Genomic DNA, 52,324 nt, shown 5'->3' with positions numbered 1-52,324 from the left:
GGGGCTTCCGGTGTGCCGGCTGGACAGGGAGGGGTCGTGCTCCCACCAGTCGATGCCCATCTCCTTGGCCTTGTCGACAGAGGCGATCAGGATCCGGAGTTTGATGGTCAACAGCTCGATGTCGAGGAGGTTGATGCGGATGTCGCCGGCGATCACGATGCCCTTGTCCAGCACCCGCTCAAGGATGTCGGCGAGGCTGGAGGTGGAGGTCTGCCCGTAGGGCACCGGCGCGCGGGAGGCGAAGGTTCCGGGGCGGCCGGGCAGGGATTCGGTCACGGTGGCGCTCCCCCTTCCGCTCTCAGGACGGCTGTCCGCGGTACTGGGCGATCTCCGACAGACGGTCGATGAGTTCGTCCTCCTGCCGGTCGAAGGTCTCCTGGTCGATCTCCCCCCGGAGCAGTTGCTGCTCCAGCTCGCCCAGGCGGCGCCAGACGGGTGCGGGGTCGTAGTACTCCTGTTCCGCCTGATCGACTACGCGCTGGGCAACCCAGGTGACGGCCCGAACCGGCGCCATGGGGAGCGTCAGCAGGTGGGTCAGCAGTCCCATGGTCTTCCTCTCCTCACGTTCAGGGTGTGCATCCCCGCGTCCGGGGTTCATGTCCTCGCGTTCGGGGATCGTGCGGAATGCGTCAGACGAGGCGGGATTCGTCAGACGAAGCTGTAAGGGGGCAGGGGGCCGGAGAACCGCAGGTCGACGCCACTGCCGATCTCGCGGGACAGGTTGGCCTGCGCGGTGCGGAACTCCTGCGTGTGCTCCTCGGGCACGAGGAGCGAGAGGTTGAGGAAATCGCTTCCCGACGCGGGGCGGGCGAGTTGGTCGCGGGAGAAGGGGACGAGCGCCTCGGTCAAGCCGGCCGCCAGGGCCTCCTGCCGTGCCCGTACCTCGCCTGCCACCAGTTCGCCCAGGGCGAGCGGCAGGCTGGGATCCCGGTCTCCGGCGCGGATGCGGTCGTTGAGTTCCCGCGCCTCGGGCACGTCCTCCAGAACCTGCTGCAGCAACGGTGCCTCATCGGCCTGCGAGGCCCGCACGTGGTATTCGGCGCAGCCCTCCAGGCGTTCGAGAGCCCTGAGGTAGCCGTCGGCGTCGGACTCCAGGGCCTGGGAGACCGCGAGGTCATCGGTGGCGATGTAGCCGAACTGCAGCGGCAGGACCGTCCCGTCGGCCATCAGCCGTTCCTGAACCTCCTGGTGCGCGGCCAGATCACGGCGTTTGGGCCGGATCTCCTCGCTGACGTCGCTGACCACCGCACACAGCGGTCCGGCCGTGACCGTGCGCAACGGTGCGGGCTCGGAGCCGACGCCGTTGACGCCGTCCAGGCGACGGGGATGGTCCTTCGCGGTGATCGAGTACACGTAGAGCGCCATGTGTCACTCCTTCTCCCGGCGTACGGGGCGCCGAGCCGGACGACGTCGCCTGGGCGCCTCGACCTCTTCTTCCTCTTCCTCCTCCTCGGGCTCCTTGGCCTTGGAGGATGTGCCGGTCAGGGACTCGGTCACCGCTTCGACGGCCCCGCTCAGCGCCCCCTTGCTCTTCCCGCGGGCTCCTCCTTCGAGCATGTTGCTCATGACGTCAGGCAGCTGGGCGGGAGCCTTGCGGCCGGCTTCGAGGTCGAGCCGGTTGCAGGCCTCCGCGAAGCGCAGGTAGGTGTCCACGCTGGCCACCACGATCCGCGCGTCGATCTTGATGAGCTCGATGCCCACCAGGGACACGCGGACGAAGACGTCGATGACCAGACCGCGGTCGAGGATGAGCTCCAGGACGTCGTAGAGGCTGCTCGTGCCGCCTCCCTGCCCTCGGGCGACGGGGCTGCCGCCCTGCGGCACCATGGTCATGGCGCCTCCTTCCGCCGGCCTGCACCTGCTCTCAGGTCAGCCGGTCTGCTCTCAGGTCAGCCGGTCGATCGTGCCGCGGCTGTAGCGGCGGGTGCGTTCGTAGGAGATCAGCTCGCCGTCCTCGTCCAGCGCGACGCGATAGCTGGCCATCACGCTGGTCGTCTCCGGGATGCGTTCCAGCTCCACCACCTCCACCTGTGCCACCCAGCCGTCCTCGGTCGGCTTCAGCGAGGAAACGGATTCGGGGAGGCGGCCCAGGAGTTCAGCGAGCTGTGCGGCCGCGGCGCGCATCGCCGCAGCGGCTCCGGGCACGCCCGAACGCCGCCGGGCCGCGGCCCGCCCGGGCGGCTGCCTGTCCCGCTGTTCGCCCTCACCGCCGGCTCGTGAAGAAGGCCGCCGGGGGCGCGCAGGTTCCGCTGCGGCCATATACCACTCCCTTGGGGAGAAGGCCTCACAGAAACTAGAATGTCACTAAATCTGCGCATAAGTCTTGCATCTGGGGCAGGAGCTTGTGAAAGACCGCCCGGGCAGGGACCGCCCGGGCAGGACCCCGTTTCGCCGGCCGGCAGCGCGAACACGGTCCGTGGGCTGCGGGCGGCAACACGAAGGATTCTCAGCGCCTCGGTAGGGGATGATCATGGAGGACACGACCAAGATCGCGCTTGCAGCCGCTGTGGCTGGGGGCTATGTACTCGGCCGGGCGAAGAAGGGCCGCCTGGCGTTCACCATGGCGACCTACCTCGCCGGCCGCCGCTTCGGGCTCGAACCCGGCCAGCTGCTCAAGGAAGGCGCCTCACGGCTCAAGGAAATGCCGCAGTTCGCCGATCTCGGCGAACAGCTGCGCGGTGAGGCCCTCGACGCCGGCCGGCAGGCGCTGGCCACCGCGGCCAACCGCAAGCTCGCCGACCTCGCAGGCTCCCTCCACGAGCGCACCCTGGAACTCAGTGGCGGCGGCGGCCGCCGCTCCCGCGAGGACGAAGACGAGGACGAGGGCGAGGAGCCCTACGAGGACGAGGCCGAGCAATACGCGGAAGAAGACGAGGACGAAGAGGGCTACGAGCCCGAAGCGGAAGAAGAGAGCGAGGAGGAACCGGAAGAGGCAGAGGAAGAAGAGGAGGGCGAGCCGGAGGAAGAGGAAGAGGAAGAGGAAGAGGAGCCTGCGCCACCGCGACGGAGGCGGACCGCGGCGCGAGCCGCCAAGAGAGCCGCTCCCGACCGAGCGGCCGGGCAGCGGTCGAGGACCGCCGAGAAGACCGCTCCCCGGACGCCCGCCAAGAAGGCCGCTCCGGCCGCCCCGGCCAAGAAGGCGGCCCCTGCCAGGAAGGCGGCGGCCCCCGCACGGCACGCAGCGGCGAGGAAGGCACCGGCCAAGAAGCCGCCGGCCGAGAGCGCCGCGCCCGCCAAGCACGCCGCGCCCGCGAAGAAGAGCGCGGCGAAGAAGAGTGCGACGAGTGCGACGAAGAAGACCGCCAGCGGCAGGCCGGCAGGGAAGAAGGCCACGCCCGCCAGGAAGAACGCAGCCACGAGAGCGCCGTCCAAGACGGCTGCGAAGAAGGCCAGCAGCAGCGCCCCGCGCAAGAGCAGCACGACACGCGCACCCGCCAAGAAGACCGCCAGCCGTAGCCCTGCACGCAAGACGGCCGCGAAGAAGACCGCGGCCCGCAAGCCGTCCACGCGGAGGTAGGCCATGGCAACCTCAGACCGCTCCAGCCGACAAGAGTCCGGCAGTGGGCTGGACCAGCTGCTGAAGGAACTGACCGGATACCTCGCGGCGCAGGCCGACCAGCTGGCCGACAAGGCCACCGACAAGGTTTCCGACCTCACCGACCAGCTCTACGACGTCGCCGACAACGGCGGCACGCTCTCCGACGTCGCGGGCATCGGCGGCCGCCTCCTGCAAGGCGACTCCCCCCTGAAAGCCATCGCGGGCCAGAAGCTCGGTGACCTCAAGGACAAGGTGACCGACACCTTCTCCCAGGCCTTCGGCAAGGGGCGAGGCCGCAAGAGCGGCGGCGGCAAGGTGGTCAACATCGTCGAGGCCATCGACGTCGGCCTCCCCCTGCGCAGGGTCTACGACCACTGGACGCAATACGAGGATTTCAGTGGCTTCGCCAAGGGCGTCCGCGACGTCTCCCGCGACGACGAGATCAACAGCGACTGGAAGGTGAAGGTCGGACCCTCCACCCGCAGCTGGAAGGCAACCGTCCAGGAACAGGTGCCCGACGACCGCATCGTGTGGACCTCCCAAGGGGCAAAGGGCACCACGCGCGGCTGCGTCACCTTCCACGAACTCGCCCCCTCGCTGACGCGCATCGTCATCGTCGTCGAGTACCACCCCTCCGGGCTGTTCGAGAAGACCGGCAACCTGTGGCGCGCCCAAGGCCGCCGCCTGCGCCTGGACCTCAAGCACTTCCTGCGCTACACGATGCTCTCCACCGACGAACCCGAGGGCTGGCGCGGCGAGATCCGCGACGGCGAAGTCGTCCGGACCCACGAGGAGGCCCTTGAGGAAGAGGAGCAGGCCGAGGGCGGGGACCAGGACGAATACGAGGACGAGGACGAATACGAGGACGAGGAGGACGACGGGGCGGAGGAAGGAGCCGAGGAGGGGGAAGAGTACGCGGACGAGGACGAAGGCGGCCAAGGCCAGGAAGAGGGCGACGAGGACTACGACGAGGACCAGGAATACGCCGACGAGGACGAGGAAGAACCCGAGGAGGAGGACGAAGAGGAACAGTACGAGACGTCCCCGCCCCGCAGGCGACGGCGCCGAAACGCCTCATGAGCTCTGCTCCGCTCCCCCTACGAGCGGACGGGCCGGACACGGGTGAGGGCCGACAGGATCGTCCTGCCGGTCCTCACCCCGCCCCCACACCCCTCGAATCACACCCCTCGCGTCAGTGCTTGAGCGTGTCCTTCGCCTTCTGAGCGGTCTGCTTGGCGTCACCGGCCGCCTGCTCACCCCGCCCCTTGATCTCCAGGCTCTCGTTTCCCACAGCCTTGCCCGTGGTCTCCTTCAACTTCCCCTTGGTCGTCTTCGCTACGTTGTTGGCCTTCTTGCCTGCACCCATTCCTCTCACCTCCGCCCCGATCAGCGCGGAGCAATACGGTCCTGCGGAGTCCCCTACCCCTCACGAAAATCAATACTCATTACGGACGATTCCGACATGGACGCCGCTGCCTCGTCGTCCGTCAGGCCTTGATCCCGGGACAGGGAGCGCCACGCCGAGAACGCCGCGGCGTGCCCTATCCCGGCCGGCTCGCCGTGACGACGTAGTAGTCGAGGATTCGCCGCTCGTAGGCTCGTAGGAAGTTGCGCGGCCAGGTGTCCGGAGCCCACCACTGGCCGAGCCAGAGGTCCCATCCGGGCCAGACGTGGTGCCCGATCGATTCGACGCGCACGTTCGTGAGGCCGGCCCTCGTGAACGCATCCGCGAGCCCCTCCACCGGCCGGGCGATGTCCAGACCGTTCGCATACGTGTCCAGCAGTCGTGCAAGTTCCTCGGGTCGACCGGGCTCGTCGTCCACGGTGAAGAAGCTGGCGACGGCCACCCGGCCGCTCGGTCGCAGCACCCGCGAGGTCTCCGCCGCGAAGGCGTCGAGGTCCGGGAAGTGCTGGGCGGCCTCCACACTGATCACGGCATCGAACTCGCCGTCTTCGACCGGCATGCGTTCCGCGGCGCCCAGTACGAACCCCAGCCGTCCCGGCTGTACCCGAAGCAGACCTGCGTGCGCGCCGCGGGCCCGCTCCAGTTGCTCCGGATGGATGTCCAGGCCCGTGACCGCCGCGGAGCCGTATTCCCTCAGGGCCACCACGCACCCCATGCCGAGCCCGCAGCCCACTTCCAGAACCTTCGGCTCGTTCGGCAGCCCGGCAGCGTCCAGGACGTGCCGGTAGAGGTCCTCCTGGCTGCGGATCCGCTCCGCCTCGCCGAGCAGGAGCCCGAGGTCGATCGCGCGCCAGTACCCGAAGTTGATGAACCCCCCGCCGAAGATCGGGTTCCCGCCCAGATCAGCCGGACCGTACGTCTCCTGCACCACGGGACGCATGGCGGGACGAGCCCGCTCAGCACCGTCGTCTGCCACTGTGCCGCACCTCCTGAAAGCGCAACCACCGCCTCATGAGCGGCCCTTGGCAGTCCTGTGCCACCCGCGAGAGCCGCTCAACCGTGACAACGCCGCACACGGCGGACGGGTGACGGTCAGCCTTGGGCGCGGGCCTGGACGGACGGGGAGTACGGGCAAGCGGTACCGACCTTCCCGCGCAGCTGCGGAAAAGCGAGACCCTCGGCGCCGGCCCCCGCTGAGCGGCGCCGTGGACGGGTTCGCGCAGAACGTGTCGGGTGCAGAAGTACAAGAGGGGCAGGTCCTACCGAATCTCCCTGCGGCTGGGGTATCCCTGAAAGGCGCCCCGATCGGGGTCGATTCCCCCAGCGAGGAGACCTGCCGTGGACGGCTGGTACGTGGACGACCGTTGCTTCAACTGCGATGTCGCGCGACAGCTCGCGCCCGATCTGATCGGCGAGGCTGACGGAAGGTCCCGGGTCCTGCGCCCGCCGCGCGACGAAGCGGAGACGCGGCGCCTGCACGCGGCCGTCTTCGCCTGCCCCACCCGCTCGATCCGTCCCGCCTCCGGGCAACCCGACCGGCGGCTCGATCCCTTTCCGATGGCTTTGGACGGTGGCGTACTGCTGTGCGGTCACAACTCGCGGCACACGGCGGGGGCGAATTCCTACTTGCTCCTGCGGCCCTCCGGCACGGTCATGATGATCGACACTCCGCGGTGGAGCAGTGGACTCGCCGAGCGTTACGCGGCGTCGGGCCCGGTCACCGATGTGCTGCTCACCCACCGTGACCACGCCGCCCACGGCCGCCGCTACGCGGACCATTTCGGCGCCCGGCTCTGGATCCACGAGGGCGACCTCGATGCGGCGCCGGACGCGGACGAGGTGATCCGGGGTCTCGAACCTCTGGAGATCGGTGAGGGCGTCACCGCACACCCGCTGCCCGGCCACACCGCGGGCAGCGTGCTCTACCTCGCGGATGACCGGTACTGCTTCAGCGGAGACAGCTTCTATTGGTCCCGTACCACCCGGGATCTGGAAGTCGCGGATTGCGTGACCTGGTACTCCATCGAGGAGTTGGCCACCTCGCTGGCCAGAACAGCCGGACGGCTGCGATTCGAATGGGTCCTGCCGGGTCACGGCGACCGCCGGCGGCTGTCCACCGACGAGATGTCCCGGCGGCTGAGTACGCTGGCGGAGCGCACTCGGCAGTTGCAGCCGCGGCCGGTCGACTTCACCGCCGTTCGCTGGTGAGGGAGCGGCCCCACCGCAGCCGTTCCCCCGCATGCAAACGGGCGTGCACAAGCGAGTGCCTGCGGCGACGGCGTTCAGCTTGTCCGGGTTGGCATCCACGACGGGCGGCTTCGCGCTGAGCGCCAACCTGCCGCGGTGTCGCGGCCGGGACCGGGTCCCCGTCAGCCGTCGGTCTGTCAGACCTCGTGCCTATGCTGGTCCGGAGATTCGATCAAGGAGTAATTGCGGTGCGGATAGAGCGTCACCACGTGGGCGAAGCGGCCGTCTCAGCGGCTCGCCAGGACTTCACCCAGCGCATCGGGGGACAGGTGCGGTCCATGTCGAGGGCCGGACGCATCGCCACCTACGAGTGGCAGTCCATCGCCGAGGGGTTCCTCGACTACCTGGGGGCACTGTCCGTCGAGACGCCCGACCTTGGCACGGCGGAGGCCCGGGCCGCGTTGAAGGACGCCGCGGAGGCCGCCGCAGGCGCCGTCGCCTACGCCGCGTACCACCCGCACTGCAGCTTCCAGGTCTTCCTGGACTACGTGAACTTCGGCATGAGCTACGACCCGGGTTCGGATGCGCCGGAGGAGAGCGTCACGCCCGGGGAATGGGTCGAAGCGCTCTGTCTGACGGTCCTCAGGGACAGGGCGCAGGAACACGGCGAGGCTTTCCACTTCGCCCGCGAGAAGTTCGCCGAGCAGGCGCTGGGGACGCCCGCCGGGGAGCTCGCCACCGGACTGATGGCCGTGGTCCTGGACGACACCGGCGACGACGAGGAGTACCCGCCGAGCGCGCAGGCCAAGCTCACGGCCGTCGACGCCGCCCTGGACCGGGTCCGTATCCGCGCCCATGAGAGCGGCGAGCCCCTTCTGGAGCGGCCGGACAGCGCCGCGCTGCGCACGGTGCGCGCCCTGGCCGCCGAGGACCGGCAGGCATTCGACGCCGCGTTGGCCGACCTCCTGGCCGGGTACGCCGCCGCGCACGGTCCGGCGGCCTCGCCGCGGTCTCTGCTGCCGCTCGTCCCCATCGCCCTCGCCGCGTTCGGCTACCGGACTCTGGGCTGGGTACCCGCCGTGCACACCGAGTACCTGCCGCACGCGCTGGTCACCGGTTTCGAGACGCGCGGCCCGCGGGTCGCGGGGTTCGGCCGCAACCGGCGGCCGGACGCGGTCGCCGCCCTTGCCGCGGGGCCGCTGGTGGTGGAACGGCCTCCCTGCGAGCGGGCCGTTGACGCGAGCGTCACCGCCTGGTACGAGGAATCCCTCGGGAAGGCGTTCACCGCGGCCGAGGGAGAGCCTCTTGCCGTCCGGCGGCTCGCAGGCGTCATGAACGATCAGGCACGCCTCTTCAAGTGGCGTGCGGGAGATCCCGCCGGTGTGACGGACGGGCAGCTCCTGGCGCTCAGGCGGGCTTCCCAGATGGGAGCGGCCTTGTTCCGCATTGGTCTCGCGGAGCCGGGCACCCAGGTCGAAGTGAGCGTCGACGGATGCACGCTCGGCTACCCGGCCCGCCGGGGCGACGAGCTCTGCGCCGGCAACTGGCAGCTGGCCGTCGCCTTCGCCCTGATCACCGGCGTACGCGAGGACCTCGCCCCGCTCGTCCTGACCGGCCCGGCCTTCGCCCGTCCGGACGGTTCCGCGTTCAGCGCGTACCGCGAAGCCTTGCACGCCTACCTGACGGGCACCGATCCCGAAGCGGCCGCGCAGCGGGCGTTGGACCAGGCCGAGAAGGCCCGGGACTGGGGCTTCGACATGCCGCCGGCCGTGCTGCTGTCCCAGCTGGTGGAGGGCGACGAGGAGAGCTTCAACCTGGCTCTGGCCGACGCGCTCGAAGCTCACCGCGAGTACTACGGGGTCGCCGACCGCGCCGACGATCCGGACGTCTCCGTCAACCTCGACGTCCTCGCCCTTGCCTGCCACGCCCGTCGTCGCGGCTGGGCGGTACGCGTCGAATCCCCCTACCTGCCGGAGGACCTCCTGCGGGCTGCCGAACCCTTCGGGAAGCGCAGCGTCTGACGACGCCTGCTACCAGGCTGCGCCAGTGGGCCTCACCGTCGCGCGGCTGTCGGCGGCGGCCCGGCAGGCGTCGGCGGCGCTGGGCGAAGCAGTCGAACAGGACAGTGAGTTGCTCGGGGGTGCAGCCGGCGAGGAGCTCGCCGATCCGCGGCGCCACTGCCCTGCGGACGGCCGCCGGATCAGCGGCCTTCCCGGGCGGGGGCAGCCTCCCCTGGGCCCCGCCGAAGGACCGGCCCGGAAGACGGTGGTGTCATCGGTCGGCAGTGCGCGAGAACAGTCGCCCGTACCCGTCGATGCCGACGGCTGCGCTCCCGGCAGCGCGGAGAGCGGCCCACAGCAGCACCTGGTTGGCCGTCAGCACGGTTCGTCCCAGCGTCCCCTCCATGCTCTCCACCACTCCGACGGCCCGGAACCCGTTGCCGCCGATGACGACGGCCTCGGCCTCGGCCGGTACGTGGGCGACGACCCAGTCGTGCAGTTCGGCGGGCCGGATCAGTTGCTGCCCGCTGGGCAGCGCGCAGGGAGCGGCATACACCACGTCGAAGCCCGCGGCTTCGTAGTAGGCCCGGCCGAGTCGGTCCAGTTCCGCGCTGAACCACGGCGGGTCGACCAGGGCGATGCGGGACGCGCCCACGGCCCGCAGCGCCAGGGTCGTCGCGGAGCAGGTGCCGACGACCGGCAGGCCGTGCGCCCGGGCGGACAGCCGGTCCAGCATCCGCGCCTCGGCTTCGGCCCCGATCACGTACGCCGAGCTGGTGAACGCGAACGCGAGCACGTCGACGGGGGCTGCGGCCAGCAGCTCCGCCGCGGCGTCGACATGGGGAGGTTCGGCGAAGGCCCGTACGGGAGCGAGCGCGATCGTGGGATCCATGGCCCCGCCCGACCGCATCGCGCCGAAGGGGACCCTGGCCGCATGGATACCGATGTCGTCGGGCGCCATGGCCCGCAACTCGGACTCCGGTCCTACGTCGGCATGCGGGGTCAGCACTCCGATCCGCACCCGCGTGTCCCATCCGTCGGGTCGGTACACGCTCTTCGCCCTCCGTATCCGCAGCAGCAGGCTTCTGAGGATCCATCATGTCCCCGGCGGCGCCCGACCGCGTGGATCCGCCACGTCCGCGGGTCCGTCGACCACCCGTCCGCGAAAGACATCACCGCCCCGCGCCACCGCATCACCACGTCACCGCTCGGACCGCATGGTCGAACTCCCCGACGGACGGCGTCGGTGGGCCGAGGAGCTCACGGCTCGCCGTCGTCGAGTCGTGCTGCCTGGGCGCGCAGCCACGCGAGCAGGAGGGAGATCCGTACGTCGTCCTCGGGCGGACGGCGGCTGAGGAGGTGGTAGCCGGTGCCGTCGGGGGCGAAGCCGTGGGGGGCGGCGAGTTGTCCTCGTGCCAGGTCATCGTGGACGAGGGCGTAGGGGCCGATGGCGGTGCCGACGCCGGCTGCGGCGGCCTGCAGCGTCAGGTAGAAGTGTTCGAAGGTCTGCTCGGAGCCTGCCACGGCCGTCATTCCCGTGACGCGCCGCCAGTCGTCCCACGCCCCGGGTCTGGTGGCGCTGTGGAGGAGGACGCCCGCCGCGATGCCGTCCGGGGCGGTGGCGCTGGGTGCGAGGTCGGGGCGGCAGACCGGCCCGATACGTTCGGGGAACAGGAGGGTGCTGCTCAGCCCCGGTGGGAAGGGGAAGTCGTCGCGGCGGATCGCGAGGTCGGCGTTGTCGCGGTCCGGGTGGAAGGGGCCGCCTCCCGCGGACAGGCGCAGATCGAGGTCGGGGGCCTGTGCGGTGAGGTCCGGCAGGCGCGGGATGAGCCAGCGCATCAGGAGGGTCGGCTCGCAGGAGAGGGTGAGCGGCCCGGTGATCGGGCGCCGGGAGATCAGCCGGGCGGCGGTGTCGATCTGGTCGAGGGCGTCGCGGACGACGGCTGCGAGCTGCCGCGCCTCGGGGGTGGGGCTCAGGGTGCGCGTGCCGCGCTCGAACAGGGTGAGGCCGAGGGCTCGTTCGAGATTCTGGATCTGACGGCTGACCGCGCCGTGGGTGACGTGGAGCTCTCGGGCGGCGGCGGTCATGCTCGCGTGACGGACGGTCGCCTCGAAGGGGAGCAGGGTGTTGAGCGGGGGGAGGTCGGGCCGGCGCATGTGTGAAATCTACTCACACCTCTCGTGAGAACGAATCGTTTGTCCAGCGGTTTCCGTGACAGCAGTATTGATCTCGTCACCGGACAGCCAACGGAGAGGCATCATGCCCCTGTTCACCGCTCCCCCGTCGAGCATCACCGTCCTTGCCGACGACCTCACCAGCGCCGGGGACGGCGCGGCACCGTTTCGCCGTACCGGCCACCCGGCCCGGATCCTGTTCGGCGAACCGGCCGCCGCCGACCGGTACGCCCCGGGCGTGACCGCCATCGACCTGGGCACCCGGCTGCTGGCGGAGGCGGAAGCCGCGGCACGTATGCGGGACGCGGCGTCGGCATGGGCGGCTGGTGACGTGCTGCTGAAGACGGTGGACTCAACCCTTCGGGGGCACGTGGCCGCCGAGATCCGGGCCGCGCGGGCCGGGTCGGGACGCCGAGCGGCGGTCGTCGCACCCGCCTTCCCGGCGCAGGGCCGGGTGACGGCGGCCGGCGTCCAGTACGTCCACGGCGTACCGGTGGACGAGAGCGACTTCGCACACGACCCCGCGCACCCGGTCGCCTCCGCGGACCTGGCGGCGCTGCTTCCGGAGGCGGCGCTGGTCGAGCCGCACCAGGCCGGGGAGCTGCCCCGCCTGATCGCCGAGGGCGGCCTGATCGTCTCTTCGGCCTCGCGGGACGAGGACCTCGACCGGTACGTGCAGGCCGTGACCCGTCTCGACACGGCGCTGTGGGTCGGCTCTCCAGGTCTCGCCGCGGCCCTCGCCCGACGCTGTGCGCGCCGGGTCGCCGAACCCGCTCCGGCCCCGGAACCGGCGCGCCGTCCTCTGGTGGTCGTCGGCAGCGCCAACCCCGTCAGCCGCCGGCAGTTGGCGGCCCTTCACTCGGGGGCGGATGCCGACGGGGTGTGCGTCACCGAGGATCCGCGTGCGGCGCTCGCCGCGGCACGGCGTCTGAGTTGCGAAGTACTGACCCTGCGGACCCCTGACGAACGCCACGGCGCAGCCACCGCGAGGGCCCTCGCCGTGTCGCTGGCGGCCACCGTGCACCTCCTGGCCGACGAGAGCGCCGTCGATGCCCTCGTGATCACCGGCGGGGAGACCGCCGCGACGGTGCTCCACGCCCTCGGCGCGACCGGCATCACCCTGATCGACGAACCCGAACCCGGGACCGCCCGCGGCAGGCTACTGGGTCGCTCCGAGCTGCCGCTGCTCGTCAAAGCCGGCGGCTTCGGCGACGACGCCACACTCCTGCGCCTGTGCCGGCTCGCCCGACAGCCCCTCCCCCGACCCCTCACACCGCCCCTCGACAGAAGGCACGACACATGACCCCGATCGCCATCACCATGGGCGACGCCTGCGGCATCGGCCCGGAGATCACCCTCAGGGCCTGCGCCGACCCCCGCCGCACGGTGCCGGTCGTCGTCATCGGCGACCCCGGTGTCCTCGCCCGCGCCGATCTCGCCGCCCGCACGCGGCTGACCGTCCGCGCCATCAGCTCACTCGACCAGGCCACCCACGCCCCCGGCACGGTGGACGTCCTGGCCGCGAGCGATCTCCCCGACGACCTCCCGCAAGGCGCCCTGGACGCCCGCGCCGGCGCCGCTTCCTACGCCTACGTGCGCCGCGCCGTCCGACTCGCCCTCGACAACGACGTACGGGCCGTGGTGACCGCCCCCGTCAACAAGGAAGCCCTGCGCCTCGCCGGTGTCCCCCACCCCGGTCACACCGAGATCCTCGCCGACCTCTCCGGTACCGACGACTACGCCATGATGATGGCCACGGACGAACTGCGCACCGTCCTGGTCACCGTCCACCAGTCCCTGCGCACCGCACTCGACGCGATCACCACCGACCGTGAACTCTCCGTCATCCGCCTCACCCACCGCGCGCTGAGGCGCGGGGGTCTGGCCGCCCCGCGCATCGCGGTGGCCGGCCTCAACCCGCACGCCGGCGAGAACGGACTCTTCGGCCGCGAGGACCTCGACGTCATAGCCCCCGCGATAGGACTGGCGCAGCGCGAGGGCATCCGGGCCAGCGGCCCCTGGCCCGCGGACACCGTCTTCATGAAGGCGCGGGCCGGGCACTTCGACGCCGTCGTCGCCCAGTACCACGACCAGGGCTTGATCCCCGTCAAGTACCTGGGCATCGAACACGGCGTCAACATCACCATCGGCCTGCCGTTCGTCCGCACCAGCGTCGACCACGGCACCGCCTTCGACATCGCCGGCCTCGGCAAAGCCGACCACACCAGCCTGCTCAACGCGCTGCGCCGGGCCGACGAGCTGTCGGCTCCCGGCCGTCCCTGATCCCGCAAGGCACCGTTCGCTCGCCCGCACCCCGAGAAAGCCGCAGGACCATGGACTTCATCTTCATGCTCACCCGCGACGACCGCACCGTCGCCGACTGCCTCGACGTCCTCGACACCATCGAGGGCCTCGGCATCACCCACATCGGCTTCAAGGACGTGGGCGTCGACCGCGACACCCTCTCCCGGCTCCACACCCGACTCAGGGACTCCGGCGCCACCACGTACCTCGAAGTCGTCAGCACCGACCGCGAACAGGCCCTCGCATCAGTGCGCACCGCGGTCGAACTCGGTGTCGACTGGCTCATGGGCGGCACCTGGGCCCAAGAGGCCCTCGGTCTCCTGGACGGCACCCGGATCGGCTACCTGCCGTTCGTCGGCAGGCCGACCGGCCACCCCACCCGCCTCGCCGGAGATCCGCAGCAGATCGCCGCGGACTGCCGGCTCGCCGAAGCGGAGGGCTGCGCCGGAGTCGACCTGCTGGCCTACCGCGCCACCGACGCGGACCCGCTCGACCTGGTCCGCGCCGCCCGCGCCGCGACCGCCGGCCGCCTGGTCGTCGCCGGTTCCATCACCGGCGTCGACCGGATACGGGCCGTCGCGGCAGCCGGAGCCGACGCCTTCACCATCGGCTCCGCCGCGTTCGACGGCTCCCTCCAGCCCCACGCGGGCACCCTCCGCTCGCAACTGGTGCCGGTGCTGCGGACGGTCGACTCCCTGTAGGAGGCCCGCAGAGACCGGTAGAGACCGGTAGAGATGCAGCTGGTTTGCACATGCACCAACCCTTGCGCCGGTGGCCGGCCAGCCTGCGCCTTCTGCCCGTGATCGACTCCCGCCTGGTCGCGCGAGGTCGATCAGGCGCACGATGGTGGAGGGGCCCTCGTCTGCAGGTTTGCCCGGAGGTGGCGTGATGAACCGCGCGGAGGTCGTCGTACGGCGGATCGATCAGTTCCAACAGCGCCACACCGTCGTAGGGCTGCCGTTCGCGGTCATGCAGAAGTTCGGCAACGACCAGGCCGGCGGCAAGGCCACGCTCATCGCCTGGTACGGGATGTTCGCGATCTTCCCTCTGCTGCTGCTGTTCTCGACGATCCTCGGCTTCGTGATCGGTGGGCACCCCGCCCTGGAGCATCGGCTGGTGAACTCGGCGCTGGCCAACTTCCCCGTCCTCGGGAGCCAGTTGCGCAGCTCCGCCCACCCACTGCGCGGCAGCGGCGTGGCGCTGGTCCTGGGCGTGCTCGGCGCGGTCTACGGCACCCAGGGCCTCGGTCAGGCGTCCCTGAACGCGATGAACACCATATGGAACGTCCCCTTCAAGAATTGGCCGGGGTACGTCGGCCGACAGCTGCGGGGTTTCACGGTCCTGGTGCTGCTGGGGCTGGCGATCTTGATGTCCACCACACTCGCCAGCCTCGGTTCCGGGCTCGGGGTACTGGCCGGCCCGTGGACCTGGGCGGTAGCGACGCTGGTCAACTTCGGGGTCTTCCTCGCCGCCTTCACCTTGCTGACCGCGGCCACGGTGCGCGTACGGGACGTCCTGGTCGGCGCGGCGCTCGCCACCGCCTTCTGGCAAGGGCTACAGGCCGCGGGCACCTTCTACGTCCGTCACGCCATAGCCCACGCCAGCGACGTCTACGGCTTCTTCGCGATCGTGATCGGGCTGCTGTCCTGGTTGTACATCGGGGCCCGGCTGACGCTGCTCGCAGCGGAGATCAATGTGGTCCTGCGCTACCGGCTGTGGCCGCGCTCGATGACCCAGCCACCGTTCACCGCGCAGGACAAGGCCGCGTTCGTCCTGCTGGCGAAGATGGAGGAACGCCGTCCGGAGGAAACGGTGGCAGTGACGTTCAGCGCCGAGGCGGACCGGCAGCCGCTGACCGATCCCCCGGGGTCGGACACGGCGTCCGGCCCCGGCCCGGTACCCGGGGCCTACGAAACCGGTGGACCGCCGCAGGAAGAACGGTCCGCCGCCGACGCGACCCTGGCCCGCGAACGGCTGCGGCACACGATGCAGCGCCTGGCCGCCGAAGCCTGCATGCTGGTCACGGCTCCCGAGGCGGTGCGTGTGCACGGGCTGGCGAGCCGGATCACCGAGCTGCAGCGGGCCGCACAAGCGGCCGACCGCGCCGGTGTCCCCCCCGAGGTGATCGCCGCGGAGACCGGACTGGACGCCGCAACCGTTCAGCAGTGGACCGTCGTCGGCCCGCCGGACGACCGCGACCGCGCGGCACCGCAGTGGCGCGGGACCGGCCCTCCGCAGTAGGGCGGCTCGTCACAGGGCCTGCCGAAGGGCGGCCCTGTGAGGGAACGGTCCGCGCCGGAAAGGGTGGGTCAGCGCGGCGATCCGGTAGGAGCGGACCGGCCGGCCCGGTGGACCACCTCCCCGGCGACCACCACCGTCTCCGCCACCGTGCCCGGGATCCGCTCCGGGGCCACGGCCAGGATGTCCCGGGACAGCACCACGAAATCGGCCGCCTTGCCCACCGTCAGTGAACCCCGGTCGTGCTCCAGGAAGTTGGCGTACGCCGAGCCCATCGTGTAGCCGTACACCGCCGTCGCGACGTCCACCGTCTCGGCCGGCTGCCATGGATCGCCGCCGTCCAGCGGGCGGCGCGTGACCGCCGTGTAGATCCCGATCATCGGGTCCATCTCTGCCACGTTCCAGTCGCTGGAGAACGCCAGCACCGCGCCGGCCTCGTGCAGGCTCCGCATCGGCCACGCCTTGTGCCAGCGGCCCTCTCCCACGTTCTCCGCCCAGTCCTGGCCCGGCCCGGCGATCTCCGGCGCGCAGTGCCTCGGCTGCATGCAGGCCACCACGCCGAGCCCGGCGAAGCGCGGCACGTCCGCCGGGTCCAGGCATTCCACGTGCACCACCTGGTGGCGCGCGTCCCTCGGCCCGTTGACCGCGCGGGCGTGCTCCACCGCGTCCAGGACCGTACGGATCCCCCGGTCCCCCGTGGCGTGCACGAAGCACTGGAACCCGCGTGCGTCCAACCGCGCCAGCAGCTCCGCGAACTCCTCCGCCGGGTAGAACGTCTCGCCCCGGTGCGCCCCACAGCCGGTGTACGGCTCCAGCAGCGCGGCCGTGCGCGGCTCGACCACATCGTCGATGTACAGCTTGAGCGGCCCCACTCGCAGGCGGTCCCCCGCGTACGTGCGGGCCGCCGCCTCGAACGCGTCGAGTTCCTCCTCCGTGGTGCCTCGCGGGTGGAACAGCGCCGCCACGATCCGTGAGCGGAGCCGGCCCTCGGCGCGGGCCCGCTCGTACAGCTCCAGGTCGTCCAGGGAGTTCTGCGGCTCCACCACGGTGGTGATACCGAAGCCGATCGCGTCGTCCAGGCTCTTGGCGAGGCGCCCGTACTGCCGGTCAGGCGAGGCCCACGGCACCCCGAGCTCGCGCAGCGCCCGGTGGCCTTCCCGGGAGAGTCCCTTGATCGCGAAGTCCTTGACGAAGCCGGTGGGCTCCCCGGTCTCCGGGTCGACGGCCGCGGTGCCGAAGGGCAGGTCGGTGCGGTCCCTCGCGATCCCCAGCCGACGCATCGCCGCCGTGTTCAGCCAGGCCGTGTGCACGTCGTACGAGAGCACGATCGCCGGGACGTCCCCGGTGACCGGGTCCAGGTCGGCGACGGTGGGCATCCGGCCGCCGGGGATCGCGGAGTAGTCGAAGGCCTCGGCCTCGATCCACGCGGCGTCCGGGTGGGCATCGCGCCAGGCCGCGATCCGGTCGAGGATCGCCTCCAGGGTCCGTACGCCGGCCAGCTGTACGCAGGCAGCGTCGGAGCCGAGCCGGACGTGGTTGTGGGCGTCCACGAAGCCGGGCAGGACCAGCCGGCCGCCCGCCTCGAGCCGCTCGGTGTCCGGGCCGGCCCACGCTGCGGCCTCCGCGTCCGGACCGAGCCAGACGATCCGGCCGTCGGAAACGGCCAGGGCCTCGGCCTCGGGCAGGTCGGGGTCGACGGTGTGGATCCGGGCTCCGGTGAGCAGCAGATCGGCGGGGAAGGGGTGCGGCATGATCGGTGCTCCTGTGCAGAGGGGGCGGACGGGGCGGGTCGGGGGTCGGGGTGGGGCGGCCCGGCGGGGCGGGCGGGTGCGAGGCCTCGGGGGTTCGGCGGACTCAGGCCGCCGGGGCGTACGCCTGGCGCAGCGTCCGCCGGGCCAGGGCCCAGTACGTGAGCGCGGAGACGACCGAGCCGAGCACGGTGAGGTCGGCGCCGCCGAGCGGGGCCACCAGCGGGCCGGTCCACAGCTCGGAGTCGCAGGTCAGCGCGGCGAAGACCAGGCCCGCGAGCAGCGCGGCCAGGCCCGCGGGGTGGCAGCCGGCCCGGTACCAGTAGGCGCCGGCGCTCCCGGCGTGCAGCGCGTCGGAGTCGTAGCGGCAGCGGCGCAGCACCATGTCGGCGAGGAAGACCCCGCCCCAGGGGGCGAACACGATGATCAGCAACGAGAGGAACGAGAGAAGCGAGGTGGTGAAGTCGGTCAGGAAGAGCGCGGCGAGCGATCCGACGGCGGTGACCGCGGCGCTGATGACGATGGCGCGGGCACGGCTCCACGGGATGCCGAGGACCTGGAGGTTCAGGCTGGAGGAGTAGAGGGTGATGATCGAGTTGGTGACGGAGCCGCCGAGGACGAGGGCCAGGAACACCGGCTTGAACCAGGTGGGGAGAAGGCTCTCGGCCCCTGCCACGGCGTCGGTCATGTCGGTCTGGGTGGCGGCGGCGATCCCGGCGACGCCGAGCGCGACGGAGGAGAGGAACCCGCCGAGCGCCCCCATCCAGGTGATCGACCTCAACGAGGTGGTCCGGGGCAGGTAGCGGGTGTAGTCGGCGGGCATCGGCAGGTACGAGAAGGGGCCGGCCAGCATCACGACGAAGGCGAGGCTCCAACCGGACAGGCCGGGGGCGGCGCCGCCGGCCGGGGCGCCGGTCTCGGCGCCGGACAGGAGGAAGACCAGCAGGGCGCCGAAGCCGAGGGCGAGGACGTAGGCCATCCAGCGCTCGGCGAACTGGACGGTGGCGTGGCCCCACATCGCGACGGCGAAGGTGAGCGCGAGGGTGATGCCGAGCGCGAGGGCCCGTACCGCCGTTCCTTCGCCCAAGCCGACTTCGGCGAAGAACACTTCCAGGGCAAGGGTGCCGACCACGGTGTTGACGATGGTGTAGCCGATGCTCACCACCCAGTTCAGGACGCCGGCCGGGAAGTTCCCGCGGACGCCGAAGGCGGCCCGGGAGATGACGAGGGTGGCGGTGCCGGTGCGGATGCCGCTGAGCCCGGCGGCGCTGACAGCGAAGAAGGAGAGTCCGCTGATCACGACGACGGCCGTGGCCTGCCAGAAGGAGAGGCCGAAGGCCACGGCGAGGGCGCCGTTGATCACGTAGGTGAACGTGAGGTTGGAGCCGAACCAGAGCCAGAACAGGTCCTGGGCGCCGCCGTGGCGCTCGGCGTCGGGGATGGGATCGATGCCGTGGGTCTCGACCCGGAACACCTCGTCGACGTCGGCCGTCGTGTCTTGCGCCATGTCCTGCGTCATGTCCTGCGTCGCGTCGTGTTGCGTCATGCGCCGTACCCCTGACTGTGGACCCACTGAATCTTGAATGACGTTCTAAGTTCTTGAATGGCATTCAAGATGCGCCGCCGATCGGGACCACGTCAAGACCCTGTCCGGGATAAGGTCGGGCCACGAAGATCGGGAAGGCGGGAGCAGGTGGCGGCGGGAGCAGCGGGGTCGGCGCGACGGCGCGACGGGCGGATCGCCCAGGAGCGGATGCTGGAAGAGGCCATGGCGGCGATCGCCGAGGGCGGCCTCGCGGAGCTCACCATGTCCGCGCTCGCCGAGCGCCTGGGCACCAGCGGCGGCCACATCCTCTACTACTTCGGCAGCAAGGACCGGCTGCTGCTGGCCGCGCTGCGCTGGAGCGAGGACCAACTCGCGGCGGAACGTGCACAGTTGCTGGAACGACGGGTCACGGCGCACCGCAAGCTCGCGCTGTTCCTGGAGCTCTACCTGCCGCGCGGCCCCCGCGATCCGCGCTGGACGCTGTGGATCGAACTATGGGCCCGCACCGCTTCCAACGAGGAGCTGCGCGCCGCCCAGCAGGAGATGGACGACGGCTGGCAGCGGGACCTGGAGGCCTTGCTCGCCAAGGGCGTGGCCCAGGGACGTTTCACCGCCGGTCTGGACGTGCCCGCCCGCGCGTCGGAGCTGCTCGCCCTGCTGGACGGACTGAGCACCAGGGTGGTCCTCGGACAGCGCGGCGCCGACCGAGCCTCCTCCCTGCGGCACGCCACCTCGGCGGCGGCCCTTCTCGTCCCGCCCGCCTGAAGGGCGTCCCCGGGCGCTCTCGAACAGCGACGCGGGGGTACGGGGGGCCTCGACGAACGGCCAGGGCCGACACCTCCTACGCACGACGCGCCTGACGTACGACGCGCCCGACGTGCGACACGCCCGGCGCGGGGGACCCGTGTGTCCGCCGACCGGACCCGGCCACGCGTGCCGCGCGCCCGCAACACCGGCACGGCTGCTAAGCAGGCGGTACCGGCACGCCCGCACCGGCCGCCGGCCGACTCCGCCCCACACCGGGAGACACCCGTGCCCACCCGTGTACGCCGCTTCCGCACCGGCCTGTCCGCCGTCGCCCTCACCGCCGCCGCGCTCGGCGCGCTCCTCCCGCCCGCGCAGGCGGCGAGCGCGGGTCCGGGCGCCGCAGGAGGGCGCCCGGACCACGACGAACGCCTCCAGCAGCGGCTCGAACGGCTCGTCGCCCAGGACGACGGCCCGCCCGGGGCGATCGCCGTACTCACCAGGGGCGGCCGGACACAGGTGTACACCGCCGGTGTCGGCGACGTCGCCACGGGACGGCGCCCGGACCTCGACGACCACATGCGCATCGCCAGCATCTCGAAGGCGTTCAGCGGGGCCGTGGCCCTCCGGCTGGTCGACGAGAAGGTCCTCTCCCTCGACGACACCATCGGCGAACGGCTGCCCGGCCTGCCCGCCGACTGGCACGCGGTGACCCTGCGCCAGCTCCTCCAGCACACCAGCGGACTGCCCGACTACACGGCCGACCCCGAGTTCCTGAGCATCCTGCAGGCCGACCCCCGCCACCTGTTCGACCCGCGCACCCTCCTCGGCTTCGTCGCGGACGAGCCGTTGCAGTTCCGTCCGGGCACCCTGTACGAGTACTCCAACTCCGACAACATCGCTGTCGCGCTCATGGCCGAGGAGGCCACCGGCCGCCGGTACGAAGACCTGCTCGAGGAACTCGTGTACCGCCCCCTCGGCCTGCGGCAGACCAGCCTGCCCTTGGGCTACCGGCTCCCCCGGCCGTACCTGCACGGCTACGACGTCACCCCGGGCGCCGAACCCGAGGACGTCAGCGAGGTCCTGAGCGCCTCCGGGGTCTGGGCTTCCGGCGGCATCGTCTCCACCCCGAGGGAACTGGGCGTCTTCATTCGCGCGTACGGGGGCCCCGCCCTGCTGTCGGAGAAGACCCGCAAGGAGCAACTCACCTTCCGCCCGGGCGACTCCTCGGAACCGGCGGGCCCGGGCACCAACGCGGCAGGGCTCGCGATCTACCAGTACACCACCCGCTGCGGCGTCCTCTACGGCCACACCGGCAACTTCCCCGGCTACACCCAGCTCGCCGCCACCACCCCGGACGGCACCCGCTCCCTCACGTTTTCCATCAACACCCAGACCAGCAAGAGCAACAAGCCTGCGCTGCTCGCCCGACTGCGCACGGTCCAGGAGGACTTCGCCTGCGCGCTCCTCAAGGACCGCTGAACTCGATCCGGCACGGCACGGAACGGCACGGCACGGCACGGAACGGCACGGAACGGCACGGAACGGCACCATGCAGGCTAGCGTCGGCCGGAAAGGGTGTCCGGGTAGAGCTGGGTGACGACTTTGCCCCAGAGGTCCAGGGCGGTGACGCTCTCCGCGTTGCTGGCGTTGGCCATCACGACGACGCTGGACTTCCGAGAGGGCAGGTAGAAGACCATGGTGCTGTACCCGAAGATGGCTCCGTCGTGCCCGATCCAGTCCCCGATCCGCATGAGGCCCAGCCCGTATTCGAGTGGGACGTCACTGCCGGGATTCGACATGGATGTCCATTCCTGGCGTTCCTTGGCCGTGGCCGGCTTCAGGCCGGCGCCCGTCGCCAGTTCGGGCGCGAGCCTCGTCATGTCCGACACGGTGGACACGACCGCCCCGGCGGTCCAGGGCACCTGCGGGTTGCCGCGTGTCATGTCGACGTGACAGTCGGAACCTGACGGGGAAGGCGAGTTGGTGGACGGGCCTGCGGTGGGGCAGAGCGGCAGCGGGGAGCCGGCCGGGGGCGTGTACCAGTAGCCGTTGGAATAGGGCCGGGGCAGGTTCACGTCGGTGGCCGGGAAAGTGGTGTTCTTGAGGCCGAGATCTTGGATGGTCCGGCTGATGTAGACGTCGGCCGGCTGTCCGGTGACTTTCTGTATCACGACACCCAGCAGGATGTACTCGGAATCCGAGTACACCGTCTTCGTGCCGTGCGGACGGAAGTCCTCGGCATGCCGCTTCATTATCTTGACGGCGTCATCGGGCGTCCACCCGGGCCATAGCGGGTTCTTGGCGTATTGGCCCAGGAATTGTGCGTCGTCCGTGTAGTTGTAGACACCGCCGCGCATTCCGAGGAGGTCATGGAGCGTTATTTTGCTGCCGTTGGGGAAGTCTGCGACGTATTTCCGGATGGTGTCGCTCAGCGAGAGTTTTCCCTGGTCGCCGAGGCGCAGGATCGCTTGCGCGGTCAGCGCCTTGGTGACGCTGGCCGTACGGTAGTGCACGTCGGGCGTCATCCGACGGCCGCCCGCGGCTGCCTTGCCATAGGCTTTCAGGAGGGTTCCGCGGGCCGGGTCCGAGACACTGACGACGACGCCGGTTATCTGATGTCCCAGGCTCTGTCCGGCCGCGGCATCGATCTTCGCGATGTCCGACGGACTGAATTGAGAGATGAAGGAAGCGGGAGCGCCGCGAACCTCAAGCGCTGCCGCTTGGCTTTCGACGCAGACCGTCGCGGTGAAGAGCCCGCAGGCAGCGAGACCGCAGCCGATGGCCCTCGCCCTCGCACGTCGTGAAAACCTGCGTGCGGTCTGCGAGTGCCCTCCCCGAATCAACCGCCGTTCGGGCATGGTCTTGACCCCATCTGCAGAGACGACAGCCTGAATACCGGCATGCTCGCGGTGACTACGACGCCTTCCGCACGCCCCGACCGTGCACGCAGTCCCGAACTGAAATGGTGGCACCGCGCGAGCGGGGCAGCAACAGCGGAAACGGGGTATTCCAGCCCTGGTCGTCGCTGTTCCAAACCGACCCGGTGGCCGCGACGAAGCCCCGCCGGCGGTCTCAGGTTCGCAGTCCTGCGGGGCCCATGGCGGCTACTGGAGCGGGCATGGGCCCCGGTCCCGACGGCTCTGACGCACCCGGCGCCTGCGGATTGGCCCGCCATTGCTTAATGACCTAAACTATACACACCATTAAGCATCGGCGCCCGCCTGGGCAGCACCATCAGAGGAAGGGCATTCATGAATCCCGCCCAGCACGCAGCGGCCGTCGCGGCCGAGACCGCCGAGTTCGTCGCCACGGTCACAGCGGCCGACCTCTCCACCCCGGTGCCGACCTGCCCCGGCTGGACCCTCAAGGACCTCACGCAGCACGTCGGAAGCGTCCACCGCTGGTTCACCGAGCTCCTCCGCCGCCGCATCCAGCAGCCGCCGACCAGCCGCGAGGTCGACCTGCGCCTGCCGGAGCAGCCGGAAGGCCTTCCCGCGTGGCTGGCCGCGAGCGCGAGCGAGGCCGCCGAGGTGTTCGCCGCCACCGACCTCGACGCGCCGATGTGGGCCTGGGGAGTCGACCAGCACGCCCGGTTCTGGGTCCGGCGCATGCTGTTCGAGACTCTGGTCCACCGAGCCGATGCCCAACTCGCACTCGGACTCTCACCGCACATCGACCGCGCACGGGCGGTCGACGGGATCGACGAGTTCCTCACGAACCTGCCGTTCGCTTCTCCCTTCGCGCCGCTGACCGCCCAACTCCGGGCCCCGGACCGGACGGTTCGCTTCACCTGCACGGACGCCGACGGCGACTGGCTGGTCGGCTTGCGCCCCGACGGCTTCGCCCTGGTCTCCGAAGACGACGGTCCCGGCACTGCGGACGCCACGGTCCGGGGAACGGCCGCCGACCTGCTTCTGGTCCTCTACGGCCGCCTGGACCACCAGGACGCCGCCTTCGACCGCCTCGGCGACCCGGACCTCCTCACCCACTGGTTCACCCACTCCGCCTTCTAAAGGCTGTCCCGTAAGGGCTCATGTCCTGGGAAGATGTCCCTGATGGTGAGCACGGAGGAGTGGGAGGGTACACGGCGCCGACTGCACATCGGCCAGCGCGTTTCCGGAAGGGTAGTCCAGGTACCAAGACCTGGCACGATCGGCGTCTTCGTAGACATCGGACTCGTCGTCGGCGGCTTCGTCGACGTGTTGTTGCTGCCGGAAGATGCCGCTCTGTGGCCGACGGAGGGCACCGAGACGGAGTTTGAGGTCTGGTGGGTTGCTGAACGACCCCAGATTCGGCTGAAGCCGGTGGATCCTCGGTTCCGGCGAGAGGACTTCGACGAATGGCTCAGCCGATGGCGACCTGGGTGGCCCCTGGAGCTTGGTCTACCAGTCCTGGTCCGGCCGTTCGCATGACTGCTCCCCGTCGTTGTCGTTGATGTGACGATGGGGCGGGGAGATCCGAACGATGCCGAGTGGGGAGCGGGTTCGCCCGTTCCTGCCGGACGGTTCGGCTCGTGGAAGTCCGTCCCGGTCCTGGCTGTCGCGCGTCGCGAACCTGTACGAGGAACGCGGCTACGCCCCTTTCCGATTCCCGCGGTCGAGCCGGCTCACCATGATGGCCGTGAGCCCGATCAGGAGAATCACACCGCCGATCAGCGTCCCCGCCGGTCGGGTGCCCGAGTCACTGATCACCAGCCCGAAGACCACCTGCCAGCACAGCGCGCAAGCCACCACGAGCTGACCCCATCCGTACAGATGCGGGGAACGGACATGGCGCCGGTTCATGGGAAGCACCCATCCGCGGGACACGGCAGCAACACCGGAGGCAGCGGCGAGCAACGCCAGTAGCACAAGCGGTAGAGCGAGGTACAACTTCATGATCTCTCCCCCGAGGGGCCGGACCCGTGCCCGACGCCCGCGTGATCATGGCACCCCATGCATGGCACGTCCATCGCCCAAGCTCGTGATCGGCGAGTATCGCCGCCCCACACCGGGATCACGGCGAGGGGCGAGACACAGGGTCAGCGCGGCGTGCCGGGCTCGGGCCTGAACGGGCCGCCGTGGCCGGGCACGATCAGGTCTGCAGCGGCCAGCACCCGCAGCCGGGAGGCGCGCAGTACCTCGCGGTCCGGGGCAACCGGGTCGTCCGCCGGGCCGTCGGCGTGCCACCACAGGTCGCCGGCGAAGGCCACTACGCCCGAGTCCGTGCCCGCCAGCAGCGTGATGTCCTCGGGGCTGTGGCCCGGGGTGCGGATCAGCCGCAGCGACGGGGTGAGTTCGTACCCCTCGGCGTCGCGGTTCGTCCAGTGGTCGCCCAGGTACTCCACCTTGTGGTCGTGTACCCGGGCACGACCGAAGAGTCCCACGTTCATGACGTTGTCCGGGTGGTGATGGCTGAGCACCACATCGGTGATGTCGTCGGGGCCGAGCCCCAACTCGGCGAGCGGGCCGAAGATGTGGTCGCGGCTCGCCACCATGCCCGGATCGAAGATCACGTGGCGGTCCCCGTCGGAAACGTAGGAGACGGTGGCGGCGACCCCGGGGCCGGTGGAGCCCACGTAGCCGGTGGTCAGGACCTTGAATGCGGCGGTGCGGCCGAGCGGTGCGTCTGTCATGCCCCCCATCCTGCTGGGAGCGGCGGCAGTTCACGAGCGGCACTGCTGCCACGCATCGCAGGTTTCGTGCCACGTGTGCCACACTGCCCGCATGCCGCCTTTCAAGACCGTCGCCGCGTACGTCCCTCCCGGCGTCGGCATGCTCGCCGTCGGCATCGTCACCGAGGTGTTCGGCCCCCACGGGGCGGCGCTGCCCGGTTTCGACTTCGCCCTGTGCGCCGACCGGCCCGGACCGGTGCCCACGGACCACGGAGTGCCCCTGTCCGTCGCGCACGGACTGGACCGGCTCGCCGACGCCGATCTGGTCATCGCGCTGCCGGGCGCCGAATTCCGCACACCCCCCGCCCCCGCGGTACTCGAAGCGCTGACGACTGCGCACGAGCGCGGTTCGGTGGTCGCGGCCCACTGCGTCGGCGCTTTCGCGCTCGCCGCCGCCGGACTGCTCGACGGCCGCCGGGTGACCACGCACTGGAGGTTCGCCGAACTGCTCGCCGACCGCCACCCGGAGGTCATGGTGGAACCCGATGCGCTCTACATCGACGAGGGAAGCGTCGTGACGGGCGCGGGAGCCGCCGCAGGGTTCGATCTGTGCGTCCACCTCCTGAGGCGGGAGCACGGCGCGTCGCTGGCCAACGCCGTCGCCCGGGACATGGTGCTGCCTTCCCACCGCGAGGGGGGACAGGCCCAGTACCTCGCCGCGCCCGTCCCCGCAGACGGCCAGGACGAGCGGCTCGCCGAAGTCCTCGGCTGGGCCCGCGAGCACCTCCACGAGCCGTTGCCCGTCACGGAGCTCGCCCGCCGCGCCCTGATGAGCAAACGCTCCTTCACCCGCCGCTTCACCGCCGCGACCGGCACCACCCCGCACGCCTGGCTGCGGAGCCTGCGACTGCTCAGGGCCGAGGAACTCCTGGAAACCACCAACCTCCCCATCGAGGAGGTCGCCCGTCGCGTCGGCTACGCGAGCGCGGCCGTCCTGCGCGAACAGTTCGTACGGCGCCGGGGAGTCCCACCCCGCTCCTACCGCCGTGCCTTCACCAGCGCGCCGTAGCCGCCCCGGGGAGCCGCACGTCTTCGACCACGGGGACCGTTCAGCGCGCGCCGCTGCGGACCACGTCGTCATCGATACGAATATCGACCGGATCGGCTTCTCAAGCACGTCCCAGACGTATGGGGATGGTCCGGCTTGTTCCTGAGGTGATCCTGCGGGGTTCCTTAAGGGAACCTGAAGAACGCCTCCACGGCGCCGTCCGCGCTGGTCACGGGCCTAGGCTCGGGTGAACTCCCCTGTTCTCCCTGCCTTGTGAGGTGTCACCGGCATGAGCCCTAGCCGAACTCCCGTCGTCCCGTCCCGTGTCGAGGCGCGGCGGAGGAAGACGGTGCGTACGCGCATCGTGCTGTCGGTCACCGCCGCCGCCGCGGTGGTGGCCGTCGGAGTGGCGGTGGCCGACTCCGACGGTGAGGGCCACCGGGACGCGCGGGCCGACGGGGCCGCGGGCGCGGTGTCGAAGACGGCGGGCGTCGGCGCCGGCAGCCCGGCCGCTACGACGGCTCCTGCTCAGGCCTCCCCAGGCCCCACCGCCTCGGCTACGGGATCCACCGCTCCCGCGACGCCCTCGGCGGCGCAGAGCAGCGCTTCGACCGAGCCGGAGACGCCCAAGGCCGAGAAGGTCACGCCCAAGCCGAAGCCGAAGCCCGCCGGGACCACGGCCGGGGGCTCCGGCGGGTCCGGCGGGACCGGGGGCTCCGGCACCGCCGACAGCGGCACCGACTCCGCGGTGCTGGCCCTCGTCAACAATGAGCGGGCCGCGGCCGGGTGCGGCCCGCTCGCCACCGACTCCGCGCTCACCGCCGCCGCGCGGGCGTACAGCGACACGATGGCCCGTAGCGGCGTCATGTCCCACACCGGTCCGGACGGGTCGACCATGACCAGCCGCGTGGAGGCCGCCGGGTACGGCTGGTCCCGGCTCGGCGAGAACATAGCCCGCGGCCAGGCCGACGCCGACGCGGTCATGAACTCCTGGATGAACAGCCCCGGCCACCGGGCCAACATCCTCAACTGCGCCTTCACGGAGATCGGCATAGGCGTCCACAAGGGCGACGGCGGTCCGTGGTGGACGCAGGACTTCGGTACCCCGAGGTAGGCGCCCCCGCGGTCCCCCGCTCCCGTCGCAGCCCCGTCCTGCGGCCCGTACACGGGTCGCAGGACGTCGGCGTTCCCATGCCCCCTCCCTGACGGAGCGGCCGGCGCGTCGTTCACCATGGGGCCGTGCCCCGGATTCCGCGTTACCTGCTCATATGGGTGTCGTGCACGGCTGCCAGCGTGGCCGCCGTGCTCGGCACGGTCCAGTTCGTGGTCGGCACGACCCGGCACACTCCCCCGGTGGCCAGGTCCGCCCCGGTGGTCATCGAGACGCCGCCGGCGTGGCAGGCCGGCGCGAGCCCCGCACCGAGCACGCCGTCGGCGACGCCGTCCACGTCCGCCACGGCCTCGCCCACGGTGTCGGCGGCGCAGCCGTCGTCCCCGACACCTCCTGCCCCGGCCAAGAGTTCCTCGGCGATGCCCCGGACGGCGGCGTCGAAGACCGGCGTGGCCTGCGAGGACGGCGGAGCGGGGCTGCACACCATCCCCTCGCAGGGCGGTAAGGCCACGGTCCGTTACGGCAGTCGGGGTGTCTGCCTGATCTCCGCGATCCCGGGCCGTGGTTTCCGTACCACCACCGCGCAGACCGCGGACGACACCCTCACCGTCACGTTCACCAGTGACGGCCACCGCTCGGTCATCACCGTGACCGTGGAGCCGGCGGCCAAGGCAAGCGTCCGCGAGACGTCGTTCTGAATGCAGAAGCGGATCACGACTGCCCACATCCACACCCTCGGGGAGCACACCGGGCTCGCCCCACAGGCGGCCCCCTCCGGGGACCGCCTGTGGGAGCTGCGGGAACGGCTGGCCGGCGTCGGTTGCGCTCCCGCACCGTCAGAACGCCGGCCCCCCTCCCGCCGGTCCTGCGCCGTCCCCACCGGCCTCCGGCCCTGCGACCGTTCCGAGCAGCCGGTAGGGCCGCGCACCGGCAACGCCATCCGCCTGTGTCACCGGTGCGTAGAGCAGGCCATGCGCACCGTCCTCGCTCACGAACACGTGCGCGGTTCCCATGCCGGGGTGCGGGGCCGCCCGTAGCCGGTCGGCGGTGGCCTCGGCCCAGCGCGCGGCATGGGGCGCCGGCTCGCTCTCGGTGCGCGCGACGACGATCACGTCGGTCGTGTCGTCGCCGGCGTTGTCCGGCACGACGGTGTGCGCCAACCGGTAGCGGACCAGCCCGGGACGCCGGATCCCGGGGATCTCGCGGTCGATGCGGTTGACCATCTCAGCCCGGTGTTCGCGGACGAAGGCGAGGTGAGCCTCGTCGCTGGTCCACTGCGCGACGCTCAGCAGCACACGTCCGTCCGCGCTTGCGAAGCAGCTGAGCCGCAGGAAAGCCTCGGGGTGAAACCTGGCCGACAGCTCGCCCCACTCCCCGAGCAGCGCACGGGCCGCCCGGTCCTGACGGTCCCGCATGTCCACGATCCACTCGCTGATCAGCGTGGTCCCGGCGTCAGGCCGGGCCAGATCCGGCAGCTGAAACGTTGTCATACGAACCTCCTGTCGTCGCCGTGTGCCCAGCGTGGAACGTCAAGCGTGGTTGAGGTCAAGCCGGGGCTACCGTCTCGGGGCTCTGGGCTCCACCGTCCCCGTCTCCGACCGTCCCGTACGCCTGCACGTCACGGCAACGGTGCGGCGTTCGACGCCCCCCAGAGGACAGCGCGGCCGCGACCCGGTTTCCGGGTCCGCCGCCCGCGAGCCCCTCCGGCCGAGCCCCTAAGGTGTCCCCATGCCGAGCGTCCTGGTCGTGGAAGACGACCCCAGCATCCGCCAGTCACTCATCGAAGTCCTGGCGGAGCACGGGTACGCCGTCCGCAGCACGGCCGACGGGTTCGGCGCCTTGCGGGAGGTCACCCAGTCGCGCGTCGACGCCGTGGTGCTCGACCTGGGCCTGCCCGACCTGGACGGGGCGGACGCGCTGCGCATGATCCGGGGCATATCCTCCGTCCCCGTGCTGGTGGCCACCGCCCGGGACGACGAGACCGAGATCATCGCCCTCCTCAACGCGGGCGCCGACGACTACCTGGTGAAGCCCTTCTCCGGGGGACAGCTCATCGCACGCCTGTCCGCCGTGCTGCGGCGGACGGGACAGCTTGCCACCGCCGCGGGTCCGGCGGGCGCCCCCGCGGCCCCCGCGGCCGGTCCACCGCGCCCCGTCCTGGTGGGCGAACTGGCGGTGGACCCGGGCGCCCGCACCGCACACCTCGCCGGCCGGGAGCTGCGCCTCACCCGCCGGGAATTCGACCTGCTGGCGTACCTCGCCCACCACCGCGGTCTGGTCGTCTCCAAACGCCGGCTGTTGAACGAGGTCTGGCGCGAGCCGTACGTGGACGACCAGACCGTCGACGTGCACCTGTCGTCCTTGCGGCGCAAGCTCGGCGAACGCGCGACGGCCCCGCGTTACCTGCTGACCGTCCGCGGCGTCGGCATCAAGCTGGTGGCACCGCGTTGAGGCGCTCACTCGCCGGAGTAGCGCTCGCCGTGACCTCCATGGTCGCCCTCTCCTTCCTCATACCGCTCGCCGCCCTGGTGATGTCGCTCGTCAAGGAGCAGGCCGTCACCGCGGCCGAACAGCGCGCCGCCGCCCTGGCGCCGGTCCTGACCCTGACCACGGATCCGGCCGCGCTACGGGAATCCACCGCAAGCCTCGACGCGGCCGACCGCCTCGTCGTCCATCTGCCGGGTTCCGGCCCCCTCGGCAGCTCCAAGGCCCCCAGGGCCCTGCTCGAACGGGCGCAGCGCGGGCGGGAGTCCATCTCCCAGGCGATCCCGGGCGGCTGGATCTGTCTGCAGCCGGTGGTGCTCCCGGGCGACCGGGTGGCCGTCGTCGAGGACTTCGTTCCCCAGGCGGAACTGACCCACGGGGTCAAGGAGTCCTGGGCGGTCATGCTGTTCCTGGCCGTGGGACTGGTCGGCGGTTCGGTGCTGGTCGCCGACCGCCTCGGCACGAAGGTGGTCACGTCGTCGAAGCGGCTCGCGCAGGCGTCGCGCGCACTCGGCCAGGGTGACCTGGACAGCCGGGTGGAGCCGATGGGACCGGCGGAACTGCGCGACGCCGGGGTGGCCTTCAACGCGATGGCCCACCGCATGACCGAACTGCTCGCTGTGGAACGCGAACTCGTCGCGGACCTGTCCCACCGGCTGCGCACCCCGCTGACCGCCCTGCACCTGGCGTCGGAACGCATGGTCGGCACGCCGGAGTCGGCAAGGGTTGAGGCGGCGGTCGGCGAGCTGGAGACGGAACTCCAGGCCATCATCGCCGCGGCGCGCACCCCGCTCGCCGTGGGGCCGATGGGCCGGGGCATGTTCGCCGGGGACCCGTCATCCGCCACCCCCACCCCCTCAGGGGTGTCCGGTCCCCGCTGCGAGGCGGCCGAGGTGGTCCGCCGGCGCACTGCTTTCTGGTCGGTCCTGGCCGAGCAGCAGAACCGGTCCTGCTCGCTGGACGTGACCCGGGAACCCACGGCCGTCAGCCTCTCCGACGACGACCTCGCGGCCGTCGTGGACGCGCTCATAGGGAACGTCTTTCGCCACACCGCCCCCGGCACGCCGTTCGCCGTCCACGTCGTACGTACGGTCCACGCCGTACGGCTGGTCGTGGAGGACGGCGGCCCGGGCATCCCGGAACCGGACCGCGCCCTGTCCCGCGGGAGCAGCAGCGGTTCCAGCGGACTGGGGCTGGACATCGCGCGGCGGGCCGCGACCGTCGCGGGCGGCTCGATGGAGGTGTCCCGCAGCGCACTGGGAGGCGCGCACATCTCCGTGACGTTCGCCCTGTCCCCCTCGGCCCCGTCCGGACACCCTTCCCGCATGTCCCGCCGCCGTCCCCGCCGTCCCCGCGCACCTCGGGACTGAGCCCCGCGGCGCGCGCGGACGCCGCGGACGGCGGGGAGGACGGGGTCAGTCGTTTCGTTCGGCGAGGATCGCACGGGGGTCGAAAGTCACCCGGATGCGGGTGATCTTCCCGTCCTCCACATGGCTCCAGTTCGCCGTCGGGGTCGGCGGGGCGACGGTGGTGTGCAGGTTGAACCAGGTGATCACGTCCGTGCCGTCCGCCACCCTCGCCTGCACCTCGATCCGCTCCACGATCCGGCTCATCCCGCGCAGGCCGCGGAGGCACTCCTCCTTGCCGGCCGCGCGGCCGAGTGTTCCGACGAAGTCGACATCGTCTGCCAGGAGACCGGACAGGGTGTCGAAGTCGCCCGCCTCCCAGGCGGTGAAGTATTGCTTGGAGATCTGTTCCGGAGTGTTCATGCGTCCATCGTGGCGGAACGGTCATCCATCCGTCCAACAGATGATGAAGATGACAAGTATCATCATTGTTTATGGAACTGCATCAGCTGCGCTACCTCGCGGCGGTGGTCGATGAGGGCACGTTCACGGCCGCGGCGGCCCGTCTGCACGTGAGTCAGTCCGGCATCAGCACACAGGTCGGCAAACTCGAACGAGAGCTGGGGCAACAGCTTCTGGAGCGCTCGGGCCGCCGAGTCCAGCTGACGGCCGCGGGCGAAGCGGTCCTGCCCCTCGCACGGGAGGCACTTGAGACGCTCGACAGCATCGAGCACACGGCGTCGGAATTCGCGCAGGCCACCCGGGGCAGGGTCCGTCTCGGCATGATCGCGGGCTGCGCGATCCCCGGCCTTCTCGATGCCGTGGCCGGGATCGGGAAGTCCCACCCCGAGATCGTCCTGAGCCTGCACGAGGACGACTCCCGTGCCCTTCGCACTCAGGTGCTCACGCGCTCCCTCGACCTGGCTCTGATCGCGTTCGCCGGCCCGACCGAGCCCGAGCTGGACGTCGGCGTGATCCTCGATGAACCGGTCGCCGCCGTGGTGCCTGAGGGACACCGTCTGGCCCGTCGGTCGGTGCGGCTCGCCGACCTGGAGGGCGAGAAGGTGCTGTGCCTGCCGCAGGGCACGGGTATCCGGGAGGCTTACGCGCGGTCGTGCCTCCGGCTGGGGATCGAGCCGCGCGTGGACATCGAAGCCAGCTCACCGCAGACCCTGCTCGGCCTCGCCCAACGCGGCGCCGGGGTCGCCGTCCTGAGCCCGTCCTCGGGTGTCACGGACGGCGTCAGCGCCGTGCCCATCTCCGACGCCGCGACGCACGCCTGCCTCGGACTGGCCATCCGCCCGGATCAGCGTTCCCCAGCGGCCCGGCTGACGCTGGCGCGGCTCCGCGCGGCACTCACCGCCTGAGAACGCCCCGGCACGTCCTTGCGTCGAGCACGGTCCGGGGAGCGCGTGGCGAGGAACTCAACGGCGGTACACCGCCGTCGCGATCTCGACGAACGAGCGGAGCAACGGGTTGGTGTCACCGGCGTTCCATACCGCGACCACGCGGCTCGGCGCCATGTCGACCAGCGGAACCACGGCCAGGTTCTCGGGCAGGCCGTGTACGAGCGGGGCCAGGCCGACCGTGCTGTTCCACAGCACGGCTTGCAGGCATTCCTGGACGACGCGTACCACCGGGCCCTCGCGCGGTTCGCCGCCGTTCCAGTACGACCGCCAGGCCGGGTCGGTGCCCTGCGGGAACTGGAACCAACGGCGGTCGGCCAGGTCGGCCACCCTCAGGTGGTCGCGACCGGCCAGCGGATCGTCGGCGCGCAGTACCGCGCCGACCGGATCGGTGCGCAGCTCGCGCACCGTCAGGGCGGTGTCGTCGAACGGCGCACGCGTCAGGGCGACGTCGACCAGTCCGGCTCGCAGCCCGCAGGTCGGGTCGATCAGGTCCGCGTCGCGGATGCGGATGTCGACGCCGGGATGCTGTTGCCGGAAGACGGCTGCCAGGCTGGTGATGGCGGGGTCGGTGCTGTCACCCAGGATGCCGATGGTGAGGGTGGCGGCGCCGGCCGCAGCGGTCACGCGGGCGCGGACGCGGTCGGCCTGTTCGAGCAGGGCTCGTGCTTCGTCGAGCAGTACCACCCCCACGGGCGTGAGCGTGACGCCGGCAGGAGAGCGGACGAAGAGCGGGCTGCCGATCTCCGTCTCCAGCTGTTTGATCGCCCGGCTCAGCGGCGGCTGGCTCATGTGCAGCCGAACGGCCGCCCGGCCGAAGTGGAGTTCCTCGGCGACCGCCAGGACGTAGCGCAGGCTACGTAGCTCCACGCTGCGACGATACCGTCACGGTATCCGGTCGGCTCAACAAGTCTTGGACACCCGCAGGACCCTGGCGCTGCACTGGGGGCATGACCGACGGAGCGAAGACCAGTGAACCGCAGGCCGCCCCGACCGTATCGGTGGTCGGCCCCGACGACGGCGAGACGATCGTCCTGGGCACCACGCGCCTGCGCGTCCTCGAAGACGGCAGCCACACCGGGCACCGTCTGGGAATGACGGAGTCCGTGCTCGCCCCGCACACCCCCGGACCACCGCAGCACCGCCATGCCCTCCACGACGAGGGTTTCTACGTCGTCTCCGGCACGGTGCGGTTCACCGTCGGGGACGAGGACCACGACGCGACCGCGGGCACGCTCGTGGTGGTCCCGCCCGGCGCACCGCACACCTTCGCCAACCCGGCCGCCCAACCCGCTGTCATGCTCAGCACGTTCACTCCCGCTCAGTACGTGCAGTACTTCCGCGACCTCCAGGGCTTGGCCGCCGACGGCAGGCCGCTGACACCCCGGGCCGCCCTGCAGGTCATGAGCCGCTACGCTACCGAGCCCACCGCCGGATCCGCCTGAACCGGCCCCGCCCGGCCGGCCGCCTTCGGGCGGTCGGTCAGGCGGTCAGGCGGTGAGCACGCCCGTGCCGAGCAGTGCGAACAGCAGGACACCGACGACGATCCGGTACAGCACGAAGGCGTTGAAGGAGTGCCTGGCGACGAACTTCAACAGCCAGGCGATCGAGGCGTAGGCGACGACGAAGGAGACGGCGGTGCCCACGACGAGCGGCAGAGGATCGACTCCCGCGCCGACGGCGTCCTTGAGTTCGTACAGGCCTGCGCCGGTCAGGGCCGGGATGCCGAGGAAGAAGGAGAGGCGGGTGGCCGCCACGCGGTCGAGGTCGAGGATGAGGGCGGTGGACATGGTGGCGCCGGAGCGGGAGAACCCCGGGAAGAGCAGGGCGAGGATCTGGGAACAGCCGACCAGCATGGCGTCCTTGAGACCCGTGTCGTCCTCCCCGCGCTTGTGGCGGCCCATCTGGTCGGCCGCCCACATCAGGCCGGACCCGACGAGGAGCGACCCCGCGACGACCCACAGGGAGGCGAGGGGGCCCTCGATCAGCGGCTTGGCCGCCAGGCCGACGACGACGATCGGGATGGTGGCGTAGATGACCCACCAGGCGAACTTGTAGTCGTGGTGGTAGCGCTCCTCACGGTCGACCAGGCCGCGGCCCCAGGCGGAGACGATCCGCACGATGTCCTTGAAGAAGTAGACGAGGACCGCGGCGATCGCGCCGACCTGGATCACGGCGGTGAAACCGACTACGGAGGTGTCATCGACGGGAATGCCCATCAGCCCCTCGGTAATCTTGAGGTGGCCGGTCGAGGAGACGGGCAGGAATTCGGTCACCCCCTCCACGACTCCGAGGACGGCGGCCTGTCCGACGCTGATAGCACTCATAGGGGTCCATCTCTTTCGCCAGCGCAACGGCTTTGCCGTGGTGGTCGTCGTAGTAGCGGGCCAGCAGTTCCTCGGGAGCCTTTGCGCTACCGCAGAAGTTCTACGTGACTGTAGAAGATGAGTGCGGGAACACAAAACCTGTGTGTGCGGACACGACATGGAGGCCGCGCGCAGTGCGGAAGCCGCGCCGCCGCCCCGCCGCCCGGCCGCCAGGACCGGCACCGGACCAGCACCGGACCAGCACCGGACCAGCACGGTAACCGTCACGCATGGCAGACTCCGGGAGCAGCTTCTACGGCAACGTAGAACACCTACGTGAACGCAGAAGACGGCGCAGGAGGAGGCCGACCGTGTCCGTGCACGAACCCACGCCGCCCAGGCGCGGCCGCGGCAAAGGCGAGCTGGAGGCCGAAGTCCTCGACGCGCTCCACCACGCCGCGCCCGAGGCCTTGAGCCCGGGCGAGGTCAAGGACGCCCTCGGCGGCGAACTCTCGTACAGCACCGTCGTCACCGCCCTGTCCCGGCTGTACGCCAAGGGCCTGCTCAAGCGCAGCCCCAGGGGGCGCGCCTTCGCCTACGCCCCCATCGCCGACGAATCCGGCCTCGCCGCCCACGAGATGCGCAAGGTGCTGGAGGGGCGACCGGACCGCGAGGCCGTACTGACCCGGTTCGTCGACGACCTCTCCGACGACGACGAGCAGCTGCTGCGCAAGCTCCTGGACATCGGTGACTGAGGCTCCCCTGATGCGTTTTGCCGTATACCTGCTCCTGCTCTTCCCGCTGCCGGCCGCCCTGGCCGCTCGGCCACTGGGTGCGCGGCTGCCGCCCCGCCTGGCCACCTGGCTCCTGACGGTCGGCGCGGTGGTGCTGGCGGCGGCGAGCAGCCTTGCCCTCGGAGTGCTCGCGATCACCGCGCTGATCCGCTTCCCCCTGCTCGCGCGGCTGGCCGACGGGCGCTGGTCGCCGCAGGTCGCCCAGCACCACGACCCGGCCTCGCTGTCCGTCGGCCTCCTCGCCTGCGGCGTGCTGGGCGCCACTGCCACCGCCGCGGCCGTGATGCTCTGGCGCCGGGTACGCACGCTGGCCGCCTCCGCTGCGGAGGCCGCCTGCATGCCGGGCCACGAGCAACTGGTGGTCGTCGACGACCCGGCGGCCGAGGCGTACGCCCTTCCCGGGCTGCCGGGCCGCATCGTGGTCTCCACCGGCATGCTCGACGCCCTCGACACCGCCGAGCACGAGGTCCTCCTCGCCCACGAGCGCGCCCACCTGACCCACCATCACTACCTGTTCGTCGCGGTCGCCCAGCTCGCGGCGGCCGCCAACCCCCTGCTTCGGTCGCTCGCCTCCACCGTGTCCTACACGGTCGAACGCTGGGCCGACGAGAGCGCCGCCACCGCGGTCGGCGACCGCCGGCAGGTGGCCCGCACCGTGGGCAAGGCGGCCCTGGCCGCGAAGCGCACCCGGGCCCGCGGCCGGCTCCCGGCCGCCGCGCTCGGCCTCCTGGGCCGGTTCGCACCCACGGAGCCCGGCCCGGTACCGCGTCGGGTCGCCGCCCTGCTCGCGCCGCCCCTGCGCGGCCGCACCGCGCTGATCGCCTCGGTCGTCGCGCTGCTCCTGGCGACCGCCCTGTGCGCCTTGGAGGCGACGCGCGACCTGGACACCCTCCTGGACCTGGCCGAACACGGCTCCGCACGCCACCCCGCAGCGCACTCTCCCACCGCACTTTCCGCCGGTCAGCGGCCTTGACGGTGCGGTGGTTCCCGCGGCCGAAGAGCGGGGGAACGCCCTACTGGAGGCTGGCCAGCAAATGGGCGTCGAGGAAACCCCGCTCGGAGGCCGGGTCGTGCAGCAGCCGGGCGAAGGGTGCGAGGCCCGCCCCGGCGAGCAACTCGGCGAACCGGTCCACCGGCCAGCTGTACGCAGGCGTCACCTTGTGGTCGAAGCGGACGGGCTCCGGTCCGTCGGTCGCGAAGAACGAGACCAGGAGCAGACCACCGGGTGCCAGGACGCGCGCCTGCTCGGCGAGCAGCGCCGGCAGTTGCGCGGGCGGGGTATGGATCGTCGAGTAGTGGGCCAGCACGCCGCCGAGCGCGCGGTCCCCGACCGGCAAGGCCTCCATCCGCGCCTCGCCGAACCACAGCTGCGGATGGGTCCGCCGGGCGTGGCCGACCATGCCCGGGGAGAGGTCGAGCCCGAAGGCGTCCAGCCCCAAGTCGTGCAGCACCGCCGTCAGATGTCCGGGGCCGCATCCGACGTCGGCCGTCCGCAGGTTCCCCGTCCCGCGCACCAGCTCGGCGAAGGTGCCCACCATGGCCCGGGCGAACGGCCGCGTCTCCAGACGATCAGCGAACATCGACGCGTAGAGGTCGACGACCCCGTCGTAGGCCGTCCTGGTCTCGTCATGGTGTTCCGCCACGGGCATGAAGCTAACATCCGCGCCGTTCGCGTGGCCGCGGGAGGCGGGAGGCGGGAGGCGGGAGGCGGGATCAGCGCCCGAGGCCCTGCCGCACCGCCTCCTCACGAAGGGCTCGGACGAGCGTGGTGACCTGAGGCCGGTCGATTCGGCCGATCGCGGCGACGCCGATGTGCCGGCTCGGCCCGGGCTGCTTGACCGGAACGGTGCGTAGGCCCGGGATCTCCGGATCGAGGGCAATGGAGGGGATCAGCGAGATCCCCAGGCCGGCCGCGACGAGCGAGCGGGCGAAGAAGTAGTCGGTGGTGGTGCCCCGCACTTCGGGGTCGAAGCCGGCGCGCTCGGCGTAACGGCGCAGGTACGCCTCGGTTTTCAGACACCCGAGCACCCAGGGCTCGGCTGCCAGCTCGGCGAGGTCGAGCACCTCGCTGCCGGCGAGCCGGTGTCCCTCCGGGAGGACGACGTGCAGCGGGTCTTCCAGGATGGGGGTCCACTCCAGGCCGGTTCTGGGGCCCGGTCCGACGGGCAGGGGGCCGTCGAAGTGATAGGCGAGGGCGAGGTCCACGGCGCCCTGCCGGACGAGAGGCAGGGCGGTCTCGGGCTCACCTTCCCTGATGTGGAGCACGGTGCCGGGGTGAGCCGCCGTGAGCCGGGCGAGCGCACCGGGGAGCAGGAGCCTGCCGCCGCTGGTGAAGGTGGCGATGGTGAGCCGGGTGCGGCCGGTGGTGAGCTGGTCGACCTGCTGTTGTGCGTGTTCGAGCTCGGCGGCGACCGATTCGGCCGCGCCGAGCATGATGTGGCCGGCTTGCGTGAGGGTGACGCCGCGGGTGCTCCGGGCGACGACCGGGGCGCCGAGGCTGCGCTCCAGGGCCGCCACGTGCTGGGAGACGGCCGAGGGGGTGAGGCGCAGCGCGGTGGCCGCCCGGTTGAAGCTGCCGTGCTGGGCCACCGCCCGCAGCACGCGGAGCCGCTGCACATCGATCAACAGTTTTCCTTAATACGTCATCAACAGGTGATCAGTTCCGCTGGTGACGGTAGACGTTCAGGATGGCGGCATGCAAAAGATCTGCGTCATCGGTGGAAGCCGGTACTTCGGAAAGCTCCTGGTAGAGCGCCTGCGGGCCGCGGGCCACGAGGTCACCGTGATCAACCGCGGCTCGACCCGGCCGCCCGCCGGCGTCGAGCACCTCGTCGTCGACCGCAATGACGAGGCCGCTCTCATCGCCGCTCTCGGCACCCGCACCTTCGACGTGGTCGTCGACCAGGTCTGCTACACCCCCGTGCAGGCCGCGATCGCGGTACGCGCCTTCGCGGGCCGCGCCCGTCGCTACGTCATGACCTCCACGATCGAGGTCTACGATCCGGCGACCGCCGTGCTGCCCGCGGTCCCGGCGGGCACGCCGGTGGCGGAGGTGAACGTGGACCCGGCCACCTGGCCGGTGGCCATGGACCTGCCCTGGCACGACGACGCATACCTGGAGGCGCACTACGCCGAGGGCAAGCGCCAGGCGGAAGCCGTCTTCACCCGCGCCGACAACTTCGCGTTCACCGGCGTGCGCAGTGCCCATGTGCTCGGCGGCGGTGGGCGGGAGTTCACCGGGCGGCTCGCGCACTACGTCGAGCGCATCACCCGGGGCGAAGAGATCACCGTGCACGCGAACGCGCTGCCCACGGTCTTCATCCACTACCAGGAGCTGGCGGAGCTGCTCGTGTGGGCGGCGGCGGCCGGCTTCACCGGTGCGGTGAACGCCTGCTCGGACGGCCGGCTCGACGTACACGACCTCGCCGCGGTCGTCGCCGCGCAGGCCGGCCGGGCACCGGTCTGCCGGAGCGTGCCGGCGGGCGAGGATGCGTCACCGTTCTCCGTCGACCGCCACTACGCCATGAGCAACACCCGGGCCAAAGCACTGGGCTTCACCTTCTCCCACACCTGCGACTGGCTGCCCGGCGCCGTCGCGGAAGCACTCACCGCCGAACCGTCCCGCACCGCCTGAGGAGCAGAGCCGCCATGCAGTACCGCACCATCGCAGACACCACCGTCAGCGCCGTCGGCCTCGGCGCCATGCCGTTGTCGATCGAGCACCGCCCCGACGAGACGCGGGCCATCGCTACCGTCCACGCCGCGCTGGACGCCGGCATCACGCTCATCGACACCGCCGACAGCTACCACTGGCACGCCGGCGAGGAGGGCCACAACGAACTGCTCGTCGCCCGCGCCCTGGCCCGCTACGGCGGTGATACCTCCGGTGTCCTGGTCGCCACCAAGGGCGGCCGCGGCCGCCCCGGTGACGGCAGTTGGACCGTCGACGCGAGGCCGGAACACCTCAGGCGCGCCGCCGAAGCCTCCGTGAAACGCCTGGGTGTCGAGGCCATCGGCCTGTACCAGGTGCACAAGCCGGACCCGTCCGTGCCGTGGGCGGAGTCCGTCGGCGCGCTGCGCGAGCTGCTGGACGCGGGCACGATCCGGGCCGCCGGCATCTCCAACGTCACCGTGGTCCAGATCCGCGAAGCGCACGGGATCCTCGGCGACGGACTCGTCTCCGTACAGAACCAGTACTCGCCCGCCGTCCGCGACAGCGAGGCGGAGCTGCGGCTGAGCACCCGGCTGGGACTGGCCTTCCTGCCCTGGAGCCCGCTGGGTGGCATCTCGCGCAGCTCGCTCGACGGCCCCTCCGGCACCACCTCCGCCGGCACCGCGTTCCACCGCGTCGCGGCCGAGCACGGCGTCAGCCCGCAGCAGGTCGCACTGGCCTGGCTGCTCTCCCGCTCCCCGGCGGTCATCCCGGTACCGGGAGCCAGCCGGCCGGCCTCCATCGCCGACTCGGCCCGGGCCGCCGACCTCAGGCTGAGCGCGGAAGAGCTGACGCGACTGGAGGCCGCCCTGCCGGCCTGAGACGTCCCGGCCGCCGCTATCCCGGCCGAGTCCCCATCCCGGTTCCGGCCCAGAGCGCGGAGAAGTTCAAGGCACGTTACGTGACGCTCGGCTTCAGCGACCAGGCCCACCTGGACGAGGGCGTCACGTGGCCCGCCGCCTTCGCCTTGACCGACGTCACCGCCGAAGTGGAGACACGCATCGCCGAACTGGTGACGCGCTCGGCCGGTTGAGGACCGCCCCTCAGGACGCCCGGTCGTACGCCCCTATTCCGGTGCCCGGAAGCCGCCGATCTCCCGTTCCAGCAGTTCGGCCAGCCGCAGCGGAGTGCGGTCCTCGAACATCGGGCCGATGAGCTGCACTCCCACGGGCAGGCCGTCTGAGGCCCGTCCCGCCGGTATGGCGGTGGCGGGCAGGCCGGGGAGGGTGGCCAGCCCGGCCCAGACGAGCTGGTCGAAGTACGGGTACTCGACGCCGTCGATTCCGATGCGGCGTTCCAGCGGAGTGCGGTCGTGGTCGTGGGGGAACGCGGGAGTGGGCGTGATGGGGCACACCACGGCATCGAACTCGGCGAACAGTTGCCGCCAGCCGTGACGGTGCAGTTCGCGGCGGTCGTTCGCCTGGAGCCAGTCGCGGTGACTGAACACCATGGCGCGCAGCCGTGCCGCGTCGAGACTCTGGTCGTCCGCGCTCAATTCGGCGGCGCGGCTCCGCAGCCGATCGTACGGTTCGGTGGGAAAGCGTGCGACGGAGCCCGACACCAGCAACTGGCTGTAGAGCGTCCCGGATTCGGTCAGATCGGGCAGCAGCGGACTGTGCCGTTCGACGTGGGCTCCGCCGTCGACGAGGGCGTCGGCGACCCGGTCCACCCCCGCCCGCACCGCCGACCCGGTGGGAAGGAGCGGATGTTCGTCGAGCACCAGGACCCGGAAGTCGCGGAGCCGGTCGTGGCGCGCGGGCGGCAACCGCAAGTGGTGCGCCACGCCGAGCGTCAACGGGTCCGGTCCGGCCATCACGTCGAGCAGGAGCGTGAGGTCCCGGGCGGTGCGCGCCATCGGACCGACGACGGCGAAGTCGAGTTCGACCGGCAGGGCCGGTGCCGAAGGCGGGACCATACCGCGACTGGCCGCCAGTCCGATTGTCGGCTTGTGCGCGTAGACACCGCAGAAGTGCGCGGGGGTGCGCAATGATCCGGCGAGGTCGGAGCCGATGGACAGCGCGCCGAATCCGCACGCCAGGGCCGCCGCCGATCCGCCGGAGGATCCGCCCGCCGTGCGGCCGTGGTCCCACGGGTTGTTGGTGGTGCCGTAGATCTCGTTGAAGCTCTGGATGTCTTGCAGCCCCATGGGCACATTGGTCTTGCCGAGCACCACCGCGCCGGCGGCCTTGAGCCGCGACACCTGTACCGCGTCCTCGGCCGGCACGTGGTCCCGGTAGTGCGGCATGCCCCAGGTCGTGGGCAGCCCGGCGATGTTGTAGGACTCTTTGACCGTCATCGGGATGCCGAGCAGCGGCCGGTCCTCGCCTCGGGCACGGGCCTGGTCGGCGCATCGCGCTGCGGCCCGCGCGCGGTCGAAGTCCCGCACACAGATCGCGTTGATCTCCTTGTCGTCCCGCTCGATACGGGCAATCGCCTCATCGGTCAGTTCCACCGAAGTCACTTCACCGGCACGCATCGCGGCCGCCGACTCCTCGGCCGTCTGATAGCTCCACTCCATGAAGCGGACGCTACCGGCCTCTTGAGGAGGCCATAAAATGCCGATTCGCGCAATCGCCTTCAGAGGCGGGGGCCGTACGGGGCGATGCCGATGATGAGGATGCGGCGCTCGCCCGGGCCGGTGCCGTCGCCCAGGCTCACCGGTCCGACGTAGTGGCTGACCCTGTGGTCGTGGACGGCGTATCCGTCGAGGGGGTCGTGGAGGGTGAAGCGGGCGTGCACCGCGGTGTCGGGGAGGTCGTCGGGCTGGCGGCCGGCGGACTCGGGTGTGGCGATGACGTTCTCGCCGCCGCGGATGTTGGTGGAGCCGATGAAGTGGGCGAAGGTGAACGTGGCCGGTGATCCGCCGTCCTGGTGGAGGCTGTTGGGTGAGGAGACGGCGGTTTCGGCGCTGGCGTGGACGGCCAGCTTGAGCAGGTGGACGCCGACGTAGACGGGGGTGCGTTGGAGATCGTCCAGCCACGTGGCGTGGGCGAGGTCCGTGTGGATGAGGCACTGCAGGAGGGCGTTGCCGTGCAGCGCGGTCGGGAGGTCGGGCAGACGGCGCCGGACGTCCGGGAACTCCGGGTTGTGGTCGTCCTGCCAGTACTCGGTCACCGTGCCGTGGGTGGGGTCGGGGGCGCCGGGCGTGAAGAACAGCTGCCCGGTCCACGGCAGGTACACGGCGTGGGAGTACCGGCGGAACCGGTTGGTGTGCGGGGCGTAGGGGTCGGGCGGGAGCGTGGCGAAGACGCCCTCGATCTCGGCCAGGTCCCGGCTGCGCGCGGCCGCGTCCAGGTCCAGGTCGGCGGCGCGGTAGCGGGCGTAGCCGTCCCGGCGCAGGGCGTCGGTGACGGCGTCGTTGGTGCGCGGGCGGTCGTTCAGGGCGGGGGCTTCTTTCACGGGGTCCTCCTGAGCCACAGGGCAGCCACAGGGCAGCCACCGGGCCCGGCTCGGCCTCCGCCGGTCGTGCGGGCACCAGTGGTGGCGTGTCGTGGAGATCCCAGGCTGACACGGGTGGGGGCCCGGCGCCGTCGCAAACCCGCCGGTCAGGTGAAACGCGGTGTGGCTGCCCTGTCGGCGTCCGCTCCCGGCGCTGATTGCGGGGGCGGCCCGGTCAGCTCGTCCACTACGGCGGACAGGCCGCCCGGCAGGCGGGATGCGGTTCGCTGGCGGTGCGCACCCGACCCGCGGCTCGCCAGCCGCCGCAGGAACGCCGTGACCGTCTCCGTGTCGCCGCGTTCCTCCAGCGCGGGGCGGATGTGCTCCAGCATTCGGGCCCCGCGCGCCGGTGCCGGCAGGACCTGCCCGGTCAGGGCGTCGGGGCCGTGGCCGCTCCAGCCGTCACGCGTGGCGTTCCAGTAGGCACAGCGCAGCAGCTCGGCGGACGGGTTCGGGGCCTCGTCGCCGCGGCCCGCCGTGTGGGCGGCGGTGACCACCAGGGCCCTGGTGATCGCGGCCAGAGCGGCGGAGTCCGCGGGATCCGCCGGAACGTCCATGCAGCGCACCTCGACGGTGGGCAGAAGCGGGTGGGGGCGGATGTCCCAGAACGGCAGGTCCGCGAACGACATGCCACCGGCCTCCGCCATGGCCGCGGCCTGCCGGCGGTAGTCCTCGAACGACCGCGCGTAGGGCGGGGGCCCGAGGGCGGGGAACCGGAGCCGGATGACCGAGCGCCAACTCGCGTAGCCGGTGTCGCGGCCGTCGCAGAAGGGAGAGTTCGCGCTCATCTCCACGAGCAGCGGCAACCAGGGCCGCAGGTAGTTGGAGACGTATACGGCAAGGTCCCGGTCGGGCAGGTGGACATGGACGTGGAGGGCGTTGATGACGTAGTCGTCCATCATCGACCTGAACAGGTCGGCGCCGGCCCGGTAGCGCGGATGGGCGCCGATCGGCGCCGGCCCCGGCGGGCGCAGCACGGGAGTGCCCGAAGGGCACACCTTGAGCCCTTCCGCCGCGGCCGCTCGGGCAATGCCGGCGCGCAGGCGCAGCAGCTCCTGGTACAGCTGCCGTACCGACGCGCAGGGCGGTGTCCTGGTCTCGATCTGGAAATCGGTGAACTCGCGGGAGACGTCATCGCCCAGGGTGGTGGCGGCGTGTGCCACGAGCCGCTCCGCGGCCGGCTCCACGGTCCGGGAGCCGGCCCCGACGATGAAGAACTCCTCTTCCACCCCGACCGTCGGTTCTTCCACCCCGACGGTCTGCGCCGAGGGGCCGGGGTCGGTCTGCCCGTGCCGCTCGGCCTTGGCATCGCTGGCGTCCATCCGTCCAGCATCGTCGGCTCCACCTTCCGTGTCTCCTCCGACACGGGTCACCTCCGGCACGGTACCCGGGGAGCCCAGGGCTGTCCGTCTTCGGCGCCTCAGCCATGCGATCCAGCGCCACGACCTCCAGAACCTGGCCGAGGCCCGTAGGCACCCCGCCGCGCACTCCCCTCAGGACCTTGCCTCACCTATCGAGATTCGATAGATTTCCATCGCCACTCGATGGAAGGATGGGCCATGGGAAAGCTGACAGTGGGTGCGCTGCGCGCCGTGCTCGCGGTGGCGCTCGCCGGCACCGTGTTCGTACAGGCCTTGATGGTGTGGGCGTTGGCCACCGACCCGGAGGACGGGTCGCTCCCGCTGACGCCGCTGCGGCTGGTCACCATCGTGGGCATGGCGTCGGCCCAGGTCGCCCTGGTCTGCGTATGGCGGCTGGTGACGATGGTGCGACGCGGAACCGTGTTCTCCCACGCCGCCTTCCGTTACGTGGACGGCGTGATCGGCGCGATCGTGGCGGCTTCCCTCGTGTGGTTCGTCGTCACGGCCATCAATGCGCCGGGTCAGCGGGAGGACCCGGGCGTCACCGTGATCATGGCCGGGATCGGCCTGGCCATCCTGGGGGTCGCCCTCATCGTGCTCGTGCTGCGGATGCTGCTCGCCCAAGCCGTCGCGCGCGACGTCGAAGCGGCGCAGCTGCAGGCCGAGCTGGACGAGGTGATCTGATGCCGATCGTCGTCGACATCGACGTGATGCTCGCCAGGCGGAAGATGTCCGTGGGTGACCTCGCGGACCGCGTGGGGATCACCCCCGCCAACCTCGCGGTACTCAAGAACGGCCGCGCCAAGGCGGTGCGCTTCGCGACCCTCGCCGCGCTCTGCGAGGTGCTCGAGTGCCAGCCGGGTGACCTGCTGCGCTGGGAGGCCGGCGCCGAAGCGGGTGGATGACCGCGCGGGGGGTGGGTGTGCGATCGCCCGCACGTTTCACCGTCCGGCGACCGTTGCCCGGCCCGGTGCCGCGGGCCGCAGGGTGGCGACCTCGCGGCGATCGGTTGGATAACGGCCGCGGTGCGGCCTCAGCCGCCCTGTTCGGCACCGCGATCGGGTGCGCTCATGTCCCCCGTCGCCGGGGTGCCGTCGGCGAGCCCGTAGCGCAGGTACACGGTGCCCTTCGGGCTGGCCGCCGGGGGTGCGAGAAGCGAGACGTTGGTGGGTACCTCGCCACCGTCGAACACCTTCTTCCCGACACCGAGCACGATGGGGTGCAGCCAGAGGTCGAGGCGGTCGAAGAGCTTCTCGCGCAGGAGGGTCTGCACGAGGTTCAGGCTCCCGACGACCTTCACGTGCTCGTGGCGGTCACGGATCTCGCGCACCGCGTCGGCGAGGTCCGGGCCGAGGTGGGTGGACCCGGCCCACGAGAGGTCGGGGCGGCCGCGGGAGGCCACGTACTTCGGGACCCTGTTGAAGAGCGTGGCGAACTCGTTGTCCTGGCCGCCCTCCTGGTGTGGCCAGTAGGCGGCGAAGATGTCGTACGTCCGCCGGCCGAGGAGGAGGGCGTCCGTACCTTCGTACGCGGCGGCGATCTGTGCCCCGGCGACCTCGTCCAGCAGGGGCGCCTGCCAGCCGCCGAACGGGAACCCCACAGGGTCCTCGTCGGGGCCGCCGGGTGCCTGCCCGACGAGGTCGAGGGTCGCGAACAGCTCGATGTGGATGAGGCCCATGGCTCACTCCCGATGAGGTCGGTTGTCTTCGTCAAGAGATAGACCTGCGGCTGCCCGTACATTCATCGCCGCGCCGGAACCCGGTTTCACCGGCCGGTGACCGGGTGGGCACGGCCCGGCGTCATCCCCGTGCAGGCGCGCCCGATGTCCCGTCGGGGGCTGGTGGCCGTCGTGACCGCGTCGGCACTGCCGCGCCCCCGGTCGAGGTCGTCCTGGCGCGCAGCGCGGCCCCGAACCCGGTCCGCCCCTTGTTCGCGTAGCAGTCCACGCTCCGGCTGCCGCCTTCCTCGTCACCGCCATCCTCGTGGGCGCCGCCTTGCTGGTGACGGCGTGCCAGGCCGCCGACGCGGGCAAGGGGCCCGGAGCCGCTGAGGGTTTGCCGGTCACCACTGCGGCGGGGGGGGGGGGGGGGGCCGCGGGGGGGGGGCGGCCCCGCCCCCCCCCCCGAACAGGCCCGGGCCGGGCCGGCGGCCCCGGCCCCCGCGGGGGGGCCGGGGGCCCGGCCCCGGGGGGGTTTGCCGCCCCCCCCGGGGGGGGGGGGGCCCCCCGGCCGGGGGGCGGCCCCCCCCACCGCAAGCACCCTCAAGACGGGCGAGCCGTGCCGCCGCACGTCCGGCAGCGGCGGGAACCGGTGTCCCCTCACGTCGGTGCTCCAGTGGTTGCCCGCCACCGCAATCGCACTCGCAGGGCGGCGCGAGCGCGGGCACGGCGGCATGCCCTGTCGCTTGGACATCAGACGAAGAGCCGGACCGCCGAAGGTCGTGCTTCGCCCTTCGACGGCGTCCGACGACGGAGAATCGGAACGGAACCGAACAGAACAGAACCCGAGGGGACCTCATGATCTTCATCACCGCAAAGTTCCCGGTCCGGCCCGAGTACGCGGACCGTTGGCCCCAGATCACAGCCGACTTCACCGCCGCGACCCGCGCCGAACCGGGCTGTCTGTCCTTCGAGTGGTCGCGGAGCGTCGACGACCCGACGGAGTACGTCCTGGTCGAAGCGTTCCGCGACGACGACGCGGGAGCAGCCCACGTACAGTCCGAGCACTTCAAGGAGGCCCAGCGGACCCTGCCGCGCCACCTCGCGGCCACGCCCCGCATCGTGAACATGAAGCTGCCGCAGGACGACTGGTCCTTGCTGGGCGAGATGGCCGTCGAAACCCGGTCCTGACCTCACCGAGCGGCGCCGGCTGGTCGGCCGGATGCCCGGCGAGGCGGGGTCATCCGCTCACGCGGGGAGGAAGAACCCGGTGATGTCGGCGAGCCGGCCGTCGCGGTGCAGCGCGGTGCTCACGCCCGCCATGGCCGGCTCGCCCTGCTCACCGACCTGGGTCCACCGTGCGAGGGACCGGTCGTGGTGCTCGAGCACCTCATCGATGCGGAACCGGTGGCCGGGGAACGCTCCGGCGAACCCGGCCATGTAGTCGGCCAGTTCGGTCAGGCTTGCGACCTCCGTGCCCGGGTCCCGGTAGGCGACGTCTTCGACCGCGACCGTGCCGAGTGCGGCAAGGCGCTCGCCGGGTTCGGCCGACCAGCACGCCGCGTAGTTCTCCCAGAGCTGCTGTGAGTCACTCATCGCTGTCCCTCTTTCTCGGGGCCGATCGACGCCATCGCGCCGTCGGTGATCGTGTGCAGTTTTGTGATGGGGCTGCCGGCCCGGACGAGCACCAGCAGTCCCTGGTAGAGCGCCAGCAGATGGGCTGCCGCCACCTCGACGTCGAGATCCGCGGACAGCAGGCCCATGGCGCGGGCCCGCGTCAGGGCTTCGGTGAAGCCCGACTCGATCGTCTCCAGCCCCCGGCGGACCCCGTCGGCGGCTTGCGGAACGGTGAAGGACTCCACGGCGGTGTTCGTGAGCAGGCACCCCGGATCGAGGCCGGGGCCGGTCTCGAACGTGGAGGTGAAGAACGACCGGATGCCCGCCACAGGGTCCTCCGGCTCCAGGAGATGGGTCCGGACGCGGCCCCGTACGACCTGGTCGTTGTAGGCGTCCAGTGCCGCGCAGAACAGGCCGTCCTTGCTCTCGAAGACCCGGTAGAGGCTGCCCGGATGCAACCCGGTCGCCTCCTCGATGTCGCGCACCGAGGCCCCGAAGTAGCCGCGGTGCCGGAACAGCCGCATGGCGGAGGCCAGTACCTCGGCCCTGTCCCAGAGCTGCTTGCGTCCCACCGGAACCTCCGTAGTTGAACGATCGCTCACAAAAATAGCACGCCATCGGGGCCACCCGCGCCGAGGCGGCCTGGCGGGAGTCACTGCGAGGGTCACCATCGCGGACCTGGTCGGTTCGGTGGAACGGGACAACGGCCCCGAGGCACGGTCGAGCATCGGCGCGTGACGGGGCCCGACCGATCGTTCCGGGACCGCACGCCCCCTGCGCGCAACCGCCGCTCCCCCGCCTCCACTTGCCGGAAGGTCCGGGCCGCAGGAGAGTGATGGCGGCGCGAGCGGGGGCGCCGGCGGCCGGCCCCTGTGCGTCGTGGTCAGCGCACCGGATCCGAGGAACAGGAGCGCAGGGGCATGCCCATCCAGCAGACGATCGACCACCCCACCAACTGGATCATCAAGGTGGACATCGAGGACGTGAGCGCGCTCGCCCTGCACGGCGCACCCGCGGGCGAGCGGCTCGTGGTCTTCGTGGCGGAGACCCACCACCACACGCGGTACGACAGTGACCGTCGCGACGAGATCATCCGGCGGTTGTCCTCACACCCCAAGGTCACCCTCGTCGTCGAACGGGACATCAGCCCCGTTCCGCCGGCGCCCAACATGGTGGTGGAGAACACCCCGGGTCTCTCCTCCGGCGACCCCGGCCGTGACGACGCCGTGATCGCGCAGCTCGTGGAGCACGTGAACCGGTTGCCCGCCGGGCAGAAGGGCCGGTCGATCGTGTTCCTCTTCGGAGGCGATCACTTCGACAAGCTCCGCACCCGTCTCGACGGGGCCCTGCCGGAACAGGTGACGCTCCGCCACTTCCCCTCCATCCGGGACCAGCTGGACGTCCTGGGCCTGGCGGCGCCGGCGCCCGGACCCGCCGACCGGCCCATCGGCTGGGTCCGCACGAGCCAGTTCGCGGCGAACGAGGGACAGGAGGCACTGAACAGCGAACTCCTGCGCCGTGGCCTCGTCCCGGTCCCCTACCAGGTCCACGTCCACTCACCGGACGTCTTCGCGTGGGGCAAATACGGCTTCCACCTCCACACCTCGAACCAGTCCATCATCGACCGGGGCGCCGAGCTCGCCGACGAAGGCACCCTCCCCGTCATGATCCGCCACCCACACGAGGTCAGCGGCCTCGAAGGCCGCGTCGGCTAGCGCCATTGTCAATCGATTCCCGTTCGAGGAGTTCTCCCTTGCGCCGTGAAAACGTCATCGCGCCAGGCTCCACTGGGAACGAAAGGACAAAGGAAATGACCAAGTCAGGGCGCAGGTTCGGCATCACCGCCGTGGTGGCCGCGTTCGTAGCCGTGATGATCGCCGTCGCGGGACCGCAGGGAGCCAGCGCGCAGGACCAGGCCCGGCGCGGCTGGGACCACTTCGGGTTCGGGGTGCCGTGGGAGGAGTCCTACGGGTACTCGCAGGCCGTCAGAGCCGGGGACACGGTCTACATCTCGGGGCAGCTGTCGCATGACGCGGCCGGGAACCTGGTGGGTGTCGGCGACTTCGAGACGCAGGTGCGCACGTCGTTCGCCAACCTGGACAAGGTGCTGGCCCACTACCGGATCCCGCGCAGCCAGATCGTCAGCATGAAGATCTACACCAAGGACCTGCGCAAGAACTTCGACACGGCCGCGCGGCTGCACAAGGAGTACGTCGGCAACCACCGCACGACCGACACCATCCTCGGTGTCACCGACCTCGCGTTCCCCGATCAGCTGGTGGAGATCGAGGCCGTCGCGCTGGTCTCGCCGCGCTCCTGACCGGGTCGGCCGCGCGGTGACCACCGCGCGGCCGCTCTCGCGCTGGCGGCCGCGCCAGTGGGCCGTGAGGCCCACTGGGGCTCTTCCCGCCGCTCTACCGCCTGGGCTGCACGGCACTCACGGGGCGGTGCTTCACTTCGCCCCGACCGCGTACCGGTACGACAGCTGGACGATCTTCCAGACCGTCTCCAGCTCCTCCGCGGTCCTGGGACCGTAGATGAGCGTCACCGCCTGGACCGGGTGGTGAACTCCCCAGCCCGCGGCGATGACGTCCTCCTCGGCCTCCGGCGGGAGGGTGAGGTGGAGCGAGCCGTCGTGGTGGGGATGGATGTGGGCCCACTCCCTACCGCGCTGGAAGGCCTCGGCGGGGCCCGAGCCGACGCCCTCGGGCAGGAAGAGGGCACGGGCGTGCGGGACGGAGACCAGCGTGGGGGACATGTACACGTAGGGCAACGCGCGCATCCGCTCCCACAGCTCTTCCTGGAGCATGATCGGGGCGATCTGGGAGCCCTGGCCGTGCGGGGCCGGACCGAAGACCCTCGGGGCCGCGCCGTCGCGGGGAGTCAGAGTGATCAAGGCGGTGTTCCTTTCCGGCCGGCGAGCCGGCCGCGCGTGAATGGTCAACGAAGCAGCAGCATGTGCACACCGGGCTCTCGCCTCGGTGGAGAACCGGTCGAGAACGTCGTGAAGTCCGGTGACTACGCCGGGCGCAGAGCCGGGGTCGGTCGGCATCCTGCGGCGCAGGGCTTCCGCCCCCGGGGATCACATCAGCGCGGCCGCCAGTACCGCTGCCGTATCGGCGAGCAGGGGCTCGTCGGCCGCAGCCGCGGGGTCGTGCTTGGTGGAGAGGACCGCGATCGCAATCGGCCCCCGGCCGGGCGGCCAGGCGATGCCCACGTCGTTGGTGGTGCCGTAGCTGCCCGTGCCGGTCTTCTCGGCGACCTGCCAGCCCTTCGGCAGGCCGGCGCGCAGGCGGTTGCCGCCGGTGGTGTTGCCCCGCAGCCACCCGGTCAGCCGTTGCCGGTCAGGTGTGCCGAGCGCGTCCCCGATGATGAGCCGGTCATACGTGCTGCCGATCGCGCGCGGGCTGGAGGTGTCGGTCGCCCTTCCCGGTTCCGCGGAATTCAGCGCGGGCTCCCACCGGTCGAGCCGGGTCACCCGGTCGCCGATGGACCGGCAGAAGCGGGTGACCGCGTCGGGACCGCCGAGTTCACGCAGCAGGAGGTTGCCCGCGGTGTTGTCGCTGTGGTCGACGGCTGCCGCGCACAGGGCCGCGACCGTCATACCTCGTTCGAGGTTCTCGGGCAGGCCCGTGATCGGCGCGTAGCCGGACTCCGTCACGTCCTTCTCGGTGTACAGGATGCGGTGGGCGAGGAACCTGCCGTCGCGGTCGAGGTCCCTCAACACCGCGGCCACGGCGATCGTCTTGAAGGCCGAGCACATGGGGAACAGCTCGTCGGCCCGGTACAGAACCGTCCTGCCGGTGACGGTGTCCCGCGCGAAGACCCCCAGTCGGGCCGAATGCGCCCTCTCAAGGGCACGCAGCCTCCCGGTGGTCACCCTTTCCCACGGGCCCTTGGCGAAGGCCCGTCCCCCGGCGGGGAGAACCGCGGCCAGGGCAGAGGCAGCGGCCCCACCGAGGATCCGACGCCGACTGGAGCGCACAACCATGAGCGATTCCCCTTTTGTCCGTGTGACTGCTCGAAACCGATCAGCCGTCTGGTTCGGGCCAATTCACCCTATTGATCACCTCTCAGGACGCGGTGCGATACGGAATCGTTCCCACCGGCCGCCGGTCGGTCCCTCGGCCGTTTCGCGGGTGGTGCACGACACTCCGTTAAAAGGTGACGTGTTCTGTCAGTTTTGGCGTGAACGATGGATGACATGAGCAACGAGGACATGAGCATGCAGAACACCCGTCAGCACGACTCCCGGCGCCCCCTCACCGGGCGGATCGCGCTCGTCGCCGGTGCCACCCGTGGGGCAGGACGCGCCCAGGCGGTCGAGCTGGGCCGGGCCGGTGCGACCGTGTACGTCACCGGCCGCACCACCCGGAGCCGGGTCAGCGAGGTCGGCCGATCCTCCGAGACCATCGAGGAGACCGCCGAGCTGGTCACCGCAGCCGGCGGTACCGGGATCGCGGTCCCCACCGACCACCTCGACGAATCCCAGGTACGCGCGCTCGCCGAGCGGATCGACCGCGAACAGGGCCGTCTCGACATCCTCGTCAACGACCTGTGGGG

59 protein-coding genes (2 of these 59 running past the window's edge) are annotated in these 52,324 nt (G+C 71.2%); 30 read left to right on the top strand and 29 right to left on the bottom strand.

Going from position 1 to position 52,324, the window contains the following annotated elements:
* The 5 genes from ACIA6C_RS18710 to ACIA6C_RS18690 all read right to left on the bottom strand — a co-directional run.
* On the bottom strand, positions 1-276 hold the 5' portion of the coding sequence (locus ACIA6C_RS18710) for a gas vesicle protein (protein ID WP_399277140.1). It extends 147 nt beyond the left edge of the window; only the first 276 of its 423 coding nucleotides appear in the window; it begins with the start codon at positions 274-276; its stop codon lies off the left edge, out of view.
* A gap of 22 nt (positions 277-298) precedes the next feature.
* Positions 299-547, bottom strand: coding sequence for a gas vesicle protein GvpG (locus tag ACIA6C_RS18705; RefSeq protein WP_361126940.1), 249 nt, complete (start codon positions 545-547; stop codon positions 299-301).
* 101 nt (positions 548-648) lie between these two features.
* On the bottom strand, positions 649-1,365 hold the full coding sequence (locus tag ACIA6C_RS18700; RefSeq protein WP_399277138.1) for a GvpL/GvpF family gas vesicle protein: 717 nt from the start codon (positions 1,363-1,365) through the stop codon (positions 649-651).
* A gap of 3 nt (positions 1,366-1,368) precedes the next feature.
* Positions 1,369-1,833 (bottom strand): gas vesicle structural protein GvpA, encoded by a 465-nt coding sequence (locus ACIA6C_RS18695; RefSeq protein WP_399277136.1) that lies wholly within the window; start codon positions 1,831-1,833, stop codon positions 1,369-1,371.
* A gap of 51 nt (positions 1,834-1,884) precedes the next feature.
* Complete coding sequence (locus ACIA6C_RS18690) at positions 1,885-2,259, bottom strand: gas vesicle protein (RefSeq protein ID WP_399277134.1); 375 nt, start codon at positions 2,257-2,259, stop codon at positions 1,885-1,887.
* A 211-nt stretch (positions 2,260-2,470) separates the two neighbouring features.
* Here ACIA6C_RS18690 and ACIA6C_RS18685 point away from each other — a divergent pair, with 211 nt between their 5' ends.
* Entirely contained in the window at positions 2,471-3,517 is a 1,047-nt protein-coding gene (locus ACIA6C_RS18685) for a histone protein (protein ID WP_399277132.1), read from the top strand.
* 3 nt (positions 3,518-3,520) lie between these two features.
* Complete coding sequence (locus ACIA6C_RS18680; RefSeq protein ID WP_399277130.1) at positions 3,521-4,618, top strand: SRPBCC family protein; 1,098 nt, start codon at positions 3,521-3,523, stop codon at positions 4,616-4,618.
* Between the two features lie 112 nt (positions 4,619-4,730).
* Here ACIA6C_RS18680 and ACIA6C_RS18675 read toward each other — a convergent pair whose 3' ends face one another.
* Positions 4,731-4,904: a CsbD family protein gene (locus tag ACIA6C_RS18675; protein ID WP_399277128.1), complete on the bottom strand. Its 174-nt coding sequence runs from the start codon at positions 4,902-4,904 to the stop codon at positions 4,731-4,733.
* A gap of 175 nt (positions 4,905-5,079) precedes the next feature.
* Positions 5,080-5,919 (bottom strand): class I SAM-dependent methyltransferase, encoded by an 840-nt coding sequence (locus ACIA6C_RS18670; protein ID WP_399277126.1) that lies wholly within the window; start codon positions 5,917-5,919, stop codon positions 5,080-5,082.
* A gap of 362 nt (positions 5,920-6,281) precedes the next feature.
* Here ACIA6C_RS18670 and ACIA6C_RS18665 point away from each other — a divergent pair, with 362 nt between their 5' ends.
* Together ACIA6C_RS18665 and ACIA6C_RS18660 are read left to right on the top strand one after the other, a co-directional pair.
* The gene (locus ACIA6C_RS18665) at positions 6,282-7,151 is read left to right on the top strand and encodes an MBL fold metallo-hydrolase (protein WP_399277124.1); all 870 of its coding nucleotides are present in this window, start codon (positions 6,282-6,284) and stop codon (positions 7,149-7,151) included.
* Positions 7,152-7,399: 248 nt separating this feature from the next.
* Positions 7,400-9,151, top strand: coding sequence for an Imm49 family immunity protein (locus tag ACIA6C_RS18660; protein WP_399277315.1), 1,752 nt, complete (start codon positions 7,400-7,402; stop codon positions 9,149-9,151).
* A 250-nt stretch (positions 9,152-9,401) separates the two neighbouring features.
* On the opposite strand, the gene ACIA6C_RS18655 is transcribed toward ACIA6C_RS18660, so the two are convergent.
* Both ACIA6C_RS18655 and ACIA6C_RS18650 read right to left on the bottom strand, forming a co-directional pair.
* On the bottom strand, positions 9,402-10,181 hold the full coding sequence (locus tag ACIA6C_RS18655) for a maleate cis-trans isomerase (protein ID WP_399277122.1): 780 nt from the start codon (positions 10,179-10,181) through the stop codon (positions 9,402-9,404).
* Between the two features lie 209 nt (positions 10,182-10,390).
* Entirely contained in the window at positions 10,391-11,287 is an 897-nt protein-coding gene (locus ACIA6C_RS18650; protein ID WP_399277120.1) for a LysR substrate-binding domain-containing protein, read from the bottom strand.
* A 103-nt stretch (positions 11,288-11,390) separates the two neighbouring features.
* Here ACIA6C_RS18650 and ACIA6C_RS18645 point away from each other — a divergent pair, with 103 nt between their 5' ends.
* The 4 genes from ACIA6C_RS18645 to ACIA6C_RS18630 all read left to right on the top strand — a co-directional run bounded on the left by ACIA6C_RS18645 (position 11,391) and on the right by ACIA6C_RS18630 (position 15,850).
* The gene (locus tag ACIA6C_RS18645) at positions 11,391-12,608 is read left to right on the top strand and encodes a four-carbon acid sugar kinase family protein (RefSeq protein WP_399277118.1); all 1,218 of its coding nucleotides are present in this window, start codon (positions 11,391-11,393) and stop codon (positions 12,606-12,608) included.
* Complete coding sequence (pdxA, locus tag ACIA6C_RS18640; protein WP_399277116.1) at positions 12,605-13,588, top strand: 4-hydroxythreonine-4-phosphate dehydrogenase PdxA; 984 nt, start codon at positions 12,605-12,607, stop codon at positions 13,586-13,588. The genes ACIA6C_RS18645 and pdxA overlap by 4 nt, the downstream gene beginning before the upstream one ends.
* A 50-nt stretch (positions 13,589-13,638) precedes the next feature.
* Positions 13,639-14,310, top strand: a complete 672-nt coding sequence (locus ACIA6C_RS18635; RefSeq protein ID WP_399277114.1) for a HisA/HisF-related TIM barrel protein — start codon at positions 13,639-13,641, stop codon at positions 14,308-14,310.
* A gap of 187 nt (positions 14,311-14,497) precedes the next feature.
* Positions 14,498-15,850 (top strand): YihY/virulence factor BrkB family protein, encoded by a 1,353-nt coding sequence (locus ACIA6C_RS18630; protein WP_399277112.1) that lies wholly within the window; start codon positions 14,498-14,500, stop codon positions 15,848-15,850.
* A gap of 68 nt (positions 15,851-15,918) precedes the next feature.
* Here ACIA6C_RS18630 and ACIA6C_RS18625 read toward each other — a convergent pair whose 3' ends face one another.
* Positions 15,919-17,598, bottom strand: a complete 1,680-nt coding sequence (locus ACIA6C_RS18625) for an amidohydrolase (protein WP_399277110.1) — start codon at positions 17,596-17,598, stop codon at positions 15,919-15,921.
* Positions 17,599-17,701: 103 nt separating this feature from the next.
* Complete coding sequence (locus ACIA6C_RS18620; protein WP_399277313.1) at positions 17,702-19,102, bottom strand: purine-cytosine permease family protein; 1,401 nt, start codon at positions 19,100-19,102, stop codon at positions 17,702-17,704.
* 246 nt (positions 19,103-19,348) lie between these two features.
* On the opposite strand from ACIA6C_RS18620, the gene ACIA6C_RS18615 reads away from it, so the two are divergent.
* Both ACIA6C_RS18615 and ACIA6C_RS18610 read left to right on the top strand, forming a co-directional pair.
* Positions 19,349-19,906 carry a TetR/AcrR family transcriptional regulator gene (locus tag ACIA6C_RS18615; RefSeq protein ID WP_399277311.1) on the top strand — a complete coding sequence of 186 codons (558 nt, stop codon included), beginning with the start codon at positions 19,349-19,351 and terminating at the stop codon, positions 19,904-19,906.
* A gap of 267 nt (positions 19,907-20,173) precedes the next feature.
* Entirely contained in the window at positions 20,174-21,367 is a 1,194-nt protein-coding gene (locus ACIA6C_RS18610) for a serine hydrolase domain-containing protein (RefSeq protein ID WP_399277108.1), read from the top strand.
* A 77-nt stretch (positions 21,368-21,444) separates the two neighbouring features.
* Here the strand turns inward: ACIA6C_RS18610 and ACIA6C_RS18605 are convergent, their stop codons facing one another.
* Positions 21,445-22,746: a serine hydrolase domain-containing protein gene (locus tag ACIA6C_RS18605; RefSeq protein WP_399277106.1), complete on the bottom strand. Its 1,302-nt coding sequence runs from the start codon at positions 22,744-22,746 to the stop codon at positions 21,445-21,447.
* A 393-nt stretch (positions 22,747-23,139) separates the two neighbouring features.
* Between ACIA6C_RS18605 and ACIA6C_RS18600 the strand changes: the two genes are divergently transcribed.
* The gene (locus ACIA6C_RS18600; protein WP_399277104.1) at positions 23,140-23,901 is read left to right on the top strand and encodes a maleylpyruvate isomerase family mycothiol-dependent enzyme; all 762 of its coding nucleotides are present in this window, start codon (positions 23,140-23,142) and stop codon (positions 23,899-23,901) included.
* A 42-nt stretch (positions 23,902-23,943) separates the two neighbouring features.
* Positions 23,944-24,300: a hypothetical protein gene (locus tag ACIA6C_RS18595; RefSeq protein ID WP_399277102.1), complete on the top strand. Its 357-nt coding sequence runs from the start codon at positions 23,944-23,946 to the stop codon at positions 24,298-24,300.
* A 159-nt stretch (positions 24,301-24,459) separates the two neighbouring features.
* On the opposite strand, the gene ACIA6C_RS18590 is transcribed toward ACIA6C_RS18595, so the two are convergent.
* Positions 24,460-24,765, bottom strand: coding sequence for a hypothetical protein (locus ACIA6C_RS18590; protein WP_399277101.1), 306 nt, complete (start codon positions 24,763-24,765; stop codon positions 24,460-24,462).
* A gap of 143 nt (positions 24,766-24,908) precedes the next feature.
* Complete coding sequence (locus ACIA6C_RS18585) at positions 24,909-25,502, bottom strand: MBL fold metallo-hydrolase (RefSeq protein ID WP_399277099.1); 594 nt, start codon at positions 25,500-25,502, stop codon at positions 24,909-24,911.
* A gap of 91 nt (positions 25,503-25,593) precedes the next feature.
* On the opposite strand from ACIA6C_RS18585, the gene ACIA6C_RS18580 reads away from it, so the two are divergent.
* Both ACIA6C_RS18580 and ACIA6C_RS18575 read left to right on the top strand, forming a co-directional pair.
* Positions 25,594-26,550 carry a GlxA family transcriptional regulator gene (locus tag ACIA6C_RS18580; protein WP_399277097.1) on the top strand — a complete coding sequence of 319 codons (957 nt, stop codon included), beginning with the start codon at positions 25,594-25,596 and terminating at the stop codon, positions 26,548-26,550.
* A gap of 328 nt (positions 26,551-26,878) precedes the next feature.
* Entirely contained in the window at positions 26,879-27,643 is a 765-nt protein-coding gene (locus ACIA6C_RS18575; RefSeq protein WP_399277095.1) for a CAP domain-containing protein, read from the top strand.
* Between the two features lie 142 nt (positions 27,644-27,785).
* On the opposite strand, the gene ACIA6C_RS18570 is transcribed toward ACIA6C_RS18575, so the two are convergent.
* Positions 27,786-28,046: a hypothetical protein gene (locus ACIA6C_RS18570; protein ID WP_399277093.1), complete on the bottom strand. Its 261-nt coding sequence runs from the start codon at positions 28,044-28,046 to the stop codon at positions 27,786-27,788.
* 13 nt (positions 28,047-28,059) lie between these two features.
* Between ACIA6C_RS18570 and ACIA6C_RS18565 the strand changes: the two genes are divergently transcribed.
* Positions 28,060-28,338 (top strand): hypothetical protein, encoded by a 279-nt coding sequence (locus tag ACIA6C_RS18565; RefSeq protein WP_399277091.1) that lies wholly within the window; start codon positions 28,060-28,062, stop codon positions 28,336-28,338.
* Positions 28,339-28,476: 138 nt separating this feature from the next.
* Here the strand turns inward: ACIA6C_RS18565 and ACIA6C_RS18560 are convergent, their stop codons facing one another.
* Complete coding sequence (locus ACIA6C_RS18560; protein WP_399277090.1) at positions 28,477-29,130, bottom strand: antibiotic biosynthesis monooxygenase; 654 nt, start codon at positions 29,128-29,130, stop codon at positions 28,477-28,479.
* 238 nt (positions 29,131-29,368) lie between these two features.
* Between ACIA6C_RS18560 and ACIA6C_RS18555 the strand changes: the two genes are divergently transcribed.
* Positions 29,369-30,091, top strand: coding sequence for a response regulator transcription factor (locus tag ACIA6C_RS18555; protein WP_399277087.1), 723 nt, complete (start codon positions 29,369-29,371; stop codon positions 30,089-30,091).
* A complete protein-coding gene (locus tag ACIA6C_RS18550) occupies positions 30,088-31,494 on the top strand; it encodes an ATP-binding protein (protein ID WP_399277085.1) in 1,407 nt (468 codons plus the stop codon). Before ACIA6C_RS18555 ends, ACIA6C_RS18550 begins: the two co-directional genes overlap by 4 nt.
* Before the next feature lie 45 nt (positions 31,495-31,539).
* Here the strand turns inward: ACIA6C_RS18550 and ACIA6C_RS18545 are convergent, their stop codons facing one another.
* Positions 31,540-31,893: a nuclear transport factor 2 family protein gene (locus ACIA6C_RS18545; RefSeq protein ID WP_399277083.1), complete on the bottom strand. Its 354-nt coding sequence runs from the start codon at positions 31,891-31,893 to the stop codon at positions 31,540-31,542.
* A 71-nt stretch (positions 31,894-31,964) separates the two neighbouring features.
* Between ACIA6C_RS18545 and ACIA6C_RS18540 the strand changes: the two genes are divergently transcribed.
* Complete coding sequence (locus ACIA6C_RS18540; protein WP_399277081.1) at positions 31,965-32,837, top strand: LysR family transcriptional regulator; 873 nt, start codon at positions 31,965-31,967, stop codon at positions 32,835-32,837.
* A 57-nt stretch (positions 32,838-32,894) separates the two neighbouring features.
* Here ACIA6C_RS18540 and ACIA6C_RS18535 read toward each other — a convergent pair whose 3' ends face one another.
* Positions 32,895-33,746, bottom strand: a complete 852-nt coding sequence (locus ACIA6C_RS18535) for a LysR family transcriptional regulator (RefSeq protein WP_399277079.1) — start codon at positions 33,744-33,746, stop codon at positions 32,895-32,897.
* An 80-nt stretch (positions 33,747-33,826) separates the two neighbouring features.
* Between ACIA6C_RS18535 and ACIA6C_RS18530 the strand changes: the two genes are divergently transcribed.
* Entirely contained in the window at positions 33,827-34,321 is a 495-nt protein-coding gene (locus ACIA6C_RS18530; RefSeq protein ID WP_399277077.1) for a cupin domain-containing protein, read from the top strand.
* 45 nt (positions 34,322-34,366) lie between these two features.
* Here ACIA6C_RS18530 and ACIA6C_RS18525 read toward each other — a convergent pair whose 3' ends face one another.
* Positions 34,367-35,203, bottom strand: coding sequence for an undecaprenyl-diphosphate phosphatase (locus tag ACIA6C_RS18525; protein WP_399277075.1), 837 nt, complete (start codon positions 35,201-35,203; stop codon positions 34,367-34,369).
* A 350-nt stretch (positions 35,204-35,553) separates the two neighbouring features.
* Here ACIA6C_RS18525 and ACIA6C_RS18520 point away from each other — a divergent pair, with 350 nt between their 5' ends.
* Positions 35,554-35,937 (top strand): BlaI/MecI/CopY family transcriptional regulator, encoded by a 384-nt coding sequence (locus tag ACIA6C_RS18520; protein ID WP_361126840.1) that lies wholly within the window; start codon positions 35,554-35,556, stop codon positions 35,935-35,937.
* A 10-nt stretch (positions 35,938-35,947) separates the two neighbouring features.
* Complete coding sequence (locus ACIA6C_RS18515) at positions 35,948-36,949, top strand: M56 family metallopeptidase (protein ID WP_399277070.1); 1,002 nt, start codon at positions 35,948-35,950, stop codon at positions 36,947-36,949.
* 40 nt (positions 36,950-36,989) lie between these two features.
* Here ACIA6C_RS18515 and ACIA6C_RS18510 read toward each other — a convergent pair whose 3' ends face one another.
* Together ACIA6C_RS18510 and ACIA6C_RS18505 are read right to left on the bottom strand one after the other, a co-directional pair.
* Complete coding sequence (locus tag ACIA6C_RS18510; protein WP_399277068.1) at positions 36,990-37,619, bottom strand: class I SAM-dependent methyltransferase; 630 nt, start codon at positions 37,617-37,619, stop codon at positions 36,990-36,992.
* A gap of 70 nt (positions 37,620-37,689) precedes the next feature.
* The gene (locus ACIA6C_RS18505) at positions 37,690-38,601 is read right to left on the bottom strand and encodes a LysR family transcriptional regulator (protein ID WP_399277066.1); all 912 of its coding nucleotides are present in this window, start codon (positions 38,599-38,601) and stop codon (positions 37,690-37,692) included.
* A gap of 70 nt (positions 38,602-38,671) precedes the next feature.
* Here ACIA6C_RS18505 and ACIA6C_RS18500 point away from each other — a divergent pair, with 70 nt between their 5' ends.
* The 3 genes from ACIA6C_RS18500 (at position 38,672) to ACIA6C_RS18490 (ending at position 40,721) form a co-directional block, all read left to right on the top strand.
* On the top strand, positions 38,672-39,610 hold the full coding sequence (locus ACIA6C_RS18500) for an NAD-dependent epimerase/dehydratase family protein (protein WP_399277064.1): 939 nt from the start codon (positions 38,672-38,674) through the stop codon (positions 39,608-39,610).
* Positions 39,611-39,624: 14 nt separating this feature from the next.
* Positions 39,625-40,509 carry an aldo/keto reductase gene (locus ACIA6C_RS18495; protein ID WP_399277062.1) on the top strand — a complete coding sequence of 295 codons (885 nt, stop codon included), beginning with the start codon at positions 39,625-39,627 and terminating at the stop codon, positions 40,507-40,509.
* An 80-nt stretch (positions 40,510-40,589) separates the two neighbouring features.
* The gene (locus tag ACIA6C_RS18490; RefSeq protein ID WP_399277060.1) at positions 40,590-40,721 is read left to right on the top strand and encodes a hypothetical protein; all 132 of its coding nucleotides are present in this window, start codon (positions 40,590-40,592) and stop codon (positions 40,719-40,721) included.
* Between the two features lie 33 nt (positions 40,722-40,754).
* Here the strand turns inward: ACIA6C_RS18490 and ACIA6C_RS18485 are convergent, their stop codons facing one another.
* The 3 genes from ACIA6C_RS18485 to ACIA6C_RS18475 all read right to left on the bottom strand — a co-directional run bounded on the left by ACIA6C_RS18485 (position 40,755) and on the right by ACIA6C_RS18475 (position 44,448).
* On the bottom strand, positions 40,755-42,206 hold the full coding sequence (locus tag ACIA6C_RS18485; RefSeq protein WP_399277058.1) for an amidase: 1,452 nt from the start codon (positions 42,204-42,206) through the stop codon (positions 40,755-40,757).
* 59 nt (positions 42,207-42,265) lie between these two features.
* A complete protein-coding gene (locus ACIA6C_RS18480; protein WP_399277056.1) occupies positions 42,266-43,087 on the bottom strand; it encodes a 2OG-Fe dioxygenase family protein in 822 nt (273 codons plus the stop codon).
* Positions 43,088-43,233: 146 nt separating this feature from the next.
* Entirely contained in the window at positions 43,234-44,448 is a 1,215-nt protein-coding gene (locus ACIA6C_RS18475; protein ID WP_399277054.1) for a YbdK family carboxylate-amine ligase, read from the bottom strand.
* Positions 44,449-44,685: 237 nt separating this feature from the next.
* Between ACIA6C_RS18475 and ACIA6C_RS18470 the strand changes: the two genes are divergently transcribed.
* Both ACIA6C_RS18470 and ACIA6C_RS18465 read left to right on the top strand, forming a co-directional pair.
* Entirely contained in the window at positions 44,686-45,171 is a 486-nt protein-coding gene (locus ACIA6C_RS18470; RefSeq protein ID WP_399277052.1) for a DUF2975 domain-containing protein, read from the top strand.
* Positions 45,171-45,392, top strand: coding sequence for a helix-turn-helix domain-containing protein (locus tag ACIA6C_RS18465; RefSeq protein ID WP_399277050.1), 222 nt, complete (start codon positions 45,171-45,173; stop codon positions 45,390-45,392). Before ACIA6C_RS18470 ends, ACIA6C_RS18465 begins: the two co-directional genes overlap by 1 nt.
* Before the next feature lie 128 nt (positions 45,393-45,520).
* On the opposite strand, the gene ACIA6C_RS18460 is transcribed toward ACIA6C_RS18465, so the two are convergent.
* Positions 45,521-46,165, bottom strand: a complete 645-nt coding sequence (locus tag ACIA6C_RS18460) for a dihydrofolate reductase family protein (protein ID WP_399277048.1) — start codon at positions 46,163-46,165, stop codon at positions 45,521-45,523.
* Between the two features lie 837 nt (positions 46,166-47,002).
* Between ACIA6C_RS18460 and ACIA6C_RS18455 the strand changes: the two genes are divergently transcribed.
* Complete coding sequence (locus ACIA6C_RS18455; protein WP_399277046.1) at positions 47,003-47,335, top strand: putative quinol monooxygenase; 333 nt, start codon at positions 47,003-47,005, stop codon at positions 47,333-47,335.
* A 57-nt stretch (positions 47,336-47,392) separates the two neighbouring features.
* Here the strand turns inward: ACIA6C_RS18455 and ACIA6C_RS18450 are convergent, their stop codons facing one another.
* Both ACIA6C_RS18450 and ACIA6C_RS18445 read right to left on the bottom strand, forming a co-directional pair.
* Entirely contained in the window at positions 47,393-47,740 is a 348-nt protein-coding gene (locus tag ACIA6C_RS18450) for a nuclear transport factor 2 family protein (RefSeq protein WP_399277044.1), read from the bottom strand.
* Complete coding sequence (locus ACIA6C_RS18445) at positions 47,737-48,333, bottom strand: TetR/AcrR family transcriptional regulator (RefSeq protein ID WP_399277042.1); 597 nt, start codon at positions 48,331-48,333, stop codon at positions 47,737-47,739. The genes ACIA6C_RS18450 and ACIA6C_RS18445 overlap by 4 nt, the downstream gene beginning before the upstream one ends.
* Before the next feature lie 348 nt (positions 48,334-48,681).
* Here ACIA6C_RS18445 and ACIA6C_RS18440 point away from each other — a divergent pair, with 348 nt between their 5' ends.
* Both ACIA6C_RS18440 and ACIA6C_RS18435 read left to right on the top strand, forming a co-directional pair.
* On the top strand, positions 48,682-49,476 hold the full coding sequence (locus ACIA6C_RS18440; protein WP_399277040.1) for a hypothetical protein: 795 nt from the start codon (positions 48,682-48,684) through the stop codon (positions 49,474-49,476).
* Positions 49,477-49,571: 95 nt separating this feature from the next.
* Entirely contained in the window at positions 49,572-50,081 is a 510-nt protein-coding gene (locus tag ACIA6C_RS18435; RefSeq protein ID WP_361126789.1) for a RidA family protein, read from the top strand.
* Positions 50,082-50,213: 132 nt separating this feature from the next.
* Here ACIA6C_RS18435 and ACIA6C_RS18430 read toward each other — a convergent pair whose 3' ends face one another.
* Positions 50,214-50,657, bottom strand: coding sequence for a luciferase family protein (locus tag ACIA6C_RS18430; RefSeq protein ID WP_361126786.1), 444 nt, complete (start codon positions 50,655-50,657; stop codon positions 50,214-50,216).
* Between the two features lie 186 nt (positions 50,658-50,843).
* Positions 50,844-51,752 carry a class A beta-lactamase gene (gene bla / locus ACIA6C_RS18425; protein ID WP_399277037.1) on the bottom strand — a complete coding sequence of 303 codons (909 nt, stop codon included), beginning with the start codon at positions 51,750-51,752 and terminating at the stop codon, positions 50,844-50,846.
* Between the two features lie 213 nt (positions 51,753-51,965).
* Here bla and ACIA6C_RS18420 point away from each other — a divergent pair, with 213 nt between their 5' ends.
* On the top strand, positions 51,966-52,324 hold the beginning of the coding sequence (locus ACIA6C_RS18420) for an SDR family oxidoreductase (protein ID WP_399277035.1). 613 nt of this gene lie beyond the right edge of the window; 359 of the gene's 972 nt are visible here — the first part of the coding sequence; the start codon lies at positions 51,966-51,968; the stop codon falls past the right edge of the window.

It is taken from the genome of Streptomyces sp. NPDC051578 (assembly GCF_044454045.1).
Lineage (GTDB): Bacteria > Actinomycetota > Actinomycetes > Streptomycetales > Streptomycetaceae > Streptomyces.
This window is presented reverse-complemented; position numbering and strand designations above follow the sequence as displayed.

Excerpts from the sequence above, each read along its gene's own strand:
- ACIA6C_RS18685 (WP_399277132.1), top strand. The coding sequence starts at position 2,471 with ATGGAGGACACGACCAAGATCGCGCTTGCAGCCGCTGTGGCTGGGGGC.
- ACIA6C_RS18465 (WP_399277050.1), top strand. The coding sequence starts at position 45,171 with ATGCCGATCGTCGTCGACATCGACGTGATGCTCGCCAGGCGGAAGATG.
- ACIA6C_RS18560 (WP_399277090.1), bottom strand. The coding sequence starts at position 29,130 with ATGACAACGTTTCAGCTGCCGGATCTGGCCCGGCCTGACGCCGGGACC.
- ACIA6C_RS18540 (WP_399277081.1), top strand. The coding sequence starts at position 31,965 with ATGGAACTGCATCAGCTGCGCTACCTCGCGGCGGTGGTCGATGAGGGC.
- ACIA6C_RS18625 (WP_399277110.1), bottom strand. The coding sequence starts at position 17,598 with ATGCCGCACCCCTTCCCCGCCGATCTGCTGCTCACCGGAGCCCGGATC.
- ACIA6C_RS18470 (WP_399277052.1), top strand. The coding sequence starts at position 44,686 with ATGGGAAAGCTGACAGTGGGTGCGCTGCGCGCCGTGCTCGCGGTGGCG.
- bla (WP_399277037.1), bottom strand. The coding sequence starts at position 51,752 with ATGGTTGTGCGCTCCAGTCGGCGTCGGATCCTCGGTGGGGCCGCTGCC.
- pdxA (WP_399277116.1), top strand. The coding sequence starts at position 12,605 with ATGACCCCGATCGCCATCACCATGGGCGACGCCTGCGGCATCGGCCCG.
- ACIA6C_RS18500 (WP_399277064.1), top strand. The coding sequence starts at position 38,672 with ATGCAAAAGATCTGCGTCATCGGTGGAAGCCGGTACTTCGGAAAGCTC.
- ACIA6C_RS18515 (WP_399277070.1), top strand. The coding sequence starts at position 35,948 with ATGCGTTTTGCCGTATACCTGCTCCTGCTCTTCCCGCTGCCGGCCGCC.
- ACIA6C_RS18650 (WP_399277120.1), bottom strand. The coding sequence starts at position 11,287 with ATGCGCCGGCCCGACCTCCCCCCGCTCAACACCCTGCTCCCCTTCGAG.
- ACIA6C_RS18585 (WP_399277099.1), bottom strand. The coding sequence starts at position 25,502 with ATGACAGACGCACCGCTCGGCCGCACCGCCGCATTCAAGGTCCTGACC.
- ACIA6C_RS18590 (WP_399277101.1), bottom strand. The coding sequence starts at position 24,765 with ATGAAGTTGTACCTCGCTCTACCGCTTGTGCTACTGGCGTTGCTCGCC.
- ACIA6C_RS18460 (WP_399277048.1), bottom strand. The coding sequence starts at position 46,165 with ATGGGCCTCATCCACATCGAGCTGTTCGCGACCCTCGACCTCGTCGGG.
- ACIA6C_RS18580 (WP_399277097.1), top strand. The coding sequence starts at position 25,594 with ATGCCGCCTTTCAAGACCGTCGCCGCGTACGTCCCTCCCGGCGTCGGC.
- ACIA6C_RS18680 (WP_399277130.1), top strand. The coding sequence starts at position 3,521 with ATGGCAACCTCAGACCGCTCCAGCCGACAAGAGTCCGGCAGTGGGCTG.
- ACIA6C_RS18450 (WP_399277044.1), bottom strand. The coding sequence starts at position 47,740 with ATGAGTGACTCACAGCAGCTCTGGGAGAACTACGCGGCGTGCTGGTCG.
- ACIA6C_RS18695 (WP_399277136.1), bottom strand. The coding sequence starts at position 1,833 with ATGACCATGGTGCCGCAGGGCGGCAGCCCCGTCGCCCGAGGGCAGGGA.
- ACIA6C_RS18435 (WP_361126789.1), top strand. The coding sequence starts at position 49,572 with ATGACCAAGTCAGGGCGCAGGTTCGGCATCACCGCCGTGGTGGCCGCG.
- ACIA6C_RS18485 (WP_399277058.1), bottom strand. The coding sequence starts at position 42,206 with ATGGAGTGGAGCTATCAGACGGCCGAGGAGTCGGCGGCCGCGATGCGT.
- ACIA6C_RS18565 (WP_399277091.1), top strand. The coding sequence starts at position 28,060 with ATGCCCCGGACGGCGGCGTCGAAGACCGGCGTGGCCTGCGAGGACGGC.
- ACIA6C_RS18525 (WP_399277075.1), bottom strand. The coding sequence starts at position 35,203 with ATGAGTGCTATCAGCGTCGGACAGGCCGCCGTCCTCGGAGTCGTGGAG.
- ACIA6C_RS18600 (WP_399277104.1), top strand. The coding sequence starts at position 23,140 with ATGAATCCCGCCCAGCACGCAGCGGCCGTCGCGGCCGAGACCGCCGAG.
- ACIA6C_RS18440 (WP_399277040.1), top strand. The coding sequence starts at position 48,682 with ATGCCCATCCAGCAGACGATCGACCACCCCACCAACTGGATCATCAAG.
- ACIA6C_RS18475 (WP_399277054.1), bottom strand. The coding sequence starts at position 44,448 with ATGGACGCCAGCGATGCCAAGGCCGAGCGGCACGGGCAGACCGACCCC.
- ACIA6C_RS18545 (WP_399277083.1), bottom strand. The coding sequence starts at position 31,893 with ATGAACACTCCGGAACAGATCTCCAAGCAATACTTCACCGCCTGGGAG.
- ACIA6C_RS18530 (WP_399277077.1), top strand. The coding sequence starts at position 33,827 with ATGACCGACGGAGCGAAGACCAGTGAACCGCAGGCCGCCCCGACCGTA.
- ACIA6C_RS18620 (WP_399277313.1), bottom strand. The coding sequence starts at position 19,102 with ATGGCGCAAGACACGACGGCCGACGTCGACGAGGTGTTCCGGGTCGAG.
- ACIA6C_RS18605 (WP_399277106.1), bottom strand. The coding sequence starts at position 22,746 with ATGCCCGAACGGCGGTTGATTCGGGGAGGGCACTCGCAGACCGCACGC.
- ACIA6C_RS18555 (WP_399277087.1), top strand. The coding sequence starts at position 29,369 with ATGCCGAGCGTCCTGGTCGTGGAAGACGACCCCAGCATCCGCCAGTCA.
- ACIA6C_RS18455 (WP_399277046.1), top strand. The coding sequence starts at position 47,003 with ATGATCTTCATCACCGCAAAGTTCCCGGTCCGGCCCGAGTACGCGGAC.
- ACIA6C_RS18705 (WP_361126940.1), bottom strand. The coding sequence starts at position 547 with ATGGGACTGCTGACCCACCTGCTGACGCTCCCCATGGCGCCGGTTCGG.
- ACIA6C_RS18690 (WP_399277134.1), bottom strand. The coding sequence starts at position 2,259 with ATGGCCGCAGCGGAACCTGCGCGCCCCCGGCGGCCTTCTTCACGAGCC.
- ACIA6C_RS18615 (WP_399277311.1), top strand. The coding sequence starts at position 19,349 with ATGCTGGAAGAGGCCATGGCGGCGATCGCCGAGGGCGGCCTCGCGGAG.
- ACIA6C_RS18495 (WP_399277062.1), top strand. The coding sequence starts at position 39,625 with ATGCAGTACCGCACCATCGCAGACACCACCGTCAGCGCCGTCGGCCTC.
- ACIA6C_RS18595 (WP_399277102.1), top strand. The coding sequence starts at position 23,944 with ATGGTGAGCACGGAGGAGTGGGAGGGTACACGGCGCCGACTGCACATC.
- ACIA6C_RS18635 (WP_399277114.1), top strand. The coding sequence starts at position 13,639 with ATGGACTTCATCTTCATGCTCACCCGCGACGACCGCACCGTCGCCGAC.
- ACIA6C_RS18700 (WP_399277138.1), bottom strand. The coding sequence starts at position 1,365 with ATGGCGCTCTACGTGTACTCGATCACCGCGAAGGACCATCCCCGTCGC.
- ACIA6C_RS18645 (WP_399277118.1), top strand. The coding sequence starts at position 11,391 with ATGCCCCTGTTCACCGCTCCCCCGTCGAGCATCACCGTCCTTGCCGAC.
- ACIA6C_RS18675 (WP_399277128.1), bottom strand. The coding sequence starts at position 4,904 with ATGGGTGCAGGCAAGAAGGCCAACAACGTAGCGAAGACGACCAAGGGG.
- ACIA6C_RS18630 (WP_399277112.1), top strand. The coding sequence starts at position 14,498 with ATGAACCGCGCGGAGGTCGTCGTACGGCGGATCGATCAGTTCCAACAG.